Origin of the sequence: Poseidonibacter ostreae, from assembly GCF_009208075.1 — a bacterium.
Classification (GTDB): domain Bacteria; phylum Campylobacterota; class Campylobacteria; order Campylobacterales; family Arcobacteraceae; genus Poseidonibacter; species Poseidonibacter ostreae.
The window spans coordinates 1-54,724 of sequence record NZ_WFKJ01000015.1 but is presented as its reverse complement, the minus strand read 5'-3'; the positions used below and the strand labels follow the sequence as shown (position 1 = coordinate 54,724).

Sequence of the window (54,724 nt, the reverse complement as noted above, 5' to 3'; positions counted from 1 at the left end):
GAGCTTCTAGGCTACTATTAAATTTATGTAAAATTTCTATCAAACTACATTAAAAGTATGGAAAAAATTCATGAACTACTTAAATGATTTAGAGAAAATTATAAATATCAACTCGTACACAAAAAATAAAGAAGGTGTTGATACTGTTGGAAAGATAATGTCTTCTTGGCTAAAAGAATTAGGTTTTGAAGAGACTGTTTTTCAAAGAGAAGAAATTGGGAATCACCAATTATTTACAAGTAAAAGAAAAGAGAACTTAAAAAATATTTTATTATTAGGTCATAATGATACAGTATTTCCACAAGGAACTTTTGAAGGCTTTACACAAGATGATACTTGGGTTTATGGACCTGGTGTTTGTGATATGAAAGGTGGAAATATTGTAGCCTTAGAATCTCTTAGAAATCTTTATAAAAACAATAATGAAATAACAAATATTGATTTTTTAATTGTTTCTGATGAAGAGAGTGGTAGTGATGATTCTAAGCATGTTACATTAGATATTGCAAAAAATTATGACTTATGCTTTGTATTTGAAGCAGCAGGTCCTAATTTAGAAGTAGTTACGGGAAGAAAAGGTGTTGGTACTTTTACTATATTAGTTGAAGGTATTCCTGCACATGCTGGAACTTCATACTTAAAAGGAATAGATGCAAACCTTGAAGCTTCTTATAAATTACAAGAACTTTCAAAATTAACAAACTTAGATTTAGGAACAACTGTAAACGTAGGGAAAATCACGGGTGGTATTGGAGCAAATACTATATCTCCTAAGTGTGAAATGTTATTAGAAATCAGATACACGACAAATAAAGAAAGAGATAGATTACTATCTTCATTAGATAAAATTACAAATACTTCTTATATCAAAGGTACAACTTCTACTCTTAGTGGTTTAATACAAAGAGATGTAATGGAAGCAAATGAAAATCAAGCAAAACTTATTAAACAAATAGAGGAGATTACGGGAACTACAATTCCAACAGAAAAAAGAGGTGGAGTAAGTGATGCAAATCATGTTTCAAGTTGTGGGGTTACAACAATTGATGGATTTGGACCATTTGGAGATGGAGATCATACTAAAAAAGAAAGAGCTTTAAAAGAAACGTTTGAACAAAGAATAAACTTGATGTCAGACATTTTAAAGTATTTCCAGAAATAGTATAATATTTTTTTAGGGGGCGTTATGAGTAAGAGAAAAATCGGTATGTGGTTATATCAAAATGGTGGTGGAGATGAAATTCAAAAAAAGATTATTACTAAATTAAATGAAAGAGATATAGCAGTAACTCCTGGAATTAATTTAAGAGATGCAGTTGCTAAAAATAGTCATATTATATGGGAAGATAAAAAAGTTGATAAACTAGACCTATTTTTCTCGTACAATGCAGGTGAGCAAACTCAATATCAAGTCTATTTATCAAAAGCTTTAAATCGTATAATTCCAATGATAAACTCTTTTGAATCATTTGAATTAAGTGAAGATAAGTTTCAAACATCTTATTTATTAAGACAGCATGGAATTCAAACTGCTGATTATAAACTATGTCATAGAGATGATACTCATCATTTAAAAACAATAATGAAAAAATGGAATAAAATGGTTTATAAACCAACAGACGGCTGGGGTGGTGTTGGACTTACAAAGATTGAAAATCAAGAAACACTTGATATGTTAATGCCATTTTTAAATCAAATGGATTTAAGATATTTCTATGTAGAGAAATTTATTGATTATGATAATACTGATTATAGAGTAGATATTGTAGATGGACAGTTTGTTGGATGTTATGGAAGAAAAGCTTCAGGTGCTGATTGGAGAACGAATGTAACTAGTGGTGGAAGTGTATTTATGAGGGAACCAAATGATGATGTAATCAATTTGGCACTAAATGCTACTAAAGTTACAGGATTAGATATAGCTGGTGTTGATATTATATATGATAGAAAAAAAGAAGAGTATGTAGTATTAGAAGTAAATGGAATACCAGCATTTGCAACACCTGAACAAGAAAAAATGGGTTTAGATTTCAATAATAAAAAAATTGATTTAATCGTAGATTTAATAGATAGAAAAACAAAAAAATAAATTATAAGAAAAAAGGAAAGAGATGAGTAAATTACCAAAGTTAGGCTTTTTGTATATGGATTACGTTTTAAGGTTTTTTGATTATTCAAACTTTAAAGGTTGGCCAAATAAAATAGAGACTGTTACATATCATTGGGGAAAAGATAAACAAAGATTTATCAATGAAGTTAGAGCAAAAAAAATTGATGTATTAATTGGAAATATCCCAGCAACTGCTTATGAAACATTTAGAGAAATTTCAAATGAACTTCCTCATGTTAGATTTGTTCCATCACTTGAAACACAGTTTCCAAATAAATCAAAAGAGAATGTAACGCTATTTTGTGAAAAACATGATATCTCTATTCCTAAAACAAAGATTTTTCATCAAAATAAAGAAAAAGCTTATGATTATTTAAAAAATGAAGCAACATACCCACAAATCATTAAAAAATCTTATGGTCCTTCAAACTATGGTGGTTATTATGTACATAAAGCGGATAATTTTAAAGAAGCTCATGATTTATTAGAAAAAGAAAAATATGACCCTGTTTATACTCAAAACGGAATAGATTTAAAATATTCTGGAGATTTAAGAGTAATGTTAATAGGTCATAAACCTGTTTGTGCTTTCTGGAGATTCTCAGGTGATGGAGAATGGATTACAAATACTTCTCAAGGTGGAACAATGTCTTATGAAAATGTTCCTATGAATGCACTTGAACTTGCAGTTAAAGCTTCTAAAGCTGCAAAAGCTGAATATTGGGCTTGTGATATTGCAATTGATGCAAATGATGACAAACCATATATTCTAGAGTGTGCAACTGCTTTTGCTGCTTTCCCATATATTAGAGACTGGATTTGTCAATACTTAATGTGGGATTTCTCAAATGGTAAATTTCCAATGCCTCATGTACCTTTATATTCATGGGTTGAATTAGGTAAAATTGATCCTTCATTATTAAGAACAATGAGACATATTGGATTTAGTAAATATAAACCATCTTGTGATGGAGCATTTTTTATAAATGAAAAAGATGATACTTTTGATATGGAAAAAACTCTATTAAATGATCCAAGTGATTATCCAGAAGAGTATTCTTATGATAAATTACCAAACTATGTAAAACTTGAAGACATTCAAACAAAACATATTAAAGATGAAGCATCATTAAATAAAATAAACTTTAATACTGCATCTTTAACTGATTTAATGACATTACATGGAATGGAAGATGATTTAGCAATTGATATCATAGAATTTAAAGAAAATAATACAATCACAGATGCAAGTGATTTATTAGAAATTGAATCAATTGATGAGCAAATGATTGAAACATGGGATGAAAATATTGCTGATATGAGAGTTGATATTAATCATGCAGATGAGAATACTTTAAAGAAAATAAAAGGTATTGGTGCTAAACTTGCAAAAATCATTTTAGATTTTAAAGAAAAAATTGAAGTATTTACAGACTTAGACCAATTAAAAGATATTGAAGGAATTGGTAAAAGTAAATTTACACAATTAAAATCTAGATTAAAAATAGGAGAATAATTTTTGAAACAACTTTATAGATCATATAATGAGTCTACTGATATTTTCAAAGATCTAGAAAATAAATACTCTAAATATATTAAGTTAGAGTCAATTGGAAAAACTTGGGAAAAAAGAGATATTAATTTAATTACTATCTCTAAAGATATTAAAACAGCACATACAAGACCTGCCCTATTTTTTACAGGAACTATTCATGCAAGAGAATGGGTTGGACATGAATTAGCAATAGAGTTTGCTAAATATGTCTTAGAAAACTATGAAAACGACCCAACAATTCAAGCATACTTAGAAAATACAACTATTTATATGGTTCCTTGTGCAAATCCAGATGGATATGAATACTCAAAAAACCACTTCTCTTTTTGGAGAAAAAATAGAAGAGTAAATGCAGATGGAACATATGGAGTTGATTTAAATAGAAACTTTCCAATTGGATATGTAAAATCTTCTGTTCCTTCATCAAATGTATATGGAGGACCTGAACCATTTTCAGAACCAGAAACAAGAGCTTTAAGAGATTTTGTTGAAGCTCATGAAAATATTTCAATTGCTTTAGATTATCACTCACAAGGAAATGTATTTTTCCCTGCACATGATTTTAGACATGAAGATACAATTGATACTACAGATATGAATACTCTTTGTGCAAATATGGCAGAAGAGATAAAAAAAATATCAGGTAGAGAATATGGTATTCATCAAGGTAAACCACCTACTAAACTTATTTCAGGTTCAGGAAGAGAATTTTATCACTCAAGAGGTATTATTTCAAGTGTTGTAGAAGTTGGTACTAGAAATATATCTGATTATATGGATGATATGGATGAGCATGTAAGAGAGCATATTCCTGCTTTACTAGCAGCTGTTAAAGAAGTTCCAAATTATGATAAAAAAAGTACAATTACAAGAGTTGACTCTTTTGAAATCACAGAGATTGGTTCAAATCATGTTAATCTTAAATGGTCTTATACAAGCAAAGAAGATGTGTTTTTTGAAATATATAGAAGTTTAAAAGATAAATCTTTTTGTAATGGTTCAAATTTAATTGCAAGAACTCAAAATCTAGAGTTTAGTGATATTAACCTACAAAGTAATAAAGACTATTATTATAATATTAGAGTTGTAAATAAAAAAACAAACCAAAAATCGCCATTTTATCCTCAAATTAGACTTAGAACAGATCCTGAATATGATGAATTTTCAAGAACTTATTATGCAAACTCTAAAGATACAGGCTATGTTGCGGAAAACTTAAATAATAATGCAAAACACTTTGGTGTAAACTCTTTATTTGTTGGTGTTGATGAAAATAAGGGTATCTCTTACTCAATTATTACAATAAATGTTTCTTCACTTCCTGATAATGCAATTATTAAATCTGCAGATTTCAACTTATATCCTATTAATAGGGTTTCAACAACTATTGAAAAATATGGTGAATGGAATGTTGGTATTGTAGACCAAGAAACAATGGGTGATATTACAGATTTTGATGATGTTGATAATATGAAAATATTACAATATATTGGTAGACCAACATCTTCTGATAAATTAACTCAAGGTATTTGGAGAACATGGGAACTTTCAGGGATTGAATGTGAATGTTTACAAAAAGTTGCAAAAAATGGTCAAGTAACTCTAAGAGTTGAAGGTCCTAAAGAGCTTATTATTGGTAGAACTAGACAGATGATGCAATGGGATATTGGATATGGTAAGTATGGTTATGGATTACCTTATAGACCTAGACTAGAAGTTACTTATACTATTAAACCAACTGTTTCAGTTTTATACCCAAAGGCTTTATATACTTTAAGTAAAGATGGCGTAAAAACAGATGAACTAAGTTCAGGATATGATGAAAATGGATGTAAAATATATTCTACTTTTGAGTTTAATATTTCTTCATTACCACCATATGCTGAAACTTTTATTACAAGAGCTTATTTCGAGTTAAACTCTACAAAGATTTATATTAAAGACGATATTAGATTCCATTTAGAGTTTGTAGATGAAAATATTGATAAAGATTATGAAGGTATTTCCAATAGAGAGATTATTCAAAATATTGGTTATGATGTAAGTGCAAATGAGTTAAAAAACAATCAAACTCAATATTTTACATTTGATACTTTTTCTGAAATCACTTTAAATGAAAAGCTAAAAGATAAAAGTGATGTTGCCTTTGTTTTAAAACCAACAACATCAAGAAAAGCTATAAAAAATAAAACAGTATCATGGGAAACACAAAATCAATCTTTAAGTCCTAAACTTATAATTGAACATATTCCAAAAAGAAGAGAAGCTTTACCACAAGTTGAAAACGCTCAATTAATTAATGAAAATGGAAAGATTAAATTAACATGGACAAACCCTAAACATAGTGATTTAAAAGGGGTAAAAGTTATGAAAAATGCCTATAGAGAGCCCTATTCTACTCATGATGGACAAAAACTTTTTGCAGGTATGGATAACTATACTTATGATGATTTTGGCGCTTTAGATATTGATAAATATTATGCTATTTTTACTTATGATGAAGTTCCAAACTATTCTGAACCTATCATATTAAAGTATGAAGCAAAGTAGGAGAAATAATGATTTTAAAGTTTAAAGAATATTATCCAAAGATTGACCCAAAAGCTTGGATTGCTCCAAGCGCTGATGTTATTGGACAAGTTACAATAGCAGAGAACTCTTCAATATGGTTTCAATGTGTTGTAAGAGCTGATGTTAGTACAGTTACTATTGGCAAAAATACAAATATTCAAGATTTATCAATGATTCATACAGATGTTGATTCTCAAACAATTATTGGAGATAATGTAACTGTAGGACATAAAGTAATGTTACATGGTTGTAAAATCGAAGATAACTGTTTAATTGGAATGAGTGCAACAATTTTAGATAATGCTGTAATTGGTAAAGGCTCAATTGTTGGAGCTAATTCACTTGTTACAGCTGGAAAAGTTTTTCCACCTAATTCTTTAATTATGGGAAGTCCTGCTAAAGTTGTAAAACAATTATCAAGTGAAGATGAGCAAGGATTAATAAATCATGCTGCTCATTATGTAGATTATAAAAACGATTATTCTTAAAAAAATAGCTTAGTAATTTATTTACTAAGCTATTTCTTTTTTTACTTACATTTATTATATGCTTGTGTTAGCTCTTCATATAATATATCAAAACTAACATTATCCATAGTTTCAATAATTTCTACCATTACAACATTATCTTCTCTTCCGTTCCACTCTTTTATGTAAGAGCCCTCTTTATATCCATTATCTTGTCTAAACTTATTTAAACAATTTTTACCAATATAAAGTTTTTGTAACCAAGTAAAAGATAATCCTGAAATTTTACAACATCTGAAGAATTGATCTATAAATCTTTCAATTCCAGAAAATGTTGGCATATTACCAGTTTCAATTGCAAGTGAAATATAAGATAGTTTTTCAGATTCTTTAACCATTGCTTTTACATCAACATCTTCAACTGCTTCATAAATACAATGTGTATTAACTAAAGAAACTGCTTTAGGAACATTTGTTTCTTGTAAAATATAAGACATTAAGAAGTGCCAGATATCCACAAGCTCTACATGAATATTATTCATATCAGGCTGTGCATTGATATTTTTCCAATGTTTCCATGGAGTTGATTCAATCAACTCTGCAACTTCCATATGAATACATCTTAACCAATTAATATCCTTACCAAATCTATTAATACCTAATTCCCAGTTCTTACCATTTGTTGAGTCATTTAATTGTTTTTGTAATAAAAACATCTCTTCTAGTTTATGAGGGAAAGAAGATGATTCTTCTAAAAGTGATGCTAAAGGTAAACACTCTTCAATTACATTATCTAAAGCACTATCATTAGGAAGGTTTTTCTCCCCTTTTAACAAATGAACTATTAATGAAACAGTATAAGGAACATCATCTTTTTCTTCCCACTTTAATACATCTGCTGATGTAACCCCAATATATTTCATAAAATCTTCAATTGATAAAAATCCTAAGGATTTAATACTAGTTTTAAAATCTTTATATAACAAACTCTTCTCCTATTGTAATGGTAATTTAATTATGAACTGTGCACCTATATTTGTGTTTTCAACACTTATAACACCATTGCTATGCTGTTCAATTATCGTTTTACACATATATAAGCCTAATCCTGTTCCATTTTTATTAGTTTTTGTAGAAAAATATGGTTCAAATATTTTTCCTATAACATTATTTGGAATTCCACCTGCATTATCTTCAATTATAATGCAAATATAATCACTCTCTTTTTTTGTACTGATATTTATAATTTTATCTTCATCATCTTTTTCATTTAAAGCATCACATGCATTTTTTATTATATTTATTATTGCTTGTACTATTTCATTTACATATACAAAAACTTCAACATTAAAATCATTTTTAATATTTAATTGTATTGAATTAGCTTTTAATAAATATCCTAAAAAATCTATTGATTTATTTATAATTATAGAAATATCAATTTCTTCTCTATTACGATTTGGCTTAAAAAAATCTCTAAAATCATCAATCGTTTTTGACATATATTGAAGTTGTTTACCAACATCATCTACTACATTATCAATTAACTCATCAGTAATTTCAGAACCCATCATTTTAGTAAGTGGTAATTTTTGAACTAAAATAGAAACTGCCTGTAAAGGTTGTCTCCATTGATGTGCAATCATTGAAATCATTTCACCCATTGCTGCATGCTTTGATTGTTCAATCAATAAGTTTTGTTGACTTTCTATAACTTTCTTTGAAGTTATATCTTGACTAATTGCATCAAAACTTATAATTTGTTTCATATTATCAAAGTTTGGATAAATTGTCGTTTCAACCCAATAGAAATCTCCATTCTTTTTAATATTTTTTAATTCACCTGACCAAATATTTCCAGATTTGATTGTTTTCCATAAATCATCAATAGTCTCTTTTGCTGTGTCATGATGTCTTAAAAGATTATGTGTTTGTCCAACTAACTCAGAACTGTTATATCCATTCATTTTACAAAAAGCTGATGAAACTTTTAATATTTTGCCATTTATATCTGTTCTAGATAATATAACTTGTTTATCAACTATATCAGCAGATTTACTTAATGCTTTTTCAATCTCTTTTGTTGTTTTACTATAAATTTCAATAAAATTTTTTAAAACTTCTTCAAAAAGCTTATTAATTTCTTTTGAGGTTTCAAAACAATTTATATTTAGTTCTGCTAAATATTCAAGTAATGCATTTTTAAAACCAATACAAAGAGTATAAAGTTCATCTTGTTTTACGTTTTGTTTATTTAAATATTTTAAAAAATCATTCATAGATGCAGATTTACCAATTTTTGTATTATTGCTAATTAAATCTATATAATAATCTAATAAACCAAAAGCATATCTTTTGATAAATAACTCTTTATCAATTTTTCGAGTATTTAAAATAATTATAATATCATCTTTATTTATCCAATACCTTATAATTGATAATTTATTTTTCTTAAAATTATTAATTTGATTTTCTAAATATTTTTGCTTCATTACTATCTTTGCTTTTGCTTGAAAAAGTTACAATCGCTTTTACTAGAACTTTTTACAACAACTGATGGTATTTGTTGAGATTTAAACCCATAGGCATTACATCCATGAGGTTTTCCTTGTTCCCAAGTTACATAATAATAAATGCATTTTTGGCATACAATTCTAGGTGTACTCATTTTAAATCTCTACTTTACTTTGAATTGCTTTTGATAAAGATAAAATATCCACATTTTCTAAACTAACTCCTGTTGGAACACCTTGAGCAATCTTTGTAAATTTAATATCTCTATTTTTTAATTTGTCTTCAATGTATAAAATAAAAGCATCATTAGCAATAGAGGGTGTAATAGCGAAGAGAACTGTCTCAACTTTATTATTAAGTACAAACTCATTTAAACTATCTAAAGCATATTGTTCCAACTCTTCTATTACGAAATATTTTCCATCAAACTGCTTAGAATCTTCAATTATAAAGATATCTTTTGCACTTTGAACAATACACATTTTTGTGTTATCTCTAGAGTCATCTAAACACACTTCACATATTTCATGTTCACTCATTGAACCACATTTAACACATTTTGTAATATTTTTTAAAGCATTTTCTATACTATGTGCAATTTTAATACCACAGTAATTATCATTCATAACAACATGATAAGCTAATCTAAGAGCAGACTTCTTACCAATAGTTGGTAAGGATTCAAATGCTTCTACAAGTTCATAAAATTTTTCTAGGCCTTTTTTCATATCGCGATTATATCAAATATTTATTTTTTTTTAGATAAAATCGCGGATTGTGATTAGAATATAAATATTATTTAGGAGTTTACATTGACTGAAATTGATTACTATGAACTATTAGAAGTGAGTAGAGATGCTGATAAAAGTGTTATAAAAAAAGCCTATAGAAAAATGGCTATGAAATATCATCCAGATAAAAATCCAGGAGATAATGAAGCTGAAGAATCATTTAAAGCAGTAAATGAAGCATACCAAGTATTAAGTGATCAAGAAAAAAGAGCGATTTATGATAGACATGGAAAAGCTGGTCTTGAAGGGCATGGTCAACAAAGAGGTGGTTTCTCTGGTGGCTTTGATGATTTAGGTTCTGTTTTTGAAGAGATGTTTGGTTCTGCATTCGGTGGTGGCGGAAGTTCAAGAAGACAAAGAAAATCATATAACTATAATTTGGATGTTGCTGTAGAAGTTAGACTAGAGTTTAATGAAGCAATATTTGGATGTAATAAAGAGATTAAATACACATATAAAACTGCTTGTAAAGCTTGTAAGGGAACTGGTGCTAAAGATGGTAAATTATCTACATGTTCAACTTGTGCAGGACAAGGTCAAGTTCATGCTAGACAAGGTTTTATGACTTTTGCACAAACATGTCCAACATGTCAAGGCTCAGGTCAAGCTGCAAGTTCATCTTGTAAAAAATGTAATGCTACAGGATATGATGAAGTTAAAGATAGCTTTAAAGTTGATATTCCTGAGGGTGTAAATGATGGAATGAGAATTAGAGTTTCAAATAAAGGAAATATTGCACCAGATGGTTCAAGAGGTGATTTATACTTAGAAGTTTCTGTAAAAGAAGATTCTCACTTTGTAAGACATGATGACGATATTTATTATGAAGCACCTATTTTCTTTACACAAGTAGCTCTTGGTGGAAAAATCAAAATACCTGGATTAAGAGGTGAATTAGAGCTTGAAATTCCAGCAGGTGCTAAGGATAAGCAACAGTTTACATTTAAAAATGAAGGTGTTAAATCTGTTCAAGGATATGGAAAAGGTAATTTAGTAGTACAAATTAAAATTGAATATCCAAAAAAATTAGATAGTGAACAAAAAGAGTTATTAGAAAAACTACAAGAAAGTTTTGGAGTAGAAAGTAAACCTCATGAAACTAGCTTTGAAGGAATGTTTGAAAAAGCTAAAAAATGGTTCTCATAAAAACTAAATATTAGTTATTAAAATTGAAATAGTAGAAATACTATTTCAATGAATTAAGTAACTCTTCTAACTCTTTAAAAGGTATTGGTTTTGAGTAATAATACCCTTGAATATTTAAACAATCATTTTTTACTAAAAAATCTTTTTGTTCTTTAGTTTCAACACCTTCAGCAATTACTTCAAGTTTTAAACTTTTTGCTAATGCAATAACAGATTTTGAAATTGCTACATCTTCCTCGTCAAAAGGTAAATCTTTTATAAAAGCTCTATCAATTTTAAGTTTATTAATAGGTAACTTTTTTAAGTATGCTAAAGAAGAGTATCCCGTACCAAAGTCATCTACAGATAATTTAACTCCATAATTACTTATTCTTTGTAGTTTTTCAATTGATGATAAAGGATCTTCCATAATAGCACCTTCAGTAACTTCTAATTCAATACTATTTGGATTACAATTATATGCTTCAATTGTTTCAAAAAGCAAAGAGATAAAATCATCACTTTTTAATTGTTTCATTGCTAAGTTTAAAGAAAGTGTTTTAATATCAAATCCCTGTTTTAATAAAAAAGCAAAATCTTTAATAGCTTTTTTCATTACTATTCTATCAATTTCAACAATAAATCCTGCATCTTGAGCAATAGGAATAAATTCATCAGGAGGTATTAATTCATTACTTTGAGGGTTTTTCCATCTAACTAGGGCTTCCATTCCCATTAACTTATTAGTTAATCCATTATATTGAGGTTGGTAATAAACAATAAAATCTTCATTTAAAATTGCTTCTCTGATTTTATTTTCTAAAATCACTCTTTTCATAACTTCAAAGCTCATATCTTCAGTATAAAACTTAAATCCATTTCTACCATCTTCTTTTGCTTTATACATTGCAGAGTCAGCATTCTTTAATAAATCATCTATTGTCTTTCCATTATTTGGATATAAAGAAATACCTATACTTATTGTTAAATGAATCTTTTGGTTTTTATAAACAATTGGTTCAGCAATACTTGTCATTATTTTATTAACAACTTTTTCAAGATCGTCCATTTTTGATATATCATCAATCAATATAAGAAATTCGTCTCCACCTTGTCTACAAATAAGATCATTTGCTCTAATTGTTCTTTTTAAACGTTTTGAAACTTCAATTAAAACTTCATCCCCAAACTTATGACCAAAAGAGTCATTAATCTCTTTAAATCTATCTAAATCCATAAATAATATAGCAATCACATTATCAGAAGAAAAAGAAATTCTTTTAATTTTTTTATAAAATTCTCTTTTAAAGTAGTTTCTGTTAGTTAATCCAGTTAAGTCATCATGAGAAGCTCTATAACTTAACTTATATTTAGAGTGTCTATCTTTATATAAAACTAAAATATAAAGTATTTGACTAATAATTACAAAAAGAAGAACTAATAAAAAAGCCATTATATTAAAATCACTATAGTTTATCTTTTTTGAAACATACAGATAACTTTTATTAAAGTTATCTATCTCTTCAAAATATGTTAACTCTTTAGAAAAAATATTATCAAAAAAACTTACATCAATATTTTTTTCTAAATTATGAGTTTCAATAACTCTAATTTCATACTCTTTAAACTTATCTTTTACTTTTTCAATAACTTTTTCAAGATTAATATTAATTATATAAAAACCATTAGTATTTTTAAACCTATAATCATCCGAATCTACACTTATTTCACCACTATAAGTAGCTTTTATAAATAAATGCATTGTATTACCTAATTCATCAATAAATCTATCTTTTATTATAACATTGTCACTTCTTGATGCTTGATTAAAGTATTTTTTAAAGGAATTATCATTGTAAATATCAAAACCATAAAATCTTGAATATTTATAAGATGATGGTTCTATATAAATAATTGGACCATATTTATTCTCTTTTTTTTCATTTTTTACAATTTGATTATCTTTATTATATCTTTTGATATCAAAATCATTAATTTCAGAAAATCTCATGTCTTCAATAAAGGAATTTTATTATCCTTATTAACTATAGTGGCAAAAGCTACGGTTTCAATGTAAGAGTAGTTTTTAAATAAATCTTTAGATAGAGTTGAGAATGAAGAACTATTTAATTCATTACTTGATTTATAATAACTACTTAAGGATGTAATTACACCTTTTACTGTTGAGATATGATTTGATAACTCTTTTTTAATTACATTTTCAACATTAAAATTAAAATTATCTTCAAGTTTTGATAACTGATGTAAATATTGTGAAAAACTAATTATTAATAATAATAGAAGATTTACTATAAAAATAATAGATTTTGCTTTAAGTGAAAAAAACTCTATTTTAAACATTACTTCATTTCTACTTTTTTTGATTTTATTAATAAATTTCTTGATATCTTAATATTTGCACTATTTAGCAATTTGATATTTACATAATTATTCCAAGTTTTATTTGAAGTAACAGGAATATTTTTTATTGCAAAACCATTTAATATTGCTTTTGCAGTGTTTCCTGCCCAAACTCCTTGTTCCTTAGCTTTTATAATTAGTCCAACCATAGAAAAAGGCATCATCCAACTATAAGTTGATAAAACAAGTTTTTTACTATTTTTTAAAACAAAACTTTTAACTTCTTCATCATTCCATCCTTTTATAGATGAATTATGTCCTAATATAATAAAATCATAATTTTCTTGAGCTTGAAGATATTTATTTTTCCAAGCATCAATATTATTTACTAAATAATTATCTAAGTATATATTATGTTTTTTTGAGTATTCAATAAACTTAGTTAAATCTTTTTTATCAGTAATAGTATCATCACCTAAAAATAGACCTTTATTTCCACTAATTGATTTTGCAATTTTAAATAAATTTGAAATAGGTAGTATTTCTAATATTCCCGTAGTATTTTGATATGAAAAGTTATAATCTTTTGCACTCCAATTTATACCACAAAAAACCAAGGGAATAGAAGAATCTTTAAAATAAGGCTTTAAAACATACTTTGCAGCATTATCATCTGAAGCAATAATAATATCAGGATTAAGAGTATCAATCATTTTTTTTACTTCTAAGGCTTTGTTTTTAATACTAGGTATATCTTTATTTATTTTAGTATTTAAATCAAATGTAGTAACTATACATGTGTCTTTTAATATAGTTTTAATCTCTTCAGATATTTTATCTGACCATATATATCCTGAATGATAAGAGTTAATATATACACATTTTTTATTTTTTGCATAAGTATTTGTACTAAATGCAATAGATAAAATTGTAAAAAAAAATATTATTTTATTCATATTAATGACTTTTTTATTTTAAGTTTAGCATACTTTATTTAATTTATCTATAAAAAATAACAATTTAATAATATTAGAATTTAATAAAATCATATTTATATAAAAATTAATGTAAAATATTTTTAATAAAATGCACTTAAGGAAAGACATGAAATCTAATTATTTAGAAAGTACACCAAATAAAGATGGTTATTTTGGTAAGTTTGGAGGCTCTTTTATTCCACCGATGCTTGAAAAACCATTTGAAGATATTAAAAATGCCTATGAGCAACTTAAAAACTCTCCAGAGTTTATTGATGAACTTAAATATGTAAGAAAGCATTATCAAGGAAGACCAACTCCAATTTCATTTGCTAAAAACTTAACAAAATATTGTGGTGGTGCAAAAATCTATTTAAAAAGAGAAGATTTAAATCATACAGGAGCACATAAATTAAATCATTGTATGGCAGAGGTAATTCTTGCAAAACATTTAGGAAAGAAAAAAGTTATTGCAGAAACTGGTGCTGGACAACACGGTGTTGCACTAGCAACTGCTGCTGCTTATTTTGGATTAGAGTGTGAGATTCATATGGGTGAAGTTGATATTGCAAAAGAACATCCAAACGTAATTAGAATGAAAATACTAGGTGCTAAAATTGTACCTGCTACTCATGGCTTAAAGACATTAAAAGAAGCAGTTGATTCAGCTTTTGAATCTTATGTTAGTCAAACAGATGATGCAATATATTGTATTGGTTCTGTTGTTGGTCCTCATCCTTTTCCCATGATGGTAAGAGATTTTCAAAGTATTATTGGTATTGAATCAAAAGAACAATTTATAGAACATGAAAACTCAAATCCTAATCATGTAATTGCTTGTGTTGGAGGTGGATCTAATGCTATGGGAATATTTGCAGGATTTATTGATGATGCTGATGTAAATTTAATTGGAGTTGAGCCAATGGGAACAGGAGAAGAATTAGGAGAACATGCTGCTTCTTTAACATATGGAGAAGAAGGTGTTATGCATGGCTTTAATTCTATTATGTTAAAAGATGAAAATGGTGAACCTGCTCCTGTTTATTCAATTGGTTCAGGAATTGATTATCCATCAGTTGGACCTGAACATGCTCATTTAAAAGAAATAGGTAGAACAAAAGTTGGTTTATGTAATGATAGTGAAGCTGTAGATGCTTTTTATAAGCTTTCTCAATTAGAAGGGATTATTCCTGCTCTAGAATCAGCTCATGCAGTAGGATATGCAATGAAACTAGCAAAAACTTTACCTGAAGATAAAACTATATTAGTTAACTTATCAGGTCGAGGGGATAAAGATATAGATTTTGTAGTTGAAAATCATACTATTCCAAATGCTAAATTTTAGTTGTTAATATTCAAAGTTTTACAAAAACTTAAATTAGGCACATGAGTTAAAATGTGCCTAAATAAATAGAAAAATAGTAAATGTTTTAATCATAGTCAAATCCTAAATTACTATAATGAGCATTAGTCATATTGGATTTTTTACCTTCATATGTGTATAAATATCCTCTTTTAACTTTTCCATTTTTAAAAGTAATATCTGCTCTTAATTTACCACCTTTATAGTATTGTTTTACTCTAACTGGTTTACCTTTATAGTATTTCGAGCTCCAAGACAATTGACCTTCCTCAAAGTATTCTTTTTTATTACCATGTTTTTTATCATTTAAATAATTACACTCATAGCTTAAATTACCATTTTCATAATACTTTCTATTATATCCATTAGCTTTTCCAAACTTATATGTAATTTCTTCTTCTAAATTCCCACTTTCATAATAATATTTTAAAGTCTTATCCCAAGATTTATTTTTAATAATACCTTCATATTTTAAATTACCATTTTCATAATATTTTTTCTTTATTCCATTTTGTTCACCATTTTTATATGTAATAAAATAATTTAAATTACCATTTTCATAATATTCTCGAGAAGAACCATTGATTTTCCCATTTTTGTATGTAATAACTAAAAATAGTTTTCCTGAATCAAAAAAAGCTTTACTCTCACCCTCTCTTAAACCATTTTTATAAAAATATTTAAATTTTATATTCCCTGAACTATCATATTCTAGTAATTCACCTTCAATTTTTCCATTTATATAAGTAGCTTTATATTTTAAATGTTGATTATCATGATAAATAAAAGAAAGACCTTCTTGTATTTTATTCACGTATCTTCTTTTTGCTATTAATAAACCATCTTTATATTCATAATCATAATTATAAAGTTCGATACCATTCTTATACATAGTTTCACCTAATAATATATTATCTAAATCGTATAATTTGCTACTACCATCAAGTTTATTATTTTTATAAAAATCTTCAAGAAACTTTGACCCATTTTTGTAAAACTTAGTTGATTTTCCATTTTTCAAACCGTTAATATAATTACTTTCAGAGAAAAGTTCTCCACTTTCGTAATATTTTTTTTCTAATCCATTCTTAATATTATTTATATTGTATTTAGTAATTGATTTTAATTTGCCAGATTTATAATACTCTTTTTTAATATTTTCATTAATTTCAGAGAATACTTCTACTCTTTCTCCTTTTTCTTTTCCTACTTTATCATTTACTAAGTTTTTTGTTGATTGAGGTATTTTTTGATTTACTAAATTTTCAACAGGATTACAACCAGATATAAAAATTGCAATTGATACTAGGGTTATACTTCTTTTCATATTTACTCCAAATAATTATTTCTTTATTTTAACAAAATAATTATTTAATATTATTAAGTTTATATTTTTATTTTAGATATATACTTATACTAAAACAAAATATCTATAATAGACACAGAACCTAAAAGTAGGAGAACTGGATTTATAATTGAAAGGAAATATTTCAAGTTTAATTATAAATATTTAGTTATTTTTATCAACTTAAAAAAATATTTTCTATTTAAATGAATATCTACTTAATTATTTGTTAAAATTATTTAGAATAAGAAGAACAAAAAAGACATCAATTTGTAGTTTAATTTTAGAGTTTTAAAACTGCTTTATTAAATTTTTATTAATATTATCAAGCTCTTCATATTTGGATTTTAACTGTTCATACTGAAGAGCATAATCGTTATATAAAAAAGAGTAGTTATTCTCATCTTCTTTTTTATATCTTCCATATTCATCTTTTGTTGTAGTAGATAAAGCGCTTAAAAAATCAAATGAATTAACAGAAGTTAATATTTCATCTAATCTATCTTGAGAAATTACATCTGTGACTTTTTTATCATTATTATCTATTTTTTTTGAAATAGAACTTTGTAATAAATCTGCTAAAGAGTTTGAAGAAGAGGAATTAAGAAAGCTATTTTTATCTTCATATCTATCAAAAAGATAAGAGTATCCTAAATCAAAAGTTTGTCCTAAAACAGTATTAAATAAAGCTTGTCCCAATATTCTATCTTCAGTAAATAGTGTTGCAATTCTTAGATTTTTAGCCATTATTTTATCTTCATCATCTACAAAAATTTTTTCTATTTCTTCTAAAGTGATACCTTTAATATTATCATATGTTAAAGAATCAGTTTTTGGAATATTAATATTTTCTATTTTAGAAGCAGAAACTAAAGAATCTAAAAAGCCTTTTGATTTAAGTAATGATTCTGATTCTTTAAGTTCATTTTTTAATAAAACTTCATTTATTGTAGATGTAATCATTTTAATACCTTTAAATTATTTACAATCATCTTTTTTAGATAGTATTTTTAAAACATCACAAGAAAACCCAGCTTCTTTTCTAGCTTCAAAATTTAAATCCATTTTTCTTTTTGTTGAACCTGGAAATACATCTTCAATAATCTCTAAATAAGTAGAATCATAATCTAAGTTTTCTAAATCGCAGGCATATTTGTACCAAACATCACCTTTTCTTACATGATCAACCTCTTCTTCTAAGATAATCTCTAAAACTTTTAATATTTTTCTATTAAAAGGATCATTATTAGATTTTAGTTTTTCCATAATTTTTGGATTTTGATCTAAACCATTTGCTTCTAAGTATCTAGGAACTGCTGCCATTCTTCGTAAAAAGGTAGGTGTATCTTGTAATGCTTCAAATAAGTTTTTATGTACAGGAAAATCACCATATTTTCCATCTAATTCATTTAATAACTTCTCTAACATCAAAAAATGTCTTATCTCATCACTAGCAACTTCTAACCAATCTTGATAATATTTTATTGGTAAACCTTTAAATCTCAATGCTGCATCAAGTGCTAAATCTATTGCAGAATATTCAATGTGTAAAATTGTATGTACTAAATATTTTTTACCTTCATTTGTATTAAAATTCTTTATTTTTGGTAATGATGTTGGTTTTACAATCTCTAAAAAAGTACCATAAGATGGCTCTTTTAAGTCACAAGGTATATATGAATCATTAAACGTATATTCGTTATTTAAAAAGTTTTTATAAAATTTGTTAAACTTATTTATTTTATCTTTTGGTTCACTTGTTAATAAAACATCTTCAAGTGTATTAAAATAATCCATTCGTAACCTCTTTCTTGATATAATTTAACAATTTTAGCAAACTAAGGTTTAAAATGGATATAAAAGTACAAGCAATGGGTGATTATCAAACAAATTGTTATATTGCAACAATTGATGGTAAAGATTTAATAATTGACCCAGGTGTTGATTCCCTAAGATGGATAAAAACTCAAGTAAAAAACCCAATAGCAATATTAAACACTCATGGACACTTTGATCATGTATGGTCTAATACAGCTGTGCAAAAAGAATATAATTTAAAAATTTATACGCCAAAAGATGATAACTTTATGTTAGAAAAAGATCCATATGGACTAGGTATGACACCCTCAACTGCTGATGTACTTATACAGCCAGATGAAGAGATTGAACTTGAGGGAATAAAAATAAAATTCCATCATTTTCCAGGTCATACACCAGGGTGTTCTGCAATACAAATAGATGAGCATCTTTTTACAGGTGATTTTATCTTTAAAGGGACTATTGGAAGATTTGATTTTCCAGCCTCAAATGCTTTAGAAATGAAACAAAGTATAAAAAAAGTTTTAACATGGAGTGATGATTTTCATATCTATCCAGGACATGGTGATAAAACTACATTAAGAAGTGAAATACCTACATTAAGACAGTGGGAAGCTAGTATATAAAGGGCTAAATTTGAATCAAACTTGTGAAAATATAATTAAAAAAAATGAAGAATTAAAACTATTAAATAGATTAGAAGATATCTATTTATCGATTTTTAAATATTTACAAAAAGAGTATAATATCTCTCAAATTGAGATATTACTAAAAACGATTGATAATACAGAAACTTTATATAAATCAGATGAAATTATATATGATGACTTTTTAAATAGCTTAAAATATATTGAAAATGAAACTACACAAATATATTTTTTAACTTATTCAAAAACAAAAGAAGATAATGATTTTGTAGTTCAAAATTTACCGAAATTAAAACTTACTTTAGAGTTTTTCTCATCTTCTTTATATAATAAATATTTAGAAAAATCTATTCATGAGCTATCAATAGTAGATTCTGTGACAGGCGCTTTTAATAGATCTTATTTAGATGTATATGTAGATAATATTTTAAATATATCAAATAGAGAACAAAAGAAAGTTGGATTTTTAAAAATAGGTATTGATCAATTTAAAGCAGTTGTTGATGAGTTTGATTATACTATTGGAGATAAAGTCTTAGTTGAGTTAACTTCAACACTAAAAGAGAGTATTAGAATATCAGATATAGTAATTAAAATGTCAGAAGATGAGTTTTTAGTTATTCTTTTGAATGTAATTAATGAAAATAATGCTACAATAGTTACAGATAAACTAATTAATAATTTTTCTACAAGAAAAGTTTTAGTTAATGAAGAGACAAGTCAAACTCTTAAGAAAACTATTTGTGTAGGTATGTCTATTTATCCGGATGATGCAACAAATGTCGATGATGCGATAAAAAGAGCTGATATTGCTTTATATGAAGCAAGAAATATGGGTAGAAGCAAATCTTACAAGTATAGTGAAGAGAGTGCAAATACAATTGATTTTTTTTAGGTGGTAAATTTTGAAAAATAATATTTTAGACTTAATTAAGTCATCTGCAGATAACGAAAATGACTTTTTAGCCCTTAAAAGTATATTTAGTTTATATGAACAACTACAATATGCAACAAATATCAATCAAATGGCTGATGATATTTATACTTGGTTAAATAATGAATTCAGTATTGATAATGTAGTTTTTGCATTATTTGATATTAATACAAATTCAAGAGAAGAGATTTTAGTAAAAGGTGAAGACTTTTATTTAGATGATGATTATTCTTGTTTTTTTATTATAAACACACATACAAATTTAAATGCTACAGTATCTTTTAATGCTACATCAAATGTACATTTTCAAGTAATACAATCAAAATATAGTACTATTGAAGCAGCATTTTTTCAAATTTCTCCAATAATTCAAAATGGAATAATGAAGAAAAACTTTATAGAATCTTCTTCTTTAGATTCTGTAACAAAAGTTTATAATAGAAACTATCTAATTGAGAATCTTACAAAACATCTTAATTTAACGAAAAATAAAGAGAATGAAATATACTTCTTTATGGTTGGTGTTGATCACTTTAAAGCTGTAATTGATGAATTTGATTATGATGCTGGGGATAAAGTACTAATTGAGTTAGCCAAAGTTATTCACTCAAATATAAATGAATTTGATATGGTAGCAAGACTTAATGCAGATGAGTTTTTAGTTACAATATTAAGTAATTCTTCTGAATTTGAGGCAATTGATACAGCTCAAAGAATTATAAAAGATTTCTCAACTAAAAAAATATTAGTAGATGAAGAGAATGAACAAACATTATTAAAAACTACATGTATTGGTTTTGAAAAACTTGATGTTAATTCTGATGGAAATATTACTGATTCAATAAAAAATGCAGATATTGCACTTTATGAAGCAAAAAATAAAGGCAGAAGCCAATTATTTAAATTTTCTGATTTAACAGAAGAAGATACAATAGATTTATTTTAAATCTATTGTATCTTTCTAGCTTTCATATATACTCTTTTAGGAGCTGGATACCCCTCAACTGTTTTAGTCTTATCATTTTCATCTAAAAAATCTTCTAAACTTTGATCAAATGACCAAGGTGTTTTTCTTTGCTCTTCACTAGTTGTAGTTGTAACTGCAATTACTTCAATATTCTCAAACCCTGCTCTAGTTAACCAATTTGTTAAAGCTGGTATTGTAGGTATGAAATAAATATTAGGAATTTTAGAATACCTTTTATTTGGCGTTAAACAAATCTCATCTTCACCATCTATCATAAAAGTATCAATTAAAATTTCACCCTTAGAGTTTAGTCCCCTTGCAAGTGATTTTAAAGTTCCAACTGGGTCAGCTCTATGATATAAAACACCTAACATGAAAATAAAATCAAATTTATGATTATAAAATTCTAAGTGCTCTACTCCTAACATTTCATATGTAATATCTGATTTTACGAAATGATTTACAAATTCAAATTGATGTAATGTTAAAGGTGCAGGATCAAAACCAATTAATTTTTTTGGTTTATCTTCAAGCATTCTAAACATATAATATCCATTGTTACAACCAATATCGGCAACAACTTTATCTTTTAAATTAAAATGAGGTCTGATTAAATTATATTTAATATTACTTTGCCATTCACTATCAATTTCAATTCCAAAAAGATTAAAAGGTCCTTTTCTCCAAGGAATCAGTATTTTAGCCGCTTGTTCTAGTAATTCAAATTGTTCAGTACTTAAATCTTCTTTTTTCCCAACACTAAACCAATCACCATAATCAATTGATAAATTATCAATATTTATTTTCTTTGCAACTTCTTGAATTTTTGTATACCAAGGTTCTACATTCTTCCAAGTTCTGCAATCTTCTTTCTTTTTTTGTAATGTTATTAAATCCATGCGCAATTATAAGTATTTTTAATAAAATGTTATCTTAAATCAATAAGAATCAAACTCTTCTTTTGCTATAATTCTTTTTTTATCACAAATATTAAATAAATGGTTCATTGTTAACGATTAGTTAACCACTTATGAATATAATTAGACAATTATTTAAAAAGGATTTTTATTGAAAATTTCAAGCGTCTTATTCTCTTTTAAGACTACATTAATTTTACTTGCTATTTTAGCAATTGGAGCTGGTTATGCTACCTTTATTGAAAATGATTTTGGTACTTCATCAGCTAGAGTATTAGTTTATAATAATATTTGGTACGAAACAATATTAGTACTTACAACTATTAATTTAGCAGGTATTATTTTTAAATATAAGATGTGGAAAAATACTCCAAGATTTATATTTCATCTTTCATTTGTAGTTATTTTAATAGGTGCAGGAGTTACAAGATATGTAGGATATGAAGGTATTATGCAAATTAAAGAAGGTACTACAGAAAACAGAATGATTTCTCTAGAGCCTTATTTACAAGTAACAATCAAAGATGGCGATAAAAAGTACTTTAAAGAGTACCAAATGGAATTCGCAGCATTATCAGAAAATTCAGACTTTGCAATTAGTGTGGAAAAATTCTATAATAATTTTGACCATACTATTGCTTTTGGTGAAAATGAAGTTAATGTTTTATACAAAAATTACTTTTTAGCAAAAAAAGGTAATGCTAAAATGGGTATGCTTACTCTTGATGTAACAATTAACGGAGAAACACAAGAAATAAAACTACCAGGAAGAAGAAGCCAAAAAGGTTTAGAAAGAGACTTACAATTTGGTGATGTAACTGTATCATTAGAGTATGGTTCAAAAGTACTTACTTTACCATTTGCTATTAAATTAAATGATTTCCAACTTGATAGATATCCAGGAAGTATGTCTCCATCTTCATATGCTTCAGAAGTTACTGTTATAAAAGAAGACTCTGATACTTATGATTATAGAATTTTTATGAATAAAACTATGCATGAAGGTAACTTTTTATTTTTCCAAAGTTCATATTTCCCAGATGAAACAGGTACAGTATTATCTGTAAATAATGACCCTGGTAAATGGCCAACATATTTAGGTTACTTCCTTTTAACTTTAGGACTTTGCTTAAACTTCTTTGATAAAAAATCAAGATTTAGAAAACTTACTAAATATGTAGATTCTAAAAGTATTGCTTCAATAGCTGCTGCATGTATCTTTGCTTTTAGTGCAACATCACTTAAAGCAGAAGAAACAGACGCCCAATTTAAAGCAAAAGCACAAGAAACAATTCAGTACTTAAAAACTTTTAAAGAAGAATCAGCAGAGACTGCAAAAAACTTTGCAAGACTAGTAACACAAAGTTCTTCAGGAAGAATGAAACCAGTTTCTTCTTTAAATAGAGAAATAGTTCAAAAACTAAGTGGAAGTACTGAGTTTTTAGGTATGAATGCTGACCAAGTTGTACTTGGTATGTTATCTCGTCCTGAAATTTGGAGAGATGTTAAAATGATTAAGATTAAAACTCCAAAACTTAAAAACTTTCTTGGTGTTGATAAATCTAGAAAACATATTGCTTTTTCAGAAGTATTTAAAGATGGTAAGTATCTTTTAGCTAAAGAATCAGAAAAAGCTTCTTTATCAAAGCCAAATGAAAGAGGAACTTACGAAAGAGATATTATAAAAATAGATGAAAGATTAAATATTACTTATGCAGTATTTAATGGAAGTTTATTTAATGTTTTTCCAAAAGTTGAAACAGCTGAAGAAATAAACAATGCAAAAATCAAGCATAGATGGTATACACCAATGGATGCTATGAATGATTTTGAAGGTAGAAATAAAACAGCAGTTGAAGCAATGACAAGAGGTTTAATTAACTCAATTATTCAAAATAAATGGACTGATGCAAATAATTTTATCTCTATGATGGCTACATACCAAGAAAAAGTTGGTTCAAAAGTAGTATTAAGTCAAGCAGAAATTGATAATGAAATTATGTTTAATGAAATTGATATTTTTCCTAAAGTTATGCTAGCTTATATTTTCTTAGGAATTATTATATTAATTGCTGCATTCTTTGTAGTATTTAACCCTAGTATTAAACCTAAGAAAACTACATTTGTTTTCTTTGTATTACTTTCTTTAATATTTGCTGTTCACACTTATGGTATGGGATTTAGATGGATTATTTCAGGACATGCTCCATGGTCTGATACATATGAGACTTTACTATATATTTCATGGTCAGCTGTATTTGCAGGGATTATGTTCTTTAGAAAATCTTTACTTGCATTAAGTGCTGCTGTAATTGTTGCAGGTATATTCATGTTTACTGCACATTTAACAGGAATTGATCCACAAATCACGAACTTAGTTCCTGTATTAAAATCATACTGGTTAACAATTCACGTATCAATTTTAACAGCATCATATGGATTTTTTGCTCTTGCTGCTATCTTAGGATTTATGACATTAATTATGTTTATTTTTAGAACAAACAGACCTCATATTGATGAAACAATTAAACATGTTACTGCAATTATTGAAATTGCATTAATTGTTGGACTTGCTGCTATTACTATTGGAAATTTCCTTGGTGGTATTTGGGCAAATGAATCTTGGGGTAGATACTGGGGATGGGATCCAAAAGAGACTTGGGCTTATGTATCAATAGTAATGTATGTAATAGTTGTACACTTAAGATTTGTTAAACCTCTTTCAACTCCATTTATATTTGCAACAGCATCATTATTATCGTTCTCTACGATTTTAATGACATACTTTGGAGTTAACTTCTACCTTGCAGGAATGCACTCATATGCTACAGGAGACCCTCTTCCAATTCCTACATGGGTTTATTATGTAGTATCACTTATTGTTATTACAATAGCTTTAGCTTATAAAAATAGACATTTAAAACCACTAGTTAAAAACTAAGAAGAAATTCTTAGTTTTTATAAAGGAAACCCCTTGAGTCAAATAATAGATATATTTAAAGAAATCACTTCAATTCCTAGATGTTCAGGAACTCACAAACCTTTTATCACTTATATGCAAAACCTATCACAAGAAGCTGGATTTTTATGTATTGTTGATAATCATAAAAACATCTTAATAAAAAAAGAAAATTCATCTGCAAAACTTGCTTTCCAATCACATTATGATATCGTTTGTTTAAGTGATAATTGTGTTCCAGTTATTGTACAAAATGGTGATATTTTAAGTGCCGAAAATTCTACACTTGGAAGTGATAATGGAATTGGTTGTGCATATATGATTCAATTAATTCTTGATGGAGTTGATGCAGAATACTTATTTACTTCAGATGAAGAAATAGGATTAATTGGTGCGAATAACTTAGCGCTAGAATTAAAAGCTCCTTATATGTTAAATCTTGATAGTGAAGAAGAAGCTTGTATTTGTATTGGTTGTGCAGGTGGTGTTGATATATTTGCAACAAATTCTAATAAAAGAATTGTTCCAAATGATGAAAATCTGGACCTTTATGAAATAAGTATTTCAAAACTTCAAGGTGGACATTCTGGAGTTGATATTGATAAAAATATTCCTAATGGAATCAAACTTCTTGCAAAAACAATAAAAAAAGCAAATGCAAAACTTTTAGATATAAATGGAGGGGAGAGAATAAACTCAATTCCAGTAAATGTAAAAGCAATAATAGCTTCAAAAAATTTACCAATAGCAAGTCATGAAAATATGACAATTACAAAAATAGATACAAAAAGTGAACACTTAAACATCTATGATGATAAAATTATTGACTTTATTTATAATTTTGAAAATGGTGTAAGAAGTCTAAATAAAGATTTAGGTGTAGTTCAAAACTCTATTAATCTTGCAATTATTAAAACACGTTTAGATGAAATTAAAATTGAACTAAGCGCTAGGTCTATGGCAAATGATGAATTAGCACAATTAAAAGATGAAACAATAAAAATGCTAGAAGTGCACAACTTCAAAGTTACTACAGATGGAAAATATCCAGCATGGAAACCTGATATAAATGAGTTTACAAATAAAGTATTAGAAATCTATAAAGAAGTTAATCCTAAAGCATCACTTGAAGCAATTCATGCAGGATTAGAATGTGCAATATTTAAGGATAAATATCCAAATATTAAAGTAGCTTCAATAGGTCCAAGTATTGAGTTTCCTCATTCTAAAAAGGAGAGAGTTTCTATTACTTCTGTTGAAAATGTTTTTAAAGTAGTTCAAAAAATAGTAAAAGAAATATCTTAAAATAAGAGCTTAGAACTTAAGCTTTATTACCACCAAGTTACAAAAAATCTTTCAATAATAACTTCACCCTCTTCTATTTTCCTAGACCAGACAAGAGGTGAAGCTGTTATTTTTATAAAAAAATCTAAATCCTCTTTAGCCTTTTCATAACTTTCCCAGATTTTATTTGATTTAGGATTACTTAACCAATCAAAACGATGAGGAACAAAAAATTGCATCTTTTTAAAAGAGTCATCTTCACAAAACTCTTTAAAACTTAAGTAATAGCCATGAATACAGTCATTGTTAATCAAATCAAAATCTTTTTGTTTTAAATGTCTTGGTAAAAAAACATTTCCTTTAAAAAGTATCTTTTGCTCAATATTATCTAAATCAACACCTTCTAAATATGCTTTAGTGTCTTTATTAAAAAGTAAGGGGAATTGTTTATTTTTAAGTTTCTCTAGTTTTAAAAGTAGAGTATCACTTCTATTAGGACCTACATATCTATCTATTTCATTTTCAAAGCTATCATCATAGACATAAAACTTGTATTGCATTTCTACATGGATATATTTATCTTTTTTCTTATCAAAAAGAATAAAATCTATTTCACCTAAAGTCTCTTTATTATGAATAATTTGTTTGTTTTTTATAACTTTTTCATATCTAGAGGAATTCTCGATTATTGCTTCAAAAAAGTACTCTACCCTCTTTCCTAAAGGAAGCTGTTGTAGAATTTCAATATTACTTATGTCAAATTTTTCAATATCAATATCTTCAATATCAAATAACTCTAAATCATAAAAACTATTGTCAAATAAAGAGGGAGTATTGTAAAAACCTTTAAATTGTTCAAACAAAATATTTATTACTCTTCACTATTTTTAATTTGAATATTAAAACAAGCACCTTCATACTTAGAACTATTATATTCATATTCCACATTCTCAACTGTAATAATTCCATCTAAATTATTCTCTACAATTAGTTTTGACATATATAGTCCTATTCCTGTACCTGTAGTTCCTTTTGTACTAAAGTATTGATTAAAAATAATATTGATATTTTTAGAATCAATTTTAATACCCCCAGCATTATCTTTTATTGAAAATGATATATTTCCTTCTTTTTTCTCTATATCTATGAAAATATATTTTTCTCCCTCAATTTTTGATAGTTCATCTATTGAGTTTTTATAAAGATTGATTAAAACTTGTATTAATTCATTTTCATAGCTACATAAATTTATATTGTCATTTTCTGTAATAATTATATTTATATTATTGATTTGAGAGGAAACTAGTTTTTCAACTTTTAATAATGTATCTTTAAAATAAAAGCATTTTTTTATTTTATTTGGTTCAAAATAATTATGAAAATCATTAATTGTATCATTCATATATCTAATAGATCTATTTATATCATTAATAAAATCTTGATCATATTTTTTATCTAATTCCATTGCTGTAGAGCATAAAGATATTGTATTTAAAGGCTGTTTCCACTGATGTGCAATATTTTGAATCATTTCACCCATTTCAGCCATTCTTGATTGTACAATAAGAAGTTCTTCATTTTTTTTTAATTGAGCTTTTAATCTCGATTTATATTCAATCTTTTTTAATTCATTTATAAGTTCATCAGTATTTATTGGTTTTACTAAAAAGTGTTTAACTCTTAACTTTACAGCTTCTATAAAATATTTACTTTCATTAAAAGAAGAAGCTATAATAATTGGTATTTTAATACCATCTTCTCTTAGCTTTTTATACATCTGTAAGCCTGTCATATCTTTCATTTGAATATCTGAGACTATAACATCAGGCATTATCTCAGGAATTTCTTTATAAGCTATTAGAGAATCACTAAAACTATAAACTTCTTTTACTTCTCTTTTTAAAATTTTTGTTAATTTATTTAGAAGTTCTAAATTATCTTCTAAAATCAATACTTTAAGGTTTACCACTATTAAGCCTTTTTTAATTATAATTGATAATATATAAAAAATGATTAAAAAATAATAAAGGTTTTTTTTGAATTCACAATTAGATGAAATAACAATATTATTAGTTGAAGATAATAAAAAAGATAGAGAGCTGATAGTTAAAACACTTTCAAAATATTTTAAAAATATTATTGAAGCAGAAGATGGTAAGATAGGTTTTGAAATCTTTAAAAATAATAAAAATATTGATATTATAATCTCTGATATTAATATGCCCAATTTAGATGGAATAGATTTATTAAAACTAGTTAGAATGTCAAGTTTATCTATACCTTTTATAATTACTACAGCACAAATTGATTCAGAAGTATTGATGAAAGCAATTGATTTAAATGTTAGTTCATTTCTTTTAAAACCTATTAACTTGACAAAACTTTTAGAAAAAATTGATATTTTGTGTGAAAAAAGACATATAAAAAATAAATTAAAATTAAAACAAAATGAAATAAAACACTATATTGAAGCTGTTAATAAAGTATCTTTAATATTTAAAATGACAGCAGATGGAAGCATCACTTATATGAACGAAAGTATGAAGTTAATTTCAAAATATAATGATAATGAAATATCAAATTTAAATTTTGATCAAATTATTCATCCTGATATTCCTAAAAAATATATTGAAGATACTTGGACAAAAATTAAAAGCAATGAATTATGGCATGGAAATACAAAGTTTGTATCAAAGGACAAGGAAGTATTTTATTTAAACAATACAATTTTTAAAATAAAAGATTTATCAAAAGAAGAGTATATAACTATCGCTTTTTTAAATACCAAAGAGAATCTAGAAAAAAGAGACTTTCATAAAAAAGTTTTACTAAATATTAAAGAAGCAAATAAAAAAGAGTATGAATTTAAAAAAGAGATTATTAACTTAAAACAAAAAATTCAAGACTATGAGAAGTTTATTGAAGAGAAATCTGATGAATCTTTTGATAAATTACAAATTAAAGTATATAGTAAAGAGAAGCAAATAAAACTCTTAGAAAAAGAAAAAATTAAGCTAGAAAGTAAATATGAATCAATGCTTATAACAAAAAGAAATGAAGTTAAAGTACATATAGATACCGCACATAAATATAAAGTGGAAATAGATAAACAAAAAGAAGATACAAAAGAAGTAAAAAAAGAAATTGATGCTACTCATAAAAAGATTTTAACCTTATTAGATGATATTACTAAAAAAGATAAAACAATTAAAGATTTAAGATTTATTATAAAGGAAATGGATAATAAATCTTAAAAAGTTATAAAACAACGTACTTACAATTATAAAACTCATCTAGTAGTATTTCAATAGCTGACTTATTTAAAGCATCTTTATAAGCTATTGCATACCTAAACTCTACATTTTTAATCTCTAATTGATTTTCTTTTACATACTTAATTGCTGTAGTATAAAATGATTTTATATCATCATCTGTAATAGATTTTGCTTCAATTGAGTTATTACATTGAATTAAAATTGTTTTATCTTCTTTAGTACAAACTAAAATTGATTCACTTTTAACTATTGTATAAGAAATATCTTCATACTTTTTTATAGCACGAACTTCTAAAGTTAAACCATTCTTCTCATTTTCTTCATTTTTATTTTTTCTGTTTTTTTTATCTTTATTATCAATATATTTTTTAAATAAGACAATCGCAATAACAATTGGAAGTAAGTGCCACAATTGATACAAAGCGTTAATTACTATATCACTTAAACTACCCATTGTTTTTAACCTTATTTATTTCCATAGTATATTTATATACCATGAAATCGAACATTTTTGTATTTTCATTTTTTTGAAAGAAAAAAACCATTTCTATTAATCTAAAAGACATTCTAAAGAATCCTGCAAAAGGAACTAAATATGTCATTATTGTAGAGTAAGTTCTGTAAGGATAGTAGTTATCAAGCTCTTCTTTTAACTCTTTTAATACCATACTCTCTTTTTGTAGTGTATCTCTATCTTGTGTTGAGATTGTTCTAATTGCTAGAAAGAAGTTTATTACGAACATCAAAGCATTTAAATTCCAACCAATTATACATATATCTAAGTAGCTCATATATTCTCCATTGTTTATTAAAAGAATTATATCTAATTGTTTTTGATATAATTTGAAAAAATAATAAAAATGGAAAATTATGACTTTTAATGGATTTAAAAAAGAAGGTGTAGAGTTTTTAAAACAATTAGAACTAAATAATACAAAGGTTTGGTTTGAAAACAATAGACATATTTGGGAAGAGAATATATTAAAACCAAATGTAGCTTTTGTAGAGGAAATGGGAGAGACTTTAGAGATTTTAGTTCCTACAATAAAAGCAAAACCTAAAGTATCTGGTTCTTTATTTAAAATATATAGAGATACAAGATTCTCAAAAGACAAAACTCCTATGAAAGATAAAATTGGAATAATCTTTTGGCAGGGTCAGGCTCATAGAATGCAAAGTGCTAGTTATTATTTCTTCTTTAATACACAAATGTATTATATAGCTACTGGAATTAGAACTTTTAAGCCACCTTTATTAAAAGCATATAGAAAATATATCCAAAATAAAACAAATGCCATGAATTTACACAATATCTTACAAGATATAAAACAAAAAGGCTATCAGACACCAGAACCAAAATACAAAAGATTGCCACAAGGTTTTAAGCAAGAGGATGAATACTCTTATCTTTCAAAGTATAATGCAATTTTTGGCTTTCAAACATATGAACTTGATGATACTTTTTACAGTGAAGAAATTGTTGATAAAGCTTTTAAAGTTTTTCAAGATATGGATGAGTTAAGACAATGGTTGTATGAGTTAACACTTACAGTTGAGGATTAATTTACTATATTAAATCATTTTAGTATAATCACTTTTTATAAATACAAAAAATGGAAAACAATGAAATTAATTGAAGATAATATTACACAAACTTTAGATGAGATGTATTTAGTAGAAACACTAAACTTAGATAATAAAACAATTTTAGAGTTAGGTTGTGGAAATGCATCTATGACAAAAATGATTGCCCAAAATGGTACAAATAGAAAAGTAATAGCTTGTGAAGTAGATAAAACACAACATGAAAAGAATTTATCGTTAAATATTCCAAATATTGAGTTTAAACTAAATGGTGCTCAAGATATTAAACTTGATGATGAAAGTGTTGATATGATTTTTATGTTTAAATCTTTTCATCATATTCCATATGATTTAATGAAAAAAGCACTAAAAGAGATTAAAAGAGTTTTAAAACCAAATGCTTTAGTTTATATTTCTGAACCTTTATTTAAAGGTGAACAAAATGAACTTATTGCAATGTTTCATGATGAAGAACAAGTACGTATTGATGCCTTTACTCATATCAAAGAAGCAGTAGAAACTGAAGAGTTTAAACTTTTTAGAGAAATATTCTTTCAAACAGAAGTTACCTATAAAGATTTTGAAGATTTTAAAACTAAACAAATGAACTTATCTTATAATGATAATAATATAACACCTCAATTAGAAGAAAAAATAAAAAATAAATTTAACAGCTATAACAATGGTAAAGAGACTTCTTTTATGAAACCATTTAGAGTTGATATCTTACAAAAAATATAAAATTAAGAGTAAAAAGCATGACAAACAACGAATATAAAGAAAAAATAGAAAAACTAATAAAATGGGCACATGCATATTATGTAGAAGATAATCCACAAGCAAGTGATGAAGAGTATGACCTATTAAGTAGAGAGTGTTTAGCTTACGAGCAAGACAACCCTGCTCTTTCACATCCAAACTCACCAAATAAAAGAGTTGGTGGTTTTATACTCGATGGTTTTAATAAAGCAAACCATTTAAGTAGAATGTGGTCACAAGAAGATGTGTTTAATACAAAAGAACTTGAAGACTGGATTAATAGAGCTAAAAAAGTAAATACAAATTTAGAGTTTTACTGTGAACCAAAGTTTGATGGAGCATCTTTAAACCTTATATATGAGAACGGATTATTAAAACAAGCAATTACAAGAGGTGATGGAACTACTGGTGAAGATATTACAAATAATGTAAAAACAATTCACTCTATTCCTTTAGAAATAAAAGAGAAATCACTTTTAGAAATTAGAGGTGAAATTGTAATTAAAAAAGCGGATTTTGAAAAAATAAATCAAGATAGATTAAAAAATAATGAAGCTTTATTTGCTAACCCAAGAAATGCAGCTGCAGGAAGTTTAAGACAGTTAGATCCAAGTATTACTGCAAAAAGAAAGCTATTTTTTAATGTTTGGGGAATTGGTGAGAATTCTTTAGAGTTTACTAGAAATAGTGATATGATGGAATATATCTACTCATTAGGATTTGCTCATCCTCCAATGACAACTCATACAAAAACAGTTGAGGGAATCGAAAAACTTTACCATGAAATAATTGCTGCTAGAAATGATATAGAAATGATGCTTGATGGAATGGTTATAAAAATTGATGACTTAGAAACACAAGAAGAGTTAGGTCATACAGTTAAGTTTCCTAGATATTCATGTGCATATAAATTTCCAGCAGTTGAAAAAACTACAAGAATAAAAGATATTATTCAGCAAGTTGGACGAACAGGAGTTATAACTCCTGTTGCAGTTGTAGAACCTACACTTATTGATGGTTCTACAGTTGAGCGAGCTAGCTTACACAATTATGATGAAATTGCAAGACTTGATTTACGAATAAATGATGAAGTAATTATTATAAAAAGTGGAGATATTATTCCAAAAATCACAAAAGTATTTACAGACAGAAGAGATGGAACACAAGAAGAGATTCAAAGACCTAAAGAGTGTCCACAATGTCAAAGTGAACTTTTAGATGAAGGAACATTGATTAAATGTCAAAACCTTGATTGTCCAAGTATTGTAGCAAACTCTATTATATATTTTGCATCTAAAAACTGTATGAATATCGATGGTTTAGGAATAAAAATAGTTGAGCAATTAGTTAGTGAGAAAAAGATTTATGATATCTTAGATTTATACTCTTTAACATATGAAAAACTTCAGGATTTAGAAGGATTTAAAGAGAAGAAAATATCTAATCTTTTAAACTCAATTGAAAAGACAAAAGGCACAACACTTCATAGAGTTATAAATGCCTTAGGAATTGAGCATATTGGAGAAGTAGCTTCAAAGCAAATATGCTTAGAGTTTGGATTAAATGTAATTAGTATTGATTACGATTCGTTAGTTGCTCTTGATGGTATTGGGGAGCAAATGGCTAACTCTTTTACTGAGTTTATGAGAGTAAATAATGACTTAGTATTAAAACTACTAGATATAATAAAACCAGAAATAGAAACAAAAGTAGAAATTCAAGAGAATAATTTCAAAGATACTACAGTTGTATTAACAGGAACTATGAGTGTTAGTCGTGGAATTATAAAAAAACAACTAGAAGCTCTTGGAGCAAAAGTTAGCTCTTCAGTTTCTAAAAAAACTGATTATTTAATATATGGTGAAGATGCTGGAAGTAAATATGATAAAGCAGTTGATTTGAAGGTAAAAACTTTAACAGAAATAGAAATGAATGAATTAATAAATTAAATTTTTATTTTTATGAATAATAATTCAGTTACTTTATCAAATAAAATGTGTTACTTTTTTATATAGTTCATTAAACTATATGCATAATTTATACAATTGCTATGCTTATACTATGTTTTTATTTTATAATGAGTCAAAATTTAAATATATATAGAATAAGGCTACGTAAATGAGTGAAGAAATAAAAAGAGAAAAATCATTAACTATGACTATGCTAATGACACCTGATAAAGCTAACTTTTCAGGGAAAAATGTTCATGGTGGAGAGATATTAAAAATGCTTGACCATGTTGCATATGCTTGTGCAGCTAGATATACTGGAATGTATGCAGTTACGTTATCTGTTGATATGGTATTATTTGAGAATCCTATTAAAATTGGTTCATTAGTTACTTTCCATGCATCTGTAAACTATACAGGAAGAACATCAATGGAAATTGGTATTAAAGTAATTTCGGAAGATATTAAAGATCATACAATTAAAAATACAAATGTATGTTACTTTACAATGATTGCAGTAGATGAAGTAGGAAAACCAACTCCTGTTCCAAAGTTAAATCTTGTAACAGAAGATGATAAAAGAAGATATGAAGATGCTATTAGAAGAAGAGAATCTAGAATGTCTGCAAGAGGTGGAAAATAGTAATTTAACAAATTAAATTACTAAAAAAAAGGGGATGAGTTAACTCATCCCCTTTTTTTATGTTTAATACAAAAGTATATTATGCTTTTTGCTCAATATACTCTTCATAAGTACCTTTAAAATCAATAATAGATCCATCAGGTTGAATTTCAATAATTCTATTTGCATAAACATCTAGTAATTCCCTATCATGTGAAACACAAATAACAGAACCAGGATATGCAAGTAATCCTTCACCAAGTGCAATAATAGCTTCTAAGTCAAGGTGATTTGTAGGCTCATCTAAAATCATAAAGTTTGGTTGCTCTAACATGATTTTTGATAAGAACATTCTATGTTTTTCACCACCAGAACATGACTTAACAGATTTTTCTTGCTCAGTTCCATTAAATAACATTCTACCAAGACAGTTTCTAATCTCTGCAATATCAGCATTTCTGTCAAAATCTCTTAACCAATCATATAAAGTACCATCACCAGAAATTAAATCAGTTGCATTTTGAGGGAAGTAACCATTTTGAATAGTTGCACCCCAGTGAACAATACCTTCATCTGGTTTCATATTCTCAACCATGATTTCACACATCGTTGTTTTACCAGCACCATTTGGTCCTATTAAGGCAATCTTATCATCTTTTTCAACTGTAAGAGAAATATCATTTAATACAACTTCTCCATCAAATGATTTAGAAATATTTTTTAAACTTAGTAATTCTTTACCAACTTCTCTTTTCTGTTTAAAGATAATAGATGGATCACGTCTTGAAGAAACTTTAATTTCTCCAACATTTAACTTATCAAGTTGTTTTTGTCTAGAAGTTGCTTGTTTTGCTTTAGAAGCATTTGCAGAGAATCTAGTAATAAACTTTTCTAATTCTTCTTTTTCTTTTAATTTTTTATTTACATCTGTTTCATTTTGCTTAGAAATTAACATAGAAGCAATATACCAATCATCATAGTTCCCTGAGAACTCTCTGATTTGTTTAAAATCAACATCTAAGATATTTGTACAAACAGCATTTAAGAAGTGTCTATCATGCGAGATAACTACCATTGTACCATCATGATGTTGTAATTGATTTTCTAACCAACCAATTGTTGCAATATCAAGGTTATTCGTAGGCTCATCTAAGAATAATACATCAGGTTTAGGGTATAAAACTTGTGCTAGTAAAACTTTGAATTTATCTCCACCTGTAATTGATGACATTAAGTCAGTTTGTTGTGCAGCTGGAAACCCTAAATCTTCTAAAATTTTAGTAATCTTTACATCGTACTCATAAGTTGGGTCTTCTTCACAACAAATAATTTCTAATTCACCTAATCTATCACCAACTTCATCAGTATACTCTTCTAGGTATAATTTTTCTTTTTCTTTAATTGCATCATAAAGTCTTTTATTTCCTAAAAGTACTGTATCAAAAATTGTGTATTCTTCATACGCAAATTGATTTTGTCCTAAAGTTCCAACTTTTTTACCATTTTGTATTTGAACTTCACCCTCAGTTGCATCATCTTTTCCAGATAAAATATTTAAGAATGTAGTTTTTCCTGCACCATTAGCCCCTATAAGACCATATCTTTTACCACCATCTAACTTAACATTTATCTCTTGAAATAAAACTCTTGCGCCAAAAGCTTTTTTAAGGTTTACCGTTTGAACCATATTATATTACTCTCCATATCTAGTATTCTTTATATTATTATGTCGCGAGTATATCTAAAAAAAATTAGTCTAAAGTTAAAGCTCACTATCAAAAGCTAGGCTAAGAATATCTTCTTCTGTTAATTCAGTATTTTTCTTTTCAACAGGAGGGTTCTTTATTTTTAAGACTTTTTCTTTTAATTCATTTAGATTATATTTTGTTAAATTTAGAATCAAAGTATCAGTAATTTTCTCTTTTGTTAAAGAACCATCTTTAACCATTTTACTGATTGCATTGTTTAAATTATTCTTAGTAGCTTCATATTTTTTTTCTTCATCAGTTAGAGAAATATAAGCTTTATCTAAATAATCCATTACTACACTACCTGGATATTTATATGTTGCTACTGATTTATAAATGTATTTTTGACACTTAACTTTATTTAATTTAACACTAGTAAAAACAGCTCCATGAACTGTTTTTAAGCCTTCTAAATCTTTTAAAGGATTATGAGAACATACATAATCTTCTTTTACAATTGAAGGAGAATATTTCAAAGATGAAATATTGTTCTTTAAAACAATAAAACTTCCACCAACTTCTTTTGGAGATCCTTTAAGTGATGAAATTTCATTTTTAAAACAGTGAAAATTTCCTGTAACTTTTGTAGGACATCCCTCCAATGAAATCAATTCATTATCACTGATGTCAAAGTTTCCATCAACAATATTAAACTTCAAAGGAAGTTTTAATAAATTTGATAATTTATCAGCTAAACGAACGTCACCATTTACATTAACAGAGTTATCTTTTAAAATATGAAAACCTTCAATACCATGTTTTTTAAGCCATCTATTAATATCATCAATATTTGATAATTCAACTAAAGGTTTATAAATATGAGCAACGACTTCACTACCTTTATATCTCCAAATATTATGTTCTTCATCGTGTGAACTTGTTACATGGTTTAATCTAATATCAGTAATTAAATCCCACCCAATTTCATCTGCAATATTTTCTAAATCTGTTAATTTATTTCCATTACAAATGTAATCTTGACCTACAGTAATAGGACCACCTGCTAAATCTAATAAAAAGTTATTTGAACAATCAAAATATGTATCAATATATTTAGCTCCACCTTTTAATGAACCTATTTTATTATCTGAACATTTAAAGTGTCCCTTAACTGTTCTTGGAGCTCCTTTTATTGATATGATTTGATTTTCACTACAATCAAAAAAACCATTAACCTCTTTTGGACAATAAGATAATGATGTTAATCTATTATTTGAACAATCAAAATCCCCTGCTTTATAAGGTGCTCCAAAGAGTGATTCTAGTGAATTAAACGCACAGTTAAAATCTTTTAAAACACTTTCAGGACATCCCTCAAGTGATTCTAATGAATTATTACTTATATCAAAATAACCATCAACTGATTTAAAACTTATAGGTAATTTCTTTACATCAAGCTTTCCATTTAAATTAACATTTCCAAATACCATTACTTGTAAATCATCTGTTATAATATAGTTATTAATTGAAAATTTATTTAGCCATTCCTCTATTGCTGGAACACTTTTCATTATTTACCTTTTAAATATATTTTTATATAAAATTATTTTTTATGTATTTTAACATCTTCTATCTTATTAGGTCTGAAATTATTTGAAAATAATACTAATTTACTAAATTTTAAGTAAGCAATAGCTAAGATTTTATCGTTATATACTTAAGTATACAAGGACTAAAAAATGGAATTTTCTTCATCGTTAACTCTTTTAAACTCAAAAACTCCATTTTTACTAGAAAAAAGAATACTATTGTTAGAAGCAATTTTAGAACATGGCTCAATTTCTAAAGCAGCAAAAGCCGTACCTATGAGCTATAAAAGTGCATGGGATGCAATAAATAGTATAAATAACCTTTGCGATAATACAGTTGTTTTAAGAGAAACTGGTGGCATTGGTGGTGGTGGAGCTTCAATAACTGAATATGGGAAGAACTTAATTCAAAGTTACACTATTTTACAAAAAGAACATACAAAATTTCTAGAAAAACTTACAACACTAACTGATTTTAATTCAGGTAATTTAAAATCCTTACAAAGGTTTACTATGCAAATTAGTGCAAGAAATCAAATACTAGCAAAAATAGAAGCTATTAATATTGATAAAGTTAATGCAAATATTGTATTAAAAACAAAAAGCAATCAAAGACTAGTTTCTTCAATTTCAAAAAATTCTATAGAAAACTTAGTACTTGAAAAAAATAAAGAAGTACTAGCGATTTTTAAATCAAATAATGTAATGATTTCAACAAATAACGTAAAAGGTTTTAGTGCAAGAAATAAAATAAAAGGCCTTATAAACAAACTAACTTTTAGTGAAGTTAGCTGTGAAGTAAATATCTTAATAAATGATACAGATGTAATAACTTCCGTAATTACAACAGAAGCAGCAAAAGAGTTAGAGCTTAAAATAGGCCAAGAAGTTTATGCAATCATAAAGTCTTCTGATATTATGATTGGAAATTAATAAAAGGATATTAAATGTTTAACAAAATAGTTTTAGTACTACTTTTATTAGTATTAAATATTAACGCAAAAGATATCACTATTGCAGTTGCTGCGAATGTTTCTTATGCAATTAATGATTTAATAAAAGAGTTTAATATTAAAAATCCTAACACAAAAGTAAATGTAATCCTAGGTAGTAGTGGAAAACTAAATGCACAAATATCACATGGTGCTCCTTATGATTTATTTATGTCTGCAAATATGAAATACCCTTATAATTTATATAAAAATAATTTTGCAAATATTGAGCCTAAAGTTTATGCAAAAGGTTCTTTAGCATACTTTAGTACTAAAAATCTTGACTTTAGCAAAGATATAAAACACTTATTAGAAGATAAGAATATAAAGCAAATTGCTATTGCAAATCCCAAAACTGCACCTTATGGCATTGCAAGTTTCCAAGCTTTGAAAAATGCAAAAGTATTTGAAAATATTAAATCAAAATTTGTTTATGGAGAATCAATTTCACAAACTATTTCATATAGTGTAAGTGCAACTGATATTGGAATAATTGCAAAATCCTCTTTATTTTCAAACAAAATGAGTAAATATAAAGAAAATATAAACTGGAAAGAGATAGATTCTAAGCTTTATACTCCAATTAAACAAGGTGTTGTTTTATTAAACAATGCAAAGAATAAAGAAGAAACTCAAGCTTTTTATAATTTTATTTTTTCAAAAAAAGCAAAAGAGATATTTAAAAGTTATGGGTACTTAATAAATGAATAAATTCGAAGCAAAAGTAATAGATATTGATAGTTTAGAAAACCTTACTATTGTACAGTTTAACTTTAAGAATATAACTTTATCAATGATGAGTTTAGGACTTTCAAATATAGATATAGGAACAAAAGTAATATTAAGTGTTAATGCATCTCATATAGCAATAGCAAAGAGTTTTACAGGAGATATTAGTCTTTCAAATAGATTAGATTGTGTAATAAAAAAGCTTGATAAAGGAAAGTTACTTTCTTCACTTAGCTTAGATTTTCAAGGTACAGTTTTAACAAGTATCATAACGACAAACTCAGTAAATAGAATGAATCTAAAAGAAAATGATGAAATAATAGCATTTATCAAAGCTAGTGAGTTATCAATACAAAAGGTTATATCGTAATGAACTATTTAAGTAATTTAGAGTTTGAACCTTTTATTTTATCTTTTAAACTTGCTCTTACAACTACTATTATTTTATTTATTATAGCCCTACCCTTAGCATGGTATCTATCTCAAACAAAATCAAAAATCAAGCCAGTTCTTGAAGCTCTAACTGCACTTCCTATTGTACTGCCACCGTCAGTTTTAGGTTTTTATTTACTTTATACTCTATCATTAAATTCTCCCATTGGAAATTTTTTTAATGAATACTTAGGGATAAAATTAGTTTTTAATTTTACAGGTTTAGTTGTAGCATCTTGTTTTTATAGTCTTCCTTTTATGGTTCAGCCTTTGCAGAGTGGTTTTGAAAGTTTAAACAAAAATATGCTTGAGGCTAGTTATATAAGCGGAAAAAGTAAATTAACAACACTTTTTTTTATAGCACTTCCAAATATCAAACCAGCACTTTTAACAGCAATTATTATAACATTTGCACATACTGTTGGAGAGTTTGGCGTGGTTTTAATGGTGGGTGGAAGTATACCTGCTGAAACAAAAGTGGCGTCAGTTGCGATATATGAGTATGTTGAGATTTTAGATTATGTAAATGCACATATATATAGTGCAATTATGTTAATTATGAGTTTTATAGTTCTATTTGGTGTATATATTTTTAATGCAAAACAGAAAAAAACCTTTATTTAGGAGATATGATGAAAAAAGAAAATTTACTTATAGTTATCTCAACAGAAAATATTGATAGTATTTTAAAGTTCCCCCTACTTTATGGAGGGGTTTCAATTCCAAGAGGATATTGGAAAAGAGTGCATATCATGTTTTGGGGTGCTTCCATAAAATCTGTGATTAAAAGTAAGAAAATTAGAAAAAAAATCAAAGAGATTCAAAAAGATGGTGTTGAGTTTAGTGCATGTATTGTTTGTGCACAAGAGTATAAAGCAGTTAAAAAGTTAGAAAAAAATTCAATTACTTGTAATCATACTGGTGAGTTATTAAATAAAGCTTTACAAAATGATAAAAAATGGGCAACACTTACTGTATGATAAAAATAGATATAAGCAAACAACTACATGGTTCAAATGGTCTAATGGATTTAGATATAAATGCAGATATTAAACAAGGGGAATTTATTGCACTTTCAGGACTTAGTGGAAGTGGAAAAACTACCTTACTTCGAATCTTAGCAGGTTTAGAGGAAGCTAGTGGAAAAATAAGTGTTGATAAGGAAGTTTGGCTTGATGGAAAAAATAGTTTAAGTATTCAAAAAAGGCAGATTGGTTTTGTCTTTCAAGATTATGCATTATTTAATAATATGAGTGTTGAACAGAATCTTTTATATGTAAATAAAGATAAAAAACTTGCAAATAAACTTTTAGAATTAACCGAATTAAAACAACTTGCTAAAAGAATGCCAAATACTTTAAGTGGAGGACAAAAACAAAGAGTTAGTTTATGTAGAGCTTTAATGAATAGTCCAAAACTATTACTTATGGATGAGCCACTTTCAGCACTTGACCCAAATATGAGAATGAAACTTCAAAATGAAATACTTAATTTACATAAAGAGTTTAAAACTACAACTATAATGGTAAGTCATGAACCTAGTGAAATTTATAGATTAGCAAATCGTGTTTTAGTAATGAAACAAGGTAAGATTATTCAAGATGGAAATCCAACTGAAGTTTTATTAAAAACATCAGGATCTCAAAAGTTTTCTTTTGAGGGTGAAATCTTAGATATTATAAAAACTGATGTTATTTATATAGCTATTATTTCAATTGGTCAGCAATTAGTTGAAATTGTATTATGTGAAGATGAAGCTAAAGAGTATAAAGTAGGAGAAAAAGTAAGAGTAGGAACAAAAGCCTTTGCTCCTACTCTTTCTAAAATATAGACGTTTAGTTTTATTTTATAAACTCTACTATATCTTCTTGTTTTTCTCTTAATTGAGTTGATTGCTCATTTAATCTAAATCCAAAAGGTAAAACAACAGATAATTGATATTTAGATGTATCTAAACCTAAAATCTCTTCAACTTTCTCTTTTTCATAACCTTCAATAGGACAAGAGTCTACACCTTTTATAGCTGCAGCTGTCATCATATTTGCAGCTGCTAAATAAGTTTGCTTAGAAGTCCATGAATATACATTTTCATCACTTGATAAAGTCTTTTCTAAATGACTTGCATATAAACCTAAATACATATCAAGCTTATCTTGAGGCATTGTTCTTCTTTTAAATTTTCGTTCAACTACACCAAATTCAGGTTTTACTGCATCAATTGCAGCTAGTACAATAATTAAATGAGAACAAGAAGTAACTTGAACTTGATTCCAACAAGCTGGTCTTAGCTTTTCTTTTAACTCTTCATTAGTAATTACTAAAAACTTCCAAGGCTCCATACCAAAAGATGATGGAGATTTTCTTCCTGCTTCTAAAATATAGTTTAAATCTTCATCACTAATCTTTTTCGTATCATCAAACACTTTACATGCATGTCTAAAGTTCATTGCCTCTTCAAATGTATTATTCATATTATTCCTTTTAATTTTCTTGTAAATTATATAGATAGTTAACTTATAAATCCCTTACTTTACTTTTTGTAAGTAATGATATAATATATAATTGTGTTATAATGATTTTTTTAAAAAAAGGATTTGATAAATGGAAAACTTTCTTTTAATAGGTTTTGCAATAGTAGTAGGATATGTCTTACAAAAACTTAATATATTTCCCAAAGAGACACCAAATATTTTAAATAAATTTATTATCTATATTTCGCTACCTGCCATTATTTTATTGCAAGTCCCAAAGTTAGAGTTTTCTTTTGATGTTTTAATACCTGCTATTATTGCATGGATTGTTATGGGAATATCAGCACTTCTAGTGATTTTTTGTTCAAAACTTTTAAATTGGTCAAAAGATGTTACAGGTGGTTTATTATTAGTAGCTATTTTAACAAACAGTTCAATTATGGGAATTCCTATAATCAACGCATATTTAGGTGAAGAGGCTCTTCCTTATGTTTTGATATATGACCAGTTAGGTACATTTTTAGCACTTGCAGTTTATGGAGCTTTTATTACAGCGTATTATTCATCAAACTCTAATTTAAGTTTTAAACTAATTATTCAAAAAATCATTACATTTCCATCATTTTTAGCTTTATTATTTGCTCTTTTATTTTTAGGTCAAACTTTTCATCCAATGATTACAAGTATTCTTACGACATTTGCAAATACTTTAATTCCTGTTGCACTTGTTGCAGTTGGTTTACAACTACAGTTTAAACTACCAAAAGATGATATAAAACCTTTAAGTATCGCACTTATAATAAAACTAGCAATTGCTCCTTTGATTGCTTATCTTGTAATTATATTATTTGGCTGGAACAATCTTGCAGGACAAGTATCTATTTTTGAAGCGGGAATGGCTCCTATGATAACAGCAGGTGCGATGGCTTCAATGGCAGGTCTTGCTCCTAGACTTAGTATTGCAATTGTTGGATATGGAATTTTATTCTCATTTATTACAACTGCAATATTATCAAAGCTTATAATTTAGTGCTTTACTTTTAACTATTCGTTAACACTTAAATAGTAATATGTCATACAAATTTAAAATAGGAATATAAATGATTCAAATAGCAAAGAAACTATTGTTAGCATTATTAATAGGCACAAGCTTAAATGCAGCAACACAGTTATCACAAAACGAAATAAAACAAATAGAAGAGTTAGAGCTTTTTAAAAGAGTTCCAATAACTGTAAGAAAAGCATATGATCTTGAAAACTTTTATTTATTAAAAGTAATTATTCAAGGTAATAATGATGAAGTATATTTAACAAAAGATAAGAAAAACTTAATTGCTGGTGATGTAATAAATACTCAATCAGGTGCAAAACTAGAAGCTCCTGCTGATGTATCAGGACTTACAGGAAAAGAAGCTTTAACTTTTGGAAGTGGAAGTGATGAGTATTTCTTATTTACAGATCCAGAATGTCCATATTGTAAAAAGTTTGAATCATATTTCCCTCAAATTGAGAAAAATGTAAAAATTAGAGTTTTCTATTATCCATTAGATTTTCATAAAAATGCAAAAGATATGTCTATGTACGTAATGAGTAAAAAAACAAATGCTGAGAAAATCAAAGCAATGTTAACTATTAATGTTAATGATGAAGGTTATAAAAATAGAAATTATTCAGAAAAAGAGTTAGCTCAACTTGAAGCTAGTTTAACAGCTCAAATGGCTATTGCACAAGAGTTAGATGTAAGAGGTACTCCAGCAGTATTTGACAAAGAAGGAAATAAAGTTTCTTGGCCAAATATGCTTACAAAGTACAATGTTAAACAATAAGTATTTATACTTATTGTTTTAATTATTTTTCAATAGAAATATAAATTTCTATTTCATCTTCTTTTGTATAATGTTCAAAGTCAATTGAATATTTTCTTTTATACTCATCATTATTTTCAAAGTAATCCCAAATCTCTTTCCATGTATCAATTACAACTTGAGGTAATTCACCCTCTTTTTTGAATACTAAGTATTTTTCATCTTCAATAACTATAGCTTTTTTATTTTTAGTTACTTCAACACCAACGGTAACATCATAATCACCATTTACATCTGATGTGTAGTTTGAGTAAACTCCATACATTGAACTATTATTTGCTTTGTCATGAGTAGCGCTATAAACACTATTTTCTGAATAATCATCCCAAAGAGTTGCAATTTTTGCTGTTTCTTCATTCATTTCATTTTTATTATTAGTTGTTACACTAATCCCTGAAATCATTAATTTTCTAATTCTTTTTGTTTTCACTTTTATGCTCTTTTCTTTTTTAGATTTTGGATTGTATTAAATATATTGTAGTTATATCATAAAAGATTCGAAATAGAATCAACTTCGTAAGATTCTAAAGAGAAACTTTTAATATCTAAGTCTTCAATCATATGTATTTGTGATGTACTTCCATTTAATGGTGTTATCTCTATTTCATTTAAAAATTTATAGAAAACTTGCTCTGCTGTTTTTTCATATTTTTTTGCTAGATTTTGAACTTCATTGCTTTTTAAAATATTAGGATTAGCAGTAAGAGACCAAAAACTTTGATAGGTAATGTCTTTTTGCTTACAAAAAGCTCTAATCTCTTTATCATACGATGACTCAGAATAGAATCTATTTTGAACAACTTTAGGTTTTATTTTTGCAATATCATATAAATAGCTAAGTAATTTGAAATCATAACAATTTGAAATTCCTATTTGCCCTACTTCACCAGCTTGAACAAACTCTTCCATAGTTCTATACACCTTTACTAAATCTTCAATTGGACCAAAAGGTGAATGAATTAAATAAGAATCGATAAAATCAATATTTAGATTCTTTTTAGAAGTATAAAATGATTTTTCAAGTTGCGTTAAAATATCATCAGATGATAAATAAGGCATATTATTTTCATCTTGTCCAGATATTGGAGTGAATTTTGTTTGGATAAATAATTCATCTCTTTTAATCCCTTTGTTAAAAGAATTATTTAATGCAATTCCTACTAAATCTTCTCTATAATGCTTTGGTTGACAAGCTGTATCAATTGCTCTAAAACCTGAAGTAATAGCAAGTTCTACAAGTCTTGTAGTCTCTTCTTTCTTCCAAGCTGTTCCATAAATCATATTTGGCATTTAGTCTATGATTTCTTTACATACATTGGAGTAATTTTTAAAGCTCCAACGCCAGGAATTTTACAATCAATATTATGATCAATTGCACTTTCAACTAATCTAATATTTTTAATTTTAGTACCAACTTTTACAACAGAAGAACTACCTTTAACTTTTAAATCTTTTATAATAGTAACATCGTCACCACTTCTTAAAGTTGCACCATTTGCATCTTTTACAGTAAACTCAGTATTTTCTTCCTCATCACTTGCTGTCCACTCATGTGCACACTCAGGACAGATAAGTAAAGAACCATCTTCATAAGTATATTCACTGTTACATTTTGGGCAATTTGGTAGTTGTTCCATTTTTTTCCTTTTTATTATATATTTGGAATGATATCCAAAATCTTGTTATGCTTTGGTAAAATAATTTTACTTATTTACTTTTTAAAAGTATTATAGTTGCAATTGCAGAAATAAGAATACCTATAGTTGTAAAAAAGTTCATAGTAGTTTTGTCAATAATAAAGGCAATAATAGCAACAAAAGCAGGATTTAAATAGACATATGCCATAACCTTTTTAGGTCCTAAAACTACATTTGCACTTTGGTATAAGAAGACTGTAAATAGTGTTGTAAAAATTGTTAAATATCCAATATTTAACAGATTTGTAGTATTTAGTTTTTCCCATTCTAAAGGAACATCAAAAACAATTAAAGATATTGCCATCCAAATACAACCACCTATTAAAGTCATAAATACTACAACTAAAAGTTCATCATCTTTTTTATAAAAATATTTTGAAGTAATAGAATATAATGTCATTAAAATAATTGAGAATAAAAATATGAAATCACCCTTATTTAAAGAGAAAGCTAAAAATAATTCTAAATTACCTTTAAAAACTACAATACAAGTACCTATTATCCCAAAAGCGTAAACCATATATTGTTTAGAAGAAATATATTGTTTAAAAACAAAAATGGATGCAATTCCAGTAAGGAGCGGGATTAAAGTATAAATAGCACCAGTATTTAATGCACTTGTTGTTTCTAAAGCTTTGAACATTCCAATAAAATAAGAGGAATAAAAAAAACTCATTATCATAGTTCTTTTAAAAGTGGAAAATATTTTAACTCGATATTTTTTAATTAATAGAATAAAAGGAGCTAAAATAAGTGAAGCTAAAATAAATCTTAATAAAGTAATAGATATAGGATCAATAGTACCTGTTAATTTATCTGTAACAATAAAAGAACCTCCAACCAAAAAACTTGCTAAGATTACAAAAAGATGAGCTTTAATATTTTGTGGCATTTATTCTCCTAAAAACGAAGTTTAGCATAATTTCAATATTTCATCATTAACAATTCATTATATAATTTATCTTATGATTAAGAATAAGTTTAAAAGGAGTTCTAAATGTTTTCTATATACAATAAAGGAAGTGTAGGCTTTAGAAGTACTGCTGATAATTTATATAATCTTAAACATGTGGATAAAGTATCTGAAATAGATTTAAAACCCGAAGAAGGTTTTATACAAGATTTTACAAATGCACAAAAAGAACAGAAACAAAATCAAAACCTTGACCAATCTGCTATAAATAAATATAAAAAAATGGCTAATATTGATACTTCTGAACCTGTTTATCATGTTCAAGATATCATGACAAAAGATTGTATTATTGTAGATAATAATTCAACTATTGAAGAAGCTTACGAGATATTAAAAGATAATAAAGTATCTCAATTACCTGTAATTAGCTTTGGAAAAAAAATAATGGGATTAATAAACAAGAAAATAATTCTAAATCTAATAATGGATGATATTGAAAACTCTGAAAATATTATCCAAAAAAAAATAGATGATATTTATTTACCTGAACTTATCACAGTTGACCCAGTATCTGATATAAGAAGAGTTGCAAAAGTTATGTTAGATTTTAAACTTGATGCGATACCTGTTGTAAATGAAGAAGATATTTTACTTGGCATTGTTTCAAAAACTAATATTATAAAAGCTATATCCTCTCTACCACGTTTACAGCTTTGGTCTTAAAACTGAAGTTGCGCTATAATACTTTTAGTTTATTAAAAAGGCAAGATTATGGCATTACAAAAGTGGGAAATATTTCAAGATGAAGCAACAGATTTTTTAAACAATCATTTTGATGCTAGTTTTGCAATGGAAGGTGGTTTTGACTCAACACAATCTTACATTACAGTAAGACAATCACTTCGACTTATAACAAACATTGAAGCTAAATTTGGACCAACACAAGCAGGACAAATAATATTAGAACCAGTTGATGGTAAGTTTATATTTTGTGATAAAAGTAAAAATGAATCCAATAAATATACTCAAGAGATAATAAAGTATTTAAATTCAAACTATTCATTATTTAAGGGAACAAATAATGCAACTATTCATGTTGACCTTTCTAATGAGATATTATTTAATTGGGCTAAAACAATATATACAGATAAGGGTGTTGAGTGGATTATATCTTCAAATAAATTTAATAAATTAACTTTAAATGATTTGCTTTTTATTCCAATAAATCAAATAGAGGATTACTTTGATATTAGCTTAGTGTTTAGAAGAAAAAAAACTGGGAATACACAAATACCGGGAAAAGATATATCAGATTTTAAAGAGCAATTGGAGTTAATAACAAAAGATTTCCAAATAAAGAAAACTAATAATAAGTATCTATTAACAACTAAGTCAAGATTGTCTAATTTTAATATTGGTACAAGATATTTAGTAAGTATGACAAATGTTGATTGTCAATATTATATAAAGAAAAAAGATATAAATACTAATCCTAATGTAATGTTTCAACTGAACTTGAAAGATGATATAGAGTTTAAAAGTGAACTTTTTAAAAAAAGTTATGATTTATAGTTTTGAGAAAAGCTATTTAAAATCTTCATAACTTTCCATAGCAACTTTTAAAAAGGCTGTAAAACCTACATTATCAGGACTAAGAGACTTATCAATACTTGATTTCATAATATCAAGTGACTTTGTATATTTATCATAAAACTCAAAACTAGGTTTTGGTTTGTAAATACAATCTTCTAAGTCAAAAGTTTTGATAATATTTTTTGTAGTAGTAGGTTTTATAAAATAGTCTTGCTCTCTATTTATACAATATGGAACAACGGATATTATCGTCCATTTTGCTAGTTTATACTCACTTAAAAACTCAACAAGTCCGTCAAAGCCTGCTTTTTTATCTCCATATAAAAGCTCATAAATCTCAATACTTAACATATCTTTTTCATAAGAATTAAGTGTTGCTATCATATCTTTTAGTTTTAGTTTATCAAATAGTGATACAAATACTGACTTTTGAACTACTTTAAAAAAGTTATCTACAACTAAACTTGGATTTTGAAAATTCTCTTTCTTTAAAGCCTCTTTTGCAGACTCTTCAAGTTTTAAAGGATTAAAAGTTTTCATAGTAGGAAAAAAGTTTCTATCATCAAAACCATTTGGGTATTGTTCCAAAAATTCTGTTTCATACTCTTTTAGTTTTTCTATGTTCATTTACTTCACTCTTTTACAATTCATCTAGACTTGGTAAACCAAAATTATTTATAGTTTTAAACTCTAACTCTAATCCTAGTTTTGCTAAAACTAAATCTAAAGTTTTAACAGAAGTATTACCTAGTTTTCCTTGTTCAATCTTTCCTAAAGTAACTCTGCTGATGCCACAAGTAGTTGCTAATTCTTCTTGCGTTAGTCTTTTTTCTTCTCTTAGTTCTTTAATTTTTTGTCCAATTTCGAATAACTTCAACTGCTAACTCCTTACTTGTTTTTTCACTTAAAGATAATTTCCATGTATCTATCATTTTTCTACCAATATCTTCAAAATCACTATTTGTTTTGATATATTCTTTTAATTCATCTATTGAATTAATCAAAACTAAAATACACTCATCATAAACACTATTTGCCACTTCTTTGGAAAGATAACAATCATTTATACCAAACTTAACAAGCTCTTTTTTCCCAAGCCATAACTTTTTGCCGTGCATTGTAAGAGCTGGTTTATCTTTATAAAAATAAACTTGAGTATTAACAACATCATAAGCTGGAGAAAACCATATATTTGAGATCTCTTTATCATATAATATTCCAAAGTTTTTAAGATGTGCATCACCATTTCTTAGTAAATAATTCATTATTATTAATTTATATAAGCTCATCATAGATTCAATTTTATTTGTAGTTACACTATAGATAACTTTTGCTATTTGTTCATAACTTCCACTATATTTTTCATCTTTATTTTTTCCAAGTAATGTAATTAACTCTTCAAACCCTAAAAAACTATCAGTTTCCTTTTCATAATTAAATCTCTCAACTAATAAGAATTTATTATTTTTAGAAAGTTTTAGATTTGGTATTATTACACCTGCTTTTTCTATTGCTTTTAAACAAAAGTATTCATTTAATGCTAACTGAGGGTATTCGTCTCCCCAAGTTTTAATAATATACTCTTTTGAAGATAAACTTTCTTTATCTTTTAAAATAGCTAAAGTCTTTGGTTGAACTCCACTAATTGCATTTTTATCTAAAAAAGCACTCACTATTTTTGTGAAATTATCTTCTGAATCATTTTCTAAAACATCATCCATATCAAGTGTAAAAAACTCTTTTTTATCAATAAAACTTTTATAAGAAAGCCTACTTTGTATGTTTGTACAAATATATGAAAATATTAGAAAATCGTCTATATATCCATATTCTTTTGTTAGATACTTTTTAAATATTTCAAAAAGATAACCTTCGGGAATATTCATATCAAAGATTGGATGAAGCTTGTATTTCCAAAGATATGTAGAGTTTTTATAAGGCATGATTAAAGATATAGGTTTATAATTTAAAGTATAATTAAATCCATACTGATTTTTATTCTTTTCAAAAAAAAGTTGCCCTATTTTTTTATTATCAATTTTTACTTCTATATCTTTCATTTTACACCTTAAATGATAAAGTTAGTTATCATTATAAGATAATTTATTAAAATTGTAAAGTATCTTTATCATTTAAAGATTAAAAATCACCCATCAATTTATCATCATTACTAAAATAATCAGTCATATATTCATCTTTAATTTCTAATAAATTAGAAGAATTATGAATAGCATTTTCATTTGATGTGATGATAGTTTGAATACCAATTCTGTGTAACTGATGAATTGCAAAATAAATACCATCTTCATAAGTATTATTATCTCCATCAAAAGGGCTATCAAAGGCAACAAATTTGATAAGTCTTTTTTGTACATAAGTTTCGGCTAATGCGGCGGCAAAGATAAAACATAAAAGTTTTTTTATAGTACTGTCATCATTTTCCACTTTTAAACTAAATTCAATATCATTTGAAGTATTTAACTCAATTGAAAAAGTCACTTCTTTATCTAATATAATGTGTCCATATTTAGCAACACTATCTTTAAGTTTATCTATAAAATGGCTGTTAACTAAAGTTTTATTTTCTTCAATAATTTTTTCTAAATCATTCTGTGCAGTTTTTAAAGTTGTTGCATCAGTATCTTCTTTTTTAATCAGTTCATCTAGTTCATATTTTTTTCTTATTTTACGTCCATCAATACCTACAAGATTTGATACAACAGTTTTATACTCTATTTCATGAAGAGTTGAGTATTTGTTTAATATAAATGCATCATTTTGGTTGGATTCATCTCTTAAAAAATATGTTATATATGTTCTAAACTTATTTATAGAATAATTAACTTTATTTTCAAAAAAAGATTTTGCAATACCTAGACTGCCTTTTTTATCAAATCTTATTTCATCTAAAAGCATGGATTTTTGTTTTGTGATTTTTAATTCGATATTCTTACCACTTTTAGTAGGTCTTTTAATCGTAATATATCTATTTGAAGAGATTTGAAGTTCTATATAAAAAATATAATCTTTAAAATGCTCGTTCCCAAGAAAGTGTTTATCCCCTAAGAGACAAAAATCTATTAATTTAAAAAGACTAGTTTTTCCAACACCATCAGAAGAAGAAAGTATAAAATTTATACCTTTATCAAATTTTATGGTTTTAAAATTATCATTGTTTGCATATAGTTTTGATATTTTCATTTATAATTCCTTGCTCAATCTTCCCTAGTGTAACTCTACTTATTCCACTAGTGTTAGCTAAACTTGTTTTGTCATTCAAAAATAATTACCATGTGTCTATTATTTTGTTGCCAATATCTCCAAAGTTTCTATTTGTATTAATTATATATAACCTTTGCTACTTGCTGATAACTTCTACTATATTTTAATCTTTATTTTTTCCAAGAAGAGTTATCAATTCTTCAAAACCTAAAAAATCTGCTTCGTATTATTTTAGTTTTTCTTTGTTCATGTACTTCACCTTTTATTTTTTAGAAGGTCTACACTATATTTAAACTATGTACAATATTTAGAATATTAATTAGGTAATTAAATTCAAATAATTTAATTGCTCCTAAAAATAAATATCCAATAATTATTGAGTATAAAAGACTTGATAAAGAACCAATAAGAAAGTACTCTGCTCTTTTTTGTTTATTAAGTTTTTGAAATCTAGAAATTGTTTTTAATCCAATAATTAAACTAATTAAAATCCAATTTTGTGTAATTACTCCTGCAAAATATAAAAGCCTTTCTAATTTACCTATTTTTTCACCATTACCAAGTACTCCACCTGCAGAAGCATTGACACTTGCAAGAATTACTTTTACTCCTTTACTTCCCATAACTATGATTAAATAGATAAAAAATAATACTAAAATGCTTGAAAAAATTATTTCTTCTATTGTATTAAACATCAATTATCCTAATCAATCTGAATTTTATATTTTTTATAATATTCAGTTTTTAATTCTACTTCATTAGTCATAAATAATTGTGATATTTTTAAAAAAACATCATTTATTAACTTATGTTTTGATTTTACTTCATATCTATATAAATTTCTTTCTTTTATATCTAATTCAATTAATAGTTGTTCATCTGACATCTTCTCTACAACTTTTTTGTATAAGTAAATTATCTGTTTTTTAGTAACAGAAGATAAAGAGTCTTCTAGTAAAACAGCTATAGTATTTAAAGATATGTTTTTATAGATATCATCTTGTATATAAAAAGAATACTTATTTTTCTTATTATTTAAAATTTGATTTGTATATGTTAATCCACTACCAAGCATATTATTTGTAGAAGTTCTATTAACATTACTCTCAATTTTCCCATACCCAATTGCAAATCTAGCTTCTATATCTTCTGATAAAAAACAGATGTCTAGATAATACATTAGTGATAATACTGATTCAATATCTTGTACAACTACTTGGAATTCATCCCCTTTTTTTATTTGAAGAGGTGATAATAATAAGTTATTAAATTGATTATCAGCTTTATTTATAATTTTATTTAATTTTTCCCATAATATTAAAGAATCCTTTTTTCTACTTCCTACAATATCTCCCGTTAATATAAAATATTTATTCATTATAACTCCTATTAATTCAATGAAATACTATATCATATTGCATCTTTTAAAGTACAATTTAGAATTTGCATCTTTTAAAGTGCAATTTGGAATTTGCATCTTTTAAAGTGCAATTTGGAATTTGCATCTTTTAAAGTAAAATAATTAACAAATTAAAACTTCTCAATCAAATCCACATAAACTTCAGTCAATCCCTCTACTTCTTTAACAGTAGTTCTCTCACCAATACTATGAATCGTATCATTTATCACACCAAATTCAATAGCTTCAATACCAAAGGCTCCAAAATATCTAGCATCGCTTGTTCCACCAGCAGTACTGTGTTTTGTTGTAACTCCTAAAACATCTTTTATAGAGTTTTCCATAGCAAGTACTACTTTTGATTCTTTATTTGTTACAAAAGGAAAAGAGCCTTGAGTAGTTCGTAAAGAATAATCCAAATGCCCAAATATTTTTTCTACATAAGCTTCTACATCTTCTCTTTTTGTGTTTGTTGAGTTTCTTACATTAAACATCAAATCAAGTGTATTTGGTGTTACATTTGTAACTTGCATTCCAGATCTTAAGTCTGTTAAAACCATTTTGGATGGTGCAAAATATTCATCTCCATTATCCAAATCATGAGCGGCAATATCATTTAAAATAGGTGCTATTTGATGTATTGGATTAATTCCTTTTTCAGGATAAGCAGCATGTCCTTGTCTTCCTTGAATTTTTAAATATCCATTGATACTTCCTCTTCGACCTACTTTTATTGCATCACCAAAAACTTGCTCACAAGTTGGCTCTGCCACAACTGCATATTGAGGTATAAAATCTATCTCTTTTAAATGTTCAAGTGCTTTAATAGTTCCGTAAGTTCCCTCACCTTCCTCATCAGAAGTCATTAAAATTGAAAGTGTTCCATCAAAGTTTTTTGCATGCTTACAAGCATAAAGATAAGCAGCAACTCCACTTTTCATATCTTGAGTTCCACGTGCAGTAATTACACCATCAATAATATCAGCAGCAAATGGGTCAACATCCCATCCCTCACCAGGAGGCACTACATCAATATGTCCTGCGAAACATAGGTGTTGAGGATTGTCATTAAATTTTTTATAATATACTCTATTTTTTGTATCTTCTCTATCTACGTTTATACAAGTCCACTCTTCACCTAAGTATTCTTCTATAAAGTCAAAACCTCCATCATCATCTGGAGTTACTGATTTAAATCTTAATAATTTTTGAAAAAGTTCTATAACTGTCATTTGTTTCC

The 54,724-nt window shown here is 26.6% G+C and carries 56 protein-coding genes; 27 read left to right on the top strand and 29 right to left on the bottom strand.

The window, feature by feature from the left end:
* Positions 1 to 70 precede the first annotated feature (70 nt).
* The 5 genes from GBG18_RS06590 to GBG18_RS06570 are packed head-to-tail and all read left to right on the top strand — an operon-like array spanning position 71 to position 6,724.
* Entirely contained in the window at positions 71 to 1,162 is a 1,092-nt protein-coding gene (locus GBG18_RS06590; RefSeq protein ID WP_152189537.1) for a M20 family metallopeptidase, read from the top strand.
* Between the two features lie 24 nt (positions 1,163 to 1,186).
* The gene (locus GBG18_RS06585) at positions 1,187 to 2,089 is read left to right on the top strand and encodes an ATP-grasp domain-containing protein (RefSeq protein WP_152189535.1); all 903 of its coding nucleotides are present in this window, start codon (positions 1,187 to 1,189) and stop codon (positions 2,087 to 2,089) included.
* Between the two features lie 22 nt (positions 2,090 to 2,111).
* Entirely contained in the window at positions 2,112 to 3,626 is a 1,515-nt protein-coding gene (locus GBG18_RS06580; RefSeq protein ID WP_152189533.1) for a helix-hairpin-helix domain-containing protein, read from the top strand.
* Positions 3,627 to 3,629: 3 nt separating this feature from the next.
* The gene (locus GBG18_RS06575) at positions 3,630 to 6,215 is read left to right on the top strand and encodes a M14 family zinc carboxypeptidase (protein WP_152189531.1); all 2,586 of its coding nucleotides are present in this window, start codon (positions 3,630 to 3,632) and stop codon (positions 6,213 to 6,215) included.
* A gap of 8 nt (positions 6,216 to 6,223) precedes the next feature.
* Positions 6,224 to 6,724, top strand: coding sequence for a gamma carbonic anhydrase family protein (locus GBG18_RS06570; protein WP_152189529.1), 501 nt, complete (start codon positions 6,224 to 6,226; stop codon positions 6,722 to 6,724).
* Between the two features lie 41 nt (positions 6,725 to 6,765).
* Here the strand turns inward: GBG18_RS06570 and GBG18_RS06565 are convergent, their stop codons facing one another.
* The 4 genes from GBG18_RS06565 to recR are packed head-to-tail and all read right to left on the bottom strand — an operon-like array spanning position 6,766 to position 9,945.
* Positions 6,766 to 7,689, bottom strand: a complete 924-nt coding sequence (locus GBG18_RS06565; protein WP_152189527.1) for a dUTP diphosphatase — start codon at positions 7,687 to 7,689, stop codon at positions 6,766 to 6,768.
* A gap of 9 nt (positions 7,690 to 7,698) precedes the next feature.
* Positions 7,699 to 9,195 (bottom strand): PAS domain-containing sensor histidine kinase, encoded by a 1,497-nt coding sequence (locus tag GBG18_RS06560; protein ID WP_152189525.1) that lies wholly within the window; start codon positions 9,193 to 9,195, stop codon positions 7,699 to 7,701.
* A gap of 2 nt (positions 9,196 to 9,197) precedes the next feature.
* Positions 9,198 to 9,371, bottom strand: a complete 174-nt coding sequence (locus tag GBG18_RS06555) for a uracil-DNA glycosylase (protein ID WP_152189523.1) — start codon at positions 9,369 to 9,371, stop codon at positions 9,198 to 9,200.
* A gap of 1 nt (position 9,372) precedes the next feature.
* Positions 9,373 to 9,945 (bottom strand): recombination mediator RecR, encoded by a 573-nt coding sequence (gene recR, locus GBG18_RS06550; protein ID WP_152189522.1) that lies wholly within the window; start codon positions 9,943 to 9,945, stop codon positions 9,373 to 9,375.
* Positions 9,946 to 10,029: 84 nt separating this feature from the next.
* On the opposite strand from recR, the gene dnaJ reads away from it, so the two are divergent.
* A complete protein-coding gene (dnaJ, locus tag GBG18_RS06545; RefSeq protein ID WP_152189520.1) occupies positions 10,030 to 11,154 on the top strand; it encodes a molecular chaperone DnaJ in 1,125 nt (374 codons plus the stop codon).
* Between the two features lie 40 nt (positions 11,155 to 11,194).
* Here the strand turns inward: dnaJ and GBG18_RS06540 are convergent, their stop codons facing one another.
* Genes GBG18_RS06540 through GBG18_RS06530 form a run of 3 tightly spaced genes read right to left on the bottom strand, consistent with a single transcriptional unit; the run spans position 11,195 to position 14,450 of the window.
* Positions 11,195 to 13,144, bottom strand: a complete 1,950-nt coding sequence (locus tag GBG18_RS06540; RefSeq protein WP_152189519.1) for a putative bifunctional diguanylate cyclase/phosphodiesterase — start codon at positions 13,142 to 13,144, stop codon at positions 11,195 to 11,197.
* On the bottom strand, positions 13,141 to 13,494 hold the full coding sequence (locus GBG18_RS06535; protein ID WP_152189517.1) for a hypothetical protein: 354 nt from the start codon (positions 13,492 to 13,494) through the stop codon (positions 13,141 to 13,143). The genes GBG18_RS06540 and GBG18_RS06535 overlap by 4 nt, the downstream gene beginning before the upstream one ends.
* Entirely contained in the window at positions 13,494 to 14,450 is a 957-nt protein-coding gene (locus tag GBG18_RS06530) for an ABC transporter substrate-binding protein (RefSeq protein WP_152189515.1), read from the bottom strand. The genes GBG18_RS06535 and GBG18_RS06530 overlap by 1 nt, the downstream gene beginning before the upstream one ends.
* A 148-nt stretch (positions 14,451 to 14,598) precedes the next feature.
* Between GBG18_RS06530 and trpB the strand changes: the two genes are divergently transcribed.
* A complete protein-coding gene (gene trpB, locus GBG18_RS06525) occupies positions 14,599 to 15,816 on the top strand; it encodes a tryptophan synthase subunit beta (protein WP_152189513.1) in 1,218 nt (405 codons plus the stop codon).
* 85 nt (positions 15,817 to 15,901) lie between these two features.
* On the opposite strand, the gene GBG18_RS06520 is transcribed toward trpB, so the two are convergent.
* From GBG18_RS06520 to GBG18_RS06510, 3 genes are all read right to left on the bottom strand, one after another.
* The gene (locus GBG18_RS06520; RefSeq protein WP_152189511.1) at positions 15,902 to 17,161 is read right to left on the bottom strand and encodes a toxin-antitoxin system YwqK family antitoxin; all 1,260 of its coding nucleotides are present in this window, start codon (positions 17,159 to 17,161) and stop codon (positions 15,902 to 15,904) included.
* 309 nt (positions 17,162 to 17,470) lie between these two features.
* The gene (locus GBG18_RS06515; RefSeq protein WP_152189510.1) at positions 17,471 to 18,142 is read right to left on the bottom strand and encodes a hypothetical protein; all 672 of its coding nucleotides are present in this window, start codon (positions 18,140 to 18,142) and stop codon (positions 17,471 to 17,473) included.
* A 15-nt stretch (positions 18,143 to 18,157) separates the two neighbouring features.
* Entirely contained in the window at positions 18,158 to 18,976 is an 819-nt protein-coding gene (locus GBG18_RS06510) for a ferritin-like domain-containing protein (RefSeq protein WP_152189509.1), read from the bottom strand.
* Positions 18,977 to 19,029: 53 nt separating this feature from the next.
* On the opposite strand from GBG18_RS06510, the gene GBG18_RS06505 reads away from it, so the two are divergent.
* The 3 genes from GBG18_RS06505 to GBG18_RS06495 are packed head-to-tail and all read left to right on the top strand — an operon-like array spanning position 19,030 to position 21,524.
* A complete protein-coding gene (locus tag GBG18_RS06505) occupies positions 19,030 to 19,623 on the top strand; it encodes an MBL fold metallo-hydrolase (protein WP_152189507.1) in 594 nt (197 codons plus the stop codon).
* Between the two features lie 10 nt (positions 19,624 to 19,633).
* Complete coding sequence (locus GBG18_RS06500) at positions 19,634 to 20,539, top strand: GGDEF domain-containing protein (protein WP_152189506.1); 906 nt, start codon at positions 19,634 to 19,636, stop codon at positions 20,537 to 20,539.
* Between the two features lie 10 nt (positions 20,540 to 20,549).
* Positions 20,550 to 21,524, top strand: coding sequence for a GGDEF domain-containing protein (locus GBG18_RS06495; RefSeq protein ID WP_152189504.1), 975 nt, complete (start codon positions 20,550 to 20,552; stop codon positions 21,522 to 21,524).
* Positions 21,525 to 21,526: 2 nt separating this feature from the next.
* Here GBG18_RS06495 and cmoB read toward each other — a convergent pair whose 3' ends face one another.
* A complete protein-coding gene (gene cmoB, locus GBG18_RS06490) occupies positions 21,527 to 22,444 on the bottom strand; it encodes a tRNA 5-methoxyuridine(34)/uridine 5-oxyacetic acid(34) synthase CmoB (protein WP_152189502.1) in 918 nt (305 codons plus the stop codon).
* Between the two features lie 169 nt (positions 22,445 to 22,613).
* On the opposite strand from cmoB, the gene ccsA reads away from it, so the two are divergent.
* The gene (ccsA, locus tag GBG18_RS06485; protein ID WP_152189501.1) at positions 22,614 to 25,403 is read left to right on the top strand and encodes a cytochrome c biogenesis protein CcsA; all 2,790 of its coding nucleotides are present in this window, start codon (positions 22,614 to 22,616) and stop codon (positions 25,401 to 25,403) included.
* A 33-nt stretch (positions 25,404 to 25,436) separates the two neighbouring features.
* Positions 25,437 to 26,726 (top strand): M20/M25/M40 family metallo-hydrolase, encoded by a 1,290-nt coding sequence (locus tag GBG18_RS06480; protein ID WP_152189499.1) that lies wholly within the window; start codon positions 25,437 to 25,439, stop codon positions 26,724 to 26,726.
* 26 nt (positions 26,727 to 26,752) lie between these two features.
* On the opposite strand, the gene GBG18_RS06475 is transcribed toward GBG18_RS06480, so the two are convergent.
* A complete protein-coding gene (locus tag GBG18_RS06475; RefSeq protein WP_193311087.1) occupies positions 26,753 to 27,568 on the bottom strand; it encodes a DUF1853 family protein in 816 nt (271 codons plus the stop codon).
* An 8-nt stretch (positions 27,569 to 27,576) separates the two neighbouring features.
* On the bottom strand, positions 27,577 to 28,674 hold the full coding sequence (locus GBG18_RS06470; protein ID WP_193311086.1) for a response regulator: 1,098 nt from the start codon (positions 28,672 to 28,674) through the stop codon (positions 27,577 to 27,579).
* A gap of 67 nt (positions 28,675 to 28,741) precedes the next feature.
* Between GBG18_RS06470 and GBG18_RS06465 the strand changes: the two genes are divergently transcribed.
* Positions 28,742 to 29,959, top strand: coding sequence for a response regulator (locus GBG18_RS06465; RefSeq protein ID WP_152189493.1), 1,218 nt, complete (start codon positions 28,742 to 28,744; stop codon positions 29,957 to 29,959).
* A gap of 4 nt (positions 29,960 to 29,963) precedes the next feature.
* Here GBG18_RS06465 and GBG18_RS06460 read toward each other — a convergent pair whose 3' ends face one another.
* Both GBG18_RS06460 and GBG18_RS06455 read right to left on the bottom strand, forming a co-directional pair.
* A complete protein-coding gene (locus GBG18_RS06460; RefSeq protein WP_152189491.1) occupies positions 29,964 to 30,434 on the bottom strand; it encodes a hypothetical protein in 471 nt (156 codons plus the stop codon).
* Positions 30,427 to 30,771: a hypothetical protein gene (locus tag GBG18_RS06455; RefSeq protein ID WP_152189490.1), complete on the bottom strand. Its 345-nt coding sequence runs from the start codon at positions 30,769 to 30,771 to the stop codon at positions 30,427 to 30,429. Before GBG18_RS06455 ends, GBG18_RS06460 begins: the two co-directional genes overlap by 8 nt.
* A gap of 79 nt (positions 30,772 to 30,850) precedes the next feature.
* Here GBG18_RS06455 and GBG18_RS06450 point away from each other — a divergent pair, with 79 nt between their 5' ends.
* From GBG18_RS06450 to GBG18_RS06435, 4 genes are all read left to right on the top strand, one after another.
* Positions 30,851 to 31,543: a TIGR02453 family protein gene (locus GBG18_RS06450; protein ID WP_152189488.1), complete on the top strand. Its 693-nt coding sequence runs from the start codon at positions 30,851 to 30,853 to the stop codon at positions 31,541 to 31,543.
* A 6-nt stretch (positions 31,544 to 31,549) separates the two neighbouring features.
* Positions 31,550 to 32,305 (top strand): class I SAM-dependent methyltransferase, encoded by a 756-nt coding sequence (locus GBG18_RS06445; RefSeq protein WP_308418456.1) that lies wholly within the window; start codon positions 31,550 to 31,552, stop codon positions 32,303 to 32,305.
* A 17-nt stretch (positions 32,306 to 32,322) separates the two neighbouring features.
* Positions 32,323 to 34,272, top strand: coding sequence for an NAD-dependent DNA ligase LigA (ligA, locus tag GBG18_RS06440; RefSeq protein WP_152189484.1), 1,950 nt, complete (start codon positions 32,323 to 32,325; stop codon positions 34,270 to 34,272).
* Between the two features lie 169 nt (positions 34,273 to 34,441).
* Positions 34,442 to 34,915, top strand: a complete 474-nt coding sequence (locus tag GBG18_RS06435) for an acyl-CoA thioesterase (RefSeq protein ID WP_152189482.1) — start codon at positions 34,442 to 34,444, stop codon at positions 34,913 to 34,915.
* 79 nt (positions 34,916 to 34,994) lie between these two features.
* Here GBG18_RS06435 and GBG18_RS06430 read toward each other — a convergent pair whose 3' ends face one another.
* The gene (locus GBG18_RS06430) at positions 34,995 to 36,581 is read right to left on the bottom strand and encodes an ABC-F family ATP-binding cassette domain-containing protein (protein WP_152189480.1); all 1,587 of its coding nucleotides are present in this window, start codon (positions 36,579 to 36,581) and stop codon (positions 34,995 to 34,997) included.
* Positions 36,582 to 36,656: 75 nt separating this feature from the next.
* Entirely contained in the window at positions 36,657 to 38,153 is a 1,497-nt protein-coding gene (locus GBG18_RS06425) for a hypothetical protein (RefSeq protein WP_152189478.1), read from the bottom strand.
* A gap of 168 nt (positions 38,154 to 38,321) precedes the next feature.
* Between GBG18_RS06425 and GBG18_RS06420 the strand changes: the two genes are divergently transcribed.
* The 6 genes from GBG18_RS06420 to GBG18_RS06395 are packed head-to-tail and all read left to right on the top strand — an operon-like array spanning position 38,322 to position 42,155.
* Positions 38,322 to 39,104 (top strand): TOBE domain-containing protein, encoded by a 783-nt coding sequence (locus GBG18_RS06420; RefSeq protein ID WP_152189476.1) that lies wholly within the window; start codon positions 38,322 to 38,324, stop codon positions 39,102 to 39,104.
* A 14-nt stretch (positions 39,105 to 39,118) separates the two neighbouring features.
* Entirely contained in the window at positions 39,119 to 39,874 is a 756-nt protein-coding gene (gene modA / locus GBG18_RS06415; protein WP_152189474.1) for a molybdate ABC transporter substrate-binding protein, read from the top strand.
* Positions 39,867 to 40,262 (top strand): TOBE domain-containing protein, encoded by a 396-nt coding sequence (locus GBG18_RS06410; protein ID WP_152189473.1) that lies wholly within the window; start codon positions 39,867 to 39,869, stop codon positions 40,260 to 40,262. The genes modA and GBG18_RS06410 overlap by 8 nt, the downstream gene beginning before the upstream one ends.
* Positions 40,262 to 40,948, top strand: a complete 687-nt coding sequence (modB, locus tag GBG18_RS06405; RefSeq protein ID WP_152189471.1) for a molybdate ABC transporter permease subunit — start codon at positions 40,262 to 40,264, stop codon at positions 40,946 to 40,948. Before GBG18_RS06410 ends, modB begins: the two co-directional genes overlap by 1 nt.
* An 8-nt stretch (positions 40,949 to 40,956) precedes the next feature.
* Positions 40,957 to 41,304: a DsrE family protein gene (locus GBG18_RS06400; RefSeq protein ID WP_152189469.1), complete on the top strand. Its 348-nt coding sequence runs from the start codon at positions 40,957 to 40,959 to the stop codon at positions 41,302 to 41,304.
* Positions 41,301 to 42,155: an ABC transporter ATP-binding protein gene (locus tag GBG18_RS06395; protein WP_152189467.1), complete on the top strand. Its 855-nt coding sequence runs from the start codon at positions 41,301 to 41,303 to the stop codon at positions 42,153 to 42,155. The genes GBG18_RS06400 and GBG18_RS06395 overlap by 4 nt, the downstream gene beginning before the upstream one ends.
* 10 nt (positions 42,156 to 42,165) lie before the next feature.
* Here GBG18_RS06395 and GBG18_RS06390 read toward each other — a convergent pair whose 3' ends face one another.
* Entirely contained in the window at positions 42,166 to 42,795 is a 630-nt protein-coding gene (locus tag GBG18_RS06390) for an NAD(P)H-dependent oxidoreductase (protein ID WP_152189465.1), read from the bottom strand.
* Between the two features lie 130 nt (positions 42,796 to 42,925).
* On the opposite strand from GBG18_RS06390, the gene GBG18_RS06385 reads away from it, so the two are divergent.
* Positions 42,926 to 43,825 carry an AEC family transporter gene (locus GBG18_RS06385; RefSeq protein ID WP_152189463.1) on the top strand — a complete coding sequence of 300 codons (900 nt, stop codon included), beginning with the start codon at positions 42,926 to 42,928 and terminating at the stop codon, positions 43,823 to 43,825.
* A gap of 70 nt (positions 43,826 to 43,895) precedes the next feature.
* Positions 43,896 to 44,621, top strand: a complete 726-nt coding sequence (locus GBG18_RS06380; protein ID WP_152189462.1) for a thioredoxin fold domain-containing protein — start codon at positions 43,896 to 43,898, stop codon at positions 44,619 to 44,621.
* Between the two features lie 22 nt (positions 44,622 to 44,643).
* On the opposite strand, the gene GBG18_RS06375 is transcribed toward GBG18_RS06380, so the two are convergent.
* The 4 genes from GBG18_RS06375 to GBG18_RS06360 all read right to left on the bottom strand — a co-directional run bounded on the left by GBG18_RS06375 (position 44,644) and on the right by GBG18_RS06360 (position 47,249).
* Positions 44,644 to 45,090, bottom strand: a complete 447-nt coding sequence (locus GBG18_RS06375; protein ID WP_152189460.1) for a GyrI-like domain-containing protein — start codon at positions 45,088 to 45,090, stop codon at positions 44,644 to 44,646.
* A 56-nt stretch (positions 45,091 to 45,146) separates the two neighbouring features.
* The gene (locus tag GBG18_RS06370) at positions 45,147 to 45,950 is read right to left on the bottom strand and encodes an aldo/keto reductase family protein (RefSeq protein WP_152189459.1); all 804 of its coding nucleotides are present in this window, start codon (positions 45,948 to 45,950) and stop codon (positions 45,147 to 45,149) included.
* 5 nt (positions 45,951 to 45,955) lie between these two features.
* Positions 45,956 to 46,297, bottom strand: coding sequence for a zinc ribbon domain-containing protein YjdM (locus GBG18_RS06365; RefSeq protein WP_152189457.1), 342 nt, complete (start codon positions 46,295 to 46,297; stop codon positions 45,956 to 45,958).
* Positions 46,298 to 46,367: 70 nt separating this feature from the next.
* A complete protein-coding gene (locus GBG18_RS06360) occupies positions 46,368 to 47,249 on the bottom strand; it encodes a DMT family transporter (protein ID WP_152189455.1) in 882 nt (293 codons plus the stop codon).
* A 105-nt stretch (positions 47,250 to 47,354) separates the two neighbouring features.
* On the opposite strand from GBG18_RS06360, the gene GBG18_RS06355 reads away from it, so the two are divergent.
* Together GBG18_RS06355 and GBG18_RS06350 are read left to right on the top strand one after the other, a co-directional pair.
* The gene (locus GBG18_RS06355) at positions 47,355 to 47,993 is read left to right on the top strand and encodes a CBS domain-containing protein (RefSeq protein ID WP_152189453.1); all 639 of its coding nucleotides are present in this window, start codon (positions 47,355 to 47,357) and stop codon (positions 47,991 to 47,993) included.
* 48 nt (positions 47,994 to 48,041) lie between these two features.
* The gene (locus GBG18_RS06350) at positions 48,042 to 48,842 is read left to right on the top strand and encodes a PDDEXK family nuclease (RefSeq protein ID WP_152189452.1); all 801 of its coding nucleotides are present in this window, start codon (positions 48,042 to 48,044) and stop codon (positions 48,840 to 48,842) included.
* 12 nt (positions 48,843 to 48,854) lie between these two features.
* Here the strand turns inward: GBG18_RS06350 and GBG18_RS06345 are convergent, their stop codons facing one another.
* The 7 genes from GBG18_RS06345 to dapE form a co-directional block, all read right to left on the bottom strand.
* Positions 48,855 to 49,490 carry a hypothetical protein gene (locus GBG18_RS06345; RefSeq protein WP_152189450.1) on the bottom strand — a complete coding sequence of 212 codons (636 nt, stop codon included), beginning with the start codon at positions 49,488 to 49,490 and terminating at the stop codon, positions 48,855 to 48,857.
* 13 nt (positions 49,491 to 49,503) lie between these two features.
* Positions 49,504 to 49,740 (bottom strand): helix-turn-helix domain-containing protein, encoded by a 237-nt coding sequence (locus tag GBG18_RS06340; protein WP_152189448.1) that lies wholly within the window; start codon positions 49,738 to 49,740, stop codon positions 49,504 to 49,506.
* Positions 49,709 to 50,923 (bottom strand): type II toxin-antitoxin system HipA family toxin, encoded by a 1,215-nt coding sequence (locus GBG18_RS06335; RefSeq protein WP_152189446.1) that lies wholly within the window; start codon positions 50,921 to 50,923, stop codon positions 49,709 to 49,711. Before GBG18_RS06335 ends, GBG18_RS06340 begins: the two co-directional genes overlap by 32 nt.
* A 79-nt stretch (positions 50,924 to 51,002) precedes the next feature.
* The gene (locus GBG18_RS06330) at positions 51,003 to 52,064 is read right to left on the bottom strand and encodes a DUF2326 domain-containing protein (protein WP_152189444.1); all 1,062 of its coding nucleotides are present in this window, start codon (positions 52,062 to 52,064) and stop codon (positions 51,003 to 51,005) included.
* A gap of 299 nt (positions 52,065 to 52,363) precedes the next feature.
* Positions 52,364 to 52,780: a hypothetical protein gene (locus GBG18_RS06325; RefSeq protein ID WP_152189443.1), complete on the bottom strand. Its 417-nt coding sequence runs from the start codon at positions 52,778 to 52,780 to the stop codon at positions 52,364 to 52,366.
* 8 nt (positions 52,781 to 52,788) lie between these two features.
* A complete protein-coding gene (locus tag GBG18_RS06320; RefSeq protein ID WP_152189442.1) occupies positions 52,789 to 53,463 on the bottom strand; it encodes a SatD family protein in 675 nt (224 codons plus the stop codon).
* A 152-nt stretch (positions 53,464 to 53,615) separates the two neighbouring features.
* On the bottom strand, positions 53,616 to 54,716 hold the full coding sequence (dapE, locus tag GBG18_RS06315) for a succinyl-diaminopimelate desuccinylase (protein WP_152189539.1): 1,101 nt from the start codon (positions 54,714 to 54,716) through the stop codon (positions 53,616 to 53,618).
* Positions 54,717 to 54,724: the final 8 nt, after the last annotated feature.

What these genes read in the sequence shown, in the direction of transcription:
- GBG18_RS06555 (WP_152189523.1), bottom strand. Translation starts at nt 9,371, where the DNA reads ATGAGTACACCTAGAATTGTATGCCAAAAATGCATTTATTATTATGTA.
- GBG18_RS06325 (WP_152189443.1), bottom strand. Translation starts at nt 52,780, where the DNA reads ATGTTTAATACAATAGAAGAAATAATTTTTTCAAGCATTTTAGTATTA.
- dapE (WP_152189539.1), bottom strand. Translation starts at nt 54,716, where the DNA reads ATGACAGTTATAGAACTTTTTCAAAAATTATTAAGATTTAAATCAGTA.
- GBG18_RS06420 (WP_152189476.1), top strand. Translation starts at nt 38,322, where the DNA reads ATGGAATTTTCTTCATCGTTAACTCTTTTAAACTCAAAAACTCCATTT.
- cmoB (WP_152189502.1), bottom strand. Translation starts at nt 22,444, where the DNA reads ATGGATTTAATAACATTACAAAAAAAGAAAGAAGATTGCAGAACTTGG.
- GBG18_RS06400 (WP_152189469.1), top strand. Translation starts at nt 40,957, where the DNA reads ATGAAAAAAGAAAATTTACTTATAGTTATCTCAACAGAAAATATTGAT.
- GBG18_RS06320 (WP_152189442.1), bottom strand. Translation starts at nt 53,463, where the DNA reads ATGAATAAATATTTTATATTAACGGGAGATATTGTAGGAAGTAGAAAA.
- GBG18_RS06505 (WP_152189507.1), top strand. Translation starts at nt 19,030, where the DNA reads ATGGATATAAAAGTACAAGCAATGGGTGATTATCAAACAAATTGTTAT.
- GBG18_RS06350 (WP_152189452.1), top strand. Translation starts at nt 48,042, where the DNA reads ATGGCATTACAAAAGTGGGAAATATTTCAAGATGAAGCAACAGATTTT.
- GBG18_RS06435 (WP_152189482.1), top strand. Translation starts at nt 34,442, where the DNA reads ATGAGTGAAGAAATAAAAAGAGAAAAATCATTAACTATGACTATGCTA.
- GBG18_RS06460 (WP_152189491.1), bottom strand. Translation starts at nt 30,434, where the DNA reads ATGGGTAGTTTAAGTGATATAGTAATTAACGCTTTGTATCAATTGTGG.
- GBG18_RS06585 (WP_152189535.1), top strand. Translation starts at nt 1,187, where the DNA reads ATGAGTAAGAGAAAAATCGGTATGTGGTTATATCAAAATGGTGGTGGA.
- GBG18_RS06380 (WP_152189462.1), top strand. Translation starts at nt 43,896, where the DNA reads ATGATTCAAATAGCAAAGAAACTATTGTTAGCATTATTAATAGGCACA.
- GBG18_RS06410 (WP_152189473.1), top strand. Translation starts at nt 39,867, where the DNA reads ATGAATAAATTCGAAGCAAAAGTAATAGATATTGATAGTTTAGAAAAC.
- GBG18_RS06360 (WP_152189455.1), bottom strand. Translation starts at nt 47,249, where the DNA reads ATGCCACAAAATATTAAAGCTCATCTTTTTGTAATCTTAGCAAGTTTT.
- modB (WP_152189471.1), top strand. Translation starts at nt 40,262, where the DNA reads ATGAACTATTTAAGTAATTTAGAGTTTGAACCTTTTATTTTATCTTTT.
- GBG18_RS06530 (WP_152189515.1), bottom strand. Translation starts at nt 14,450, where the DNA reads ATGAATAAAATAATATTTTTTTTTACAATTTTATCTATTGCATTTAGT.
- GBG18_RS06365 (WP_152189457.1), bottom strand. Translation starts at nt 46,297, where the DNA reads ATGGAACAACTACCAAATTGCCCAAAATGTAACAGTGAATATACTTAT.
- GBG18_RS06515 (WP_152189510.1), bottom strand. Translation starts at nt 18,142, where the DNA reads ATGATTACATCTACAATAAATGAAGTTTTATTAAAAAATGAACTTAAA.
- GBG18_RS06385 (WP_152189463.1), top strand. Translation starts at nt 42,926, where the DNA reads ATGGAAAACTTTCTTTTAATAGGTTTTGCAATAGTAGTAGGATATGTC.
- GBG18_RS06570 (WP_152189529.1), top strand. Translation starts at nt 6,224, where the DNA reads ATGATTTTAAAGTTTAAAGAATATTATCCAAAGATTGACCCAAAAGCT.
- GBG18_RS06345 (WP_152189450.1), bottom strand. Translation starts at nt 49,490, where the DNA reads ATGAACATAGAAAAACTAAAAGAGTATGAAACAGAATTTTTGGAACAA.
- GBG18_RS06450 (WP_152189488.1), top strand. Translation starts at nt 30,851, where the DNA reads ATGACTTTTAATGGATTTAAAAAAGAAGGTGTAGAGTTTTTAAAACAA.
- GBG18_RS06560 (WP_152189525.1), bottom strand. Translation starts at nt 9,195, where the DNA reads ATGAAGCAAAAATATTTAGAAAATCAAATTAATAATTTTAAGAAAAAT.
- GBG18_RS06430 (WP_152189480.1), bottom strand. Translation starts at nt 36,581, where the DNA reads ATGGTTCAAACGGTAAACCTTAAAAAAGCTTTTGGCGCAAGAGTTTTA.
- modA (WP_152189474.1), top strand. Translation starts at nt 39,119, where the DNA reads ATGTTTAACAAAATAGTTTTAGTACTACTTTTATTAGTATTAAATATT.
- GBG18_RS06580 (WP_152189533.1), top strand. Translation starts at nt 2,112, where the DNA reads ATGAGTAAATTACCAAAGTTAGGCTTTTTGTATATGGATTACGTTTTA.
- ligA (WP_152189484.1), top strand. Translation starts at nt 32,323, where the DNA reads ATGACAAACAACGAATATAAAGAAAAAATAGAAAAACTAATAAAATGG.
- GBG18_RS06520 (WP_152189511.1), bottom strand. Translation starts at nt 17,161, where the DNA reads ATGAAAAGAAGTATAACCCTAGTATCAATTGCAATTTTTATATCTGGT.
- GBG18_RS06510 (WP_152189509.1), bottom strand. Translation starts at nt 18,976, where the DNA reads ATGGATTATTTTAATACACTTGAAGATGTTTTATTAACAAGTGAACCA.
- GBG18_RS06590 (WP_152189537.1), top strand. Translation starts at nt 71, where the DNA reads ATGAACTACTTAAATGATTTAGAGAAAATTATAAATATCAACTCGTAC.
- GBG18_RS06355 (WP_152189453.1), top strand. Translation starts at nt 47,355, where the DNA reads ATGTTTTCTATATACAATAAAGGAAGTGTAGGCTTTAGAAGTACTGCT.
- trpB (WP_152189513.1), top strand. Translation starts at nt 14,599, where the DNA reads ATGAAATCTAATTATTTAGAAAGTACACCAAATAAAGATGGTTATTTT.
- GBG18_RS06425 (WP_152189478.1), bottom strand. Translation starts at nt 38,153, where the DNA reads ATGAAAAGTGTTCCAGCAATAGAGGAATGGCTAAATAAATTTTCAATT.
- recR (WP_152189522.1), bottom strand. Translation starts at nt 9,945, where the DNA reads ATGAAAAAAGGCCTAGAAAAATTTTATGAACTTGTAGAAGCATTTGAA.
- GBG18_RS06540 (WP_152189519.1), bottom strand. Translation starts at nt 13,144, where the DNA reads ATGAGATTTTCTGAAATTAATGATTTTGATATCAAAAGATATAATAAA.
- GBG18_RS06455 (WP_152189490.1), bottom strand. Translation starts at nt 30,771, where the DNA reads ATGAGCTACTTAGATATATGTATAATTGGTTGGAATTTAAATGCTTTG.
- GBG18_RS06395 (WP_152189467.1), top strand. Translation starts at nt 41,301, where the DNA reads ATGATAAAAATAGATATAAGCAAACAACTACATGGTTCAAATGGTCTA.
- GBG18_RS06535 (WP_152189517.1), bottom strand. Translation starts at nt 13,494, where the DNA reads ATGTTTAAAATAGAGTTTTTTTCACTTAAAGCAAAATCTATTATTTTT.
- GBG18_RS06330 (WP_152189444.1), bottom strand. Translation starts at nt 52,064, where the DNA reads ATGAAAATATCAAAACTATATGCAAACAATGATAATTTTAAAACCATA.
- GBG18_RS06370 (WP_152189459.1), bottom strand. Translation starts at nt 45,950, where the DNA reads ATGCCAAATATGATTTATGGAACAGCTTGGAAGAAAGAAGAGACTACA.
- GBG18_RS06390 (WP_152189465.1), bottom strand. Translation starts at nt 42,795, where the DNA reads ATGAATAATACATTTGAAGAGGCAATGAACTTTAGACATGCATGTAAA.
- GBG18_RS06335 (WP_152189446.1), bottom strand. Translation starts at nt 50,923, where the DNA reads ATGAAAGATATAGAAGTAAAAATTGATAATAAAAAAATAGGGCAACTT.